The sequence below is a fragment of the Bhargavaea sp. GQ12 genome, from assembly GCF_059758705.1.
Genome location: NZ_JCAXEU010000001.1, coordinates 283,051 through 340,721, shown reverse-complemented (window position 1 = coordinate 340,721; position 57,671 = coordinate 283,051). Strand labels below are relative to the sequence as shown.

General features: G+C 51.6%; 45 protein-coding genes (1 of these 45 running past the window's edge). 12 read left to right on the top strand and 33 right to left on the bottom strand.

The window, feature by feature from the left end; genetic code table 11:
• Nucleotides 1-3,114, bottom strand: the 5' portion of a protein-coding gene (addB, locus tag AC6CHQ_RS01590; protein WP_498080633.1) for a helicase-exonuclease AddAB subunit AddB. Its footprint begins 387 nt before the window's first position; 3,114 of the gene's 3,501 nt are visible here — the first part of the coding sequence; its start codon is at nucleotides 3,112-3,114; the stop codon falls past the left edge of the window.
• Nucleotides 3,115-3,220: 106 nt separating this feature from the next.
• The gene (locus tag AC6CHQ_RS01585; protein ID WP_498080632.1) at nucleotides 3,221-3,874 is read right to left on the bottom strand and encodes a TVP38/TMEM64 family protein; all 654 of its coding nucleotides are present in this window, start codon (nucleotides 3,872-3,874) and stop codon (nucleotides 3,221-3,223) included.
• 136 nt (nucleotides 3,875-4,010) lie between these two features.
• On the opposite strand from AC6CHQ_RS01585, the gene AC6CHQ_RS01580 reads away from it, so the two are divergent.
• Both AC6CHQ_RS01580 and AC6CHQ_RS01575 read left to right on the top strand, forming a co-directional pair.
• Complete coding sequence (locus AC6CHQ_RS01580; protein ID WP_498080631.1) at nucleotides 4,011-4,736, top strand: AzlC family ABC transporter permease; 726 nt, start codon at nucleotides 4,011-4,013, stop codon at nucleotides 4,734-4,736.
• Complete coding sequence (locus AC6CHQ_RS01575; RefSeq protein ID WP_092054212.1) at nucleotides 4,736-5,047, top strand: AzlD domain-containing protein; 312 nt, start codon at nucleotides 4,736-4,738, stop codon at nucleotides 5,045-5,047. Before AC6CHQ_RS01580 ends, AC6CHQ_RS01575 begins: the two co-directional genes overlap by 1 nt.
• A 53-nt stretch (nucleotides 5,048-5,100) precedes the next feature.
• Here AC6CHQ_RS01575 and AC6CHQ_RS01570 read toward each other — a convergent pair whose 3' ends face one another.
• From AC6CHQ_RS01570 to AC6CHQ_RS01485, 18 genes are all read right to left on the bottom strand, one after another.
• The gene (locus tag AC6CHQ_RS01570) at nucleotides 5,101-5,355 is read right to left on the bottom strand and encodes a CsbA family protein (protein WP_498080630.1); all 255 of its coding nucleotides are present in this window, start codon (nucleotides 5,353-5,355) and stop codon (nucleotides 5,101-5,103) included.
• A gap of 31 nt (nucleotides 5,356-5,386) precedes the next feature.
• Nucleotides 5,387-6,505, bottom strand: coding sequence for a PDZ domain-containing protein (locus AC6CHQ_RS01565; RefSeq protein ID WP_498080629.1), 1,119 nt, complete (start codon nucleotides 6,503-6,505; stop codon nucleotides 5,387-5,389).
• Nucleotides 6,506-6,636: 131 nt separating this feature from the next.
• The gene (locus AC6CHQ_RS01560; protein WP_251239764.1) at nucleotides 6,637-8,064 is read right to left on the bottom strand and encodes a S41 family peptidase; all 1,428 of its coding nucleotides are present in this window, start codon (nucleotides 8,062-8,064) and stop codon (nucleotides 6,637-6,639) included.
• Nucleotides 8,065-8,160: 96 nt separating this feature from the next.
• Nucleotides 8,161-8,787, bottom strand: coding sequence for a redoxin domain-containing protein (locus tag AC6CHQ_RS01555; protein WP_251239726.1), 627 nt, complete (start codon nucleotides 8,785-8,787; stop codon nucleotides 8,161-8,163).
• The gene (locus AC6CHQ_RS01550; RefSeq protein WP_251239725.1) at nucleotides 8,780-9,397 is read right to left on the bottom strand and encodes a hypothetical protein; all 618 of its coding nucleotides are present in this window, start codon (nucleotides 9,395-9,397) and stop codon (nucleotides 8,780-8,782) included. Before AC6CHQ_RS01550 ends, AC6CHQ_RS01555 begins: the two co-directional genes overlap by 8 nt.
• A gap of 157 nt (nucleotides 9,398-9,554) precedes the next feature.
• A complete protein-coding gene (locus AC6CHQ_RS01545; protein WP_251239724.1) occupies nucleotides 9,555-10,904 on the bottom strand; it encodes a murein hydrolase activator EnvC family protein in 1,350 nt (449 codons plus the stop codon).
• Between the two features lie 63 nt (nucleotides 10,905-10,967).
• Entirely contained in the window at nucleotides 10,968-11,852 is an 885-nt protein-coding gene (ftsX, locus tag AC6CHQ_RS01540) for a permease-like cell division protein FtsX (RefSeq protein WP_251239723.1), read from the bottom strand.
• Nucleotides 11,842-12,531, bottom strand: coding sequence for a cell division ATP-binding protein FtsE (gene ftsE / locus AC6CHQ_RS01535; RefSeq protein ID WP_251239722.1), 690 nt, complete (start codon nucleotides 12,529-12,531; stop codon nucleotides 11,842-11,844). Before ftsE ends, ftsX begins: the two co-directional genes overlap by 11 nt.
• A gap of 272 nt (nucleotides 12,532-12,803) precedes the next feature.
• Nucleotides 12,804-13,169: a cytochrome c551 gene (gene cccB, locus AC6CHQ_RS01530; RefSeq protein WP_251239721.1), complete on the bottom strand. Its 366-nt coding sequence runs from the start codon at nucleotides 13,167-13,169 to the stop codon at nucleotides 12,804-12,806.
• Nucleotides 13,170-13,422: 253 nt separating this feature from the next.
• Nucleotides 13,423-14,524, bottom strand: a protein-coding gene (gene prfB, locus AC6CHQ_RS01525; protein ID WP_251239763.1) for a peptide chain release factor 2 whose coding sequence is annotated in 2 segments (ribosomal slippage) — nucleotides 13,423-14,451 and nucleotides 14,453-14,524 — 1,101 coding nt in all. Because the reading frame shifts where the segments join, the coding sequence is not laid out codon by codon here.
• A gap of 69 nt (nucleotides 14,525-14,593) precedes the next feature.
• Complete coding sequence (secA, locus tag AC6CHQ_RS01520; protein WP_498080628.1) at nucleotides 14,594-17,104, bottom strand: preprotein translocase subunit SecA; 2,511 nt, start codon at nucleotides 17,102-17,104, stop codon at nucleotides 14,594-14,596.
• A 202-nt stretch (nucleotides 17,105-17,306) separates the two neighbouring features.
• A complete protein-coding gene (gene hpf / locus AC6CHQ_RS01515; RefSeq protein ID WP_092054252.1) occupies nucleotides 17,307-17,876 on the bottom strand; it encodes a ribosome hibernation-promoting factor, HPF/YfiA family in 570 nt (189 codons plus the stop codon).
• Nucleotides 17,877-17,973: 97 nt separating this feature from the next.
• Nucleotides 17,974-18,396, bottom strand: coding sequence for a ComF family protein (locus AC6CHQ_RS01510; RefSeq protein WP_251239719.1), 423 nt, complete (start codon nucleotides 18,394-18,396; stop codon nucleotides 17,974-17,976).
• Nucleotides 18,397-18,583: 187 nt separating this feature from the next.
• On the bottom strand, nucleotides 18,584-19,957 hold the full coding sequence (locus AC6CHQ_RS01505) for an ATP-dependent helicase ComFA (RefSeq protein WP_498080627.1): 1,374 nt from the start codon (nucleotides 19,955-19,957) through the stop codon (nucleotides 18,584-18,586).
• Nucleotides 19,958-20,041: 84 nt separating this feature from the next.
• Entirely contained in the window at nucleotides 20,042-20,881 is an 840-nt protein-coding gene (locus AC6CHQ_RS01500) for a DegV family protein (protein WP_498080626.1), read from the bottom strand.
• 95 nt (nucleotides 20,882-20,976) lie between these two features.
• On the bottom strand, nucleotides 20,977-21,558 hold the full coding sequence (locus AC6CHQ_RS01495) for a YybH family protein (RefSeq protein ID WP_498080625.1): 582 nt from the start codon (nucleotides 21,556-21,558) through the stop codon (nucleotides 20,977-20,979).
• Nucleotides 21,559-21,740: 182 nt separating this feature from the next.
• The gene (locus AC6CHQ_RS01490) at nucleotides 21,741-22,415 is read right to left on the bottom strand and encodes a response regulator (protein WP_092054269.1); all 675 of its coding nucleotides are present in this window, start codon (nucleotides 22,413-22,415) and stop codon (nucleotides 21,741-21,743) included.
• The gene (locus AC6CHQ_RS01485; RefSeq protein WP_251239715.1) at nucleotides 22,412-23,590 is read right to left on the bottom strand and encodes a sensor histidine kinase; all 1,179 of its coding nucleotides are present in this window, start codon (nucleotides 23,588-23,590) and stop codon (nucleotides 22,412-22,414) included. The genes AC6CHQ_RS01490 and AC6CHQ_RS01485 overlap by 4 nt, the downstream gene beginning before the upstream one ends.
• A gap of 123 nt (nucleotides 23,591-23,713) precedes the next feature.
• On the opposite strand from AC6CHQ_RS01485, the gene AC6CHQ_RS01480 reads away from it, so the two are divergent.
• The 3 genes from AC6CHQ_RS01480 to AC6CHQ_RS01470 all read left to right on the top strand — a co-directional run bounded on the left by AC6CHQ_RS01480 (nucleotide 23,714) and on the right by AC6CHQ_RS01470 (nucleotide 26,554).
• A complete protein-coding gene (locus AC6CHQ_RS01480; RefSeq protein ID WP_092054281.1) occupies nucleotides 23,714-24,346 on the top strand; it encodes a YigZ family protein in 633 nt (210 codons plus the stop codon).
• Between the two features lie 148 nt (nucleotides 24,347-24,494).
• Complete coding sequence (locus AC6CHQ_RS01475; RefSeq protein WP_092054285.1) at nucleotides 24,495-25,517, top strand: LCP family protein; 1,023 nt, start codon at nucleotides 24,495-24,497, stop codon at nucleotides 25,515-25,517.
• A complete protein-coding gene (locus tag AC6CHQ_RS01470) occupies nucleotides 25,514-26,554 on the top strand; it encodes an LCP family protein (RefSeq protein ID WP_092054290.1) in 1,041 nt (346 codons plus the stop codon). The genes AC6CHQ_RS01475 and AC6CHQ_RS01470 overlap by 4 nt, the downstream gene beginning before the upstream one ends.
• A gap of 437 nt (nucleotides 26,555-26,991) precedes the next feature.
• Here the strand turns inward: AC6CHQ_RS01470 and AC6CHQ_RS01465 are convergent, their stop codons facing one another.
• A complete protein-coding gene (locus AC6CHQ_RS01465) occupies nucleotides 26,992-28,035 on the bottom strand; it encodes a glycosyltransferase family 4 protein (protein ID WP_092054294.1) in 1,044 nt (347 codons plus the stop codon).
• Nucleotides 28,036-28,288: 253 nt separating this feature from the next.
• Here AC6CHQ_RS01465 and secA2 point away from each other — a divergent pair, with 253 nt between their 5' ends.
• The 3 genes from secA2 to AC6CHQ_RS01450 all read left to right on the top strand — a co-directional run bounded on the left by secA2 (nucleotide 28,289) and on the right by AC6CHQ_RS01450 (nucleotide 32,209).
• On the top strand, nucleotides 28,289-30,646 hold the full coding sequence (gene secA2, locus AC6CHQ_RS01460; RefSeq protein WP_251239712.1) for an accessory Sec system translocase SecA2: 2,358 nt from the start codon (nucleotides 28,289-28,291) through the stop codon (nucleotides 30,644-30,646).
• The gene (locus AC6CHQ_RS01455; RefSeq protein WP_251239711.1) at nucleotides 30,643-31,536 is read left to right on the top strand and encodes an accessory Sec system S-layer assembly protein; all 894 of its coding nucleotides are present in this window, start codon (nucleotides 30,643-30,645) and stop codon (nucleotides 31,534-31,536) included. Before secA2 ends, AC6CHQ_RS01455 begins: the two co-directional genes overlap by 4 nt.
• Nucleotides 31,537-31,654: 118 nt before the next feature.
• Nucleotides 31,655-32,209, top strand: coding sequence for a hypothetical protein (locus tag AC6CHQ_RS01450; RefSeq protein WP_251239710.1), 555 nt, complete (start codon nucleotides 31,655-31,657; stop codon nucleotides 32,207-32,209).
• Nucleotides 32,210-32,263: 54 nt separating this feature from the next.
• On the opposite strand, the gene AC6CHQ_RS01445 is transcribed toward AC6CHQ_RS01450, so the two are convergent.
• From AC6CHQ_RS01445 to AC6CHQ_RS01410, 8 genes are all read right to left on the bottom strand, one after another.
• The gene (locus tag AC6CHQ_RS01445) at nucleotides 32,264-32,974 is read right to left on the bottom strand and encodes a glucosamine-6-phosphate deaminase (protein ID WP_498080624.1); all 711 of its coding nucleotides are present in this window, start codon (nucleotides 32,972-32,974) and stop codon (nucleotides 32,264-32,266) included.
• Between the two features lie 41 nt (nucleotides 32,975-33,015).
• A complete protein-coding gene (locus AC6CHQ_RS01440) occupies nucleotides 33,016-34,335 on the bottom strand; it encodes an NAD-dependent malic enzyme (protein ID WP_251239708.1) in 1,320 nt (439 codons plus the stop codon).
• Between the two features lie 204 nt (nucleotides 34,336-34,539).
• Nucleotides 34,540-35,220 (bottom strand): hypothetical protein, encoded by a 681-nt coding sequence (locus AC6CHQ_RS01435; protein ID WP_251239707.1) that lies wholly within the window; start codon nucleotides 35,218-35,220, stop codon nucleotides 34,540-34,542.
• A 113-nt stretch (nucleotides 35,221-35,333) separates the two neighbouring features.
• Complete coding sequence (locus AC6CHQ_RS01430) at nucleotides 35,334-36,371, bottom strand: SEC-C domain-containing protein (RefSeq protein ID WP_498080623.1); 1,038 nt, start codon at nucleotides 36,369-36,371, stop codon at nucleotides 35,334-35,336.
• 206 nt (nucleotides 36,372-36,577) lie between these two features.
• Nucleotides 36,578-40,387 (bottom strand): S8 family serine peptidase, encoded by a 3,810-nt coding sequence (locus AC6CHQ_RS01425; protein WP_498080653.1) that lies wholly within the window; start codon nucleotides 40,385-40,387, stop codon nucleotides 36,578-36,580.
• 201 nt (nucleotides 40,388-40,588) lie between these two features.
• Complete coding sequence (gene murJ, locus AC6CHQ_RS01420; protein WP_498080622.1) at nucleotides 40,589-42,094, bottom strand: murein biosynthesis integral membrane protein MurJ; 1,506 nt, start codon at nucleotides 42,092-42,094, stop codon at nucleotides 40,589-40,591.
• Entirely contained in the window at nucleotides 42,091-43,179 is a 1,089-nt protein-coding gene (locus AC6CHQ_RS01415; protein WP_498080621.1) for a glycosyltransferase, read from the bottom strand. The genes murJ and AC6CHQ_RS01415 overlap by 4 nt, the downstream gene beginning before the upstream one ends.
• Nucleotides 43,176-44,333 (bottom strand): polysaccharide pyruvyl transferase family protein, encoded by a 1,158-nt coding sequence (locus AC6CHQ_RS01410; protein ID WP_092054335.1) that lies wholly within the window; start codon nucleotides 44,331-44,333, stop codon nucleotides 43,176-43,178. Before AC6CHQ_RS01410 ends, AC6CHQ_RS01415 begins: the two co-directional genes overlap by 4 nt.
• Nucleotides 44,334-44,610: 277 nt before the next feature.
• Here AC6CHQ_RS01410 and AC6CHQ_RS01405 point away from each other — a divergent pair, with 277 nt between their 5' ends.
• Complete coding sequence (locus AC6CHQ_RS01405) at nucleotides 44,611-45,660, top strand: acyltransferase family protein (protein WP_498080620.1); 1,050 nt, start codon at nucleotides 44,611-44,613, stop codon at nucleotides 45,658-45,660.
• Between the two features lie 257 nt (nucleotides 45,661-45,917).
• Here the strand turns inward: AC6CHQ_RS01405 and AC6CHQ_RS01400 are convergent, their stop codons facing one another.
• Nucleotides 45,918-47,999 carry an LTA synthase family protein gene (locus AC6CHQ_RS01400; RefSeq protein ID WP_251239701.1) on the bottom strand — a complete coding sequence of 694 codons (2,082 nt, stop codon included), beginning with the start codon at nucleotides 47,997-47,999 and terminating at the stop codon, nucleotides 45,918-45,920.
• A gap of 82 nt (nucleotides 48,000-48,081) precedes the next feature.
• Here AC6CHQ_RS01400 and AC6CHQ_RS01395 point away from each other — a divergent pair, with 82 nt between their 5' ends.
• Genes AC6CHQ_RS01395 through AC6CHQ_RS01385 form a run of 3 tightly spaced genes read left to right on the top strand, consistent with a single transcriptional unit; the run spans nucleotide 48,082 to nucleotide 52,065 of the window.
• Nucleotides 48,082-50,715 carry a YfhO family protein gene (locus AC6CHQ_RS01395; protein ID WP_498080619.1) on the top strand — a complete coding sequence of 878 codons (2,634 nt, stop codon included), beginning with the start codon at nucleotides 48,082-48,084 and terminating at the stop codon, nucleotides 50,713-50,715.
• Nucleotides 50,712-51,671 carry a glycosyltransferase family 2 protein gene (locus AC6CHQ_RS01390; RefSeq protein WP_498080618.1) on the top strand — a complete coding sequence of 320 codons (960 nt, stop codon included), beginning with the start codon at nucleotides 50,712-50,714 and terminating at the stop codon, nucleotides 51,669-51,671. The genes AC6CHQ_RS01395 and AC6CHQ_RS01390 overlap by 4 nt, the downstream gene beginning before the upstream one ends.
• A 16-nt stretch (nucleotides 51,672-51,687) precedes the next feature.
• A complete protein-coding gene (locus AC6CHQ_RS01385; RefSeq protein WP_498080652.1) occupies nucleotides 51,688-52,065 on the top strand; it encodes a GtrA family protein in 378 nt (125 codons plus the stop codon).
• Between the two features lie 67 nt (nucleotides 52,066-52,132).
• Here the strand turns inward: AC6CHQ_RS01385 and AC6CHQ_RS01380 are convergent, their stop codons facing one another.
• The 3 genes from AC6CHQ_RS01380 to AC6CHQ_RS01370 all read right to left on the bottom strand — a co-directional run bounded on the left by AC6CHQ_RS01380 (nucleotide 52,133) and on the right by AC6CHQ_RS01370 (nucleotide 57,373).
• Nucleotides 52,133-53,182, bottom strand: coding sequence for a hypothetical protein (locus AC6CHQ_RS01380; protein WP_498080617.1), 1,050 nt, complete (start codon nucleotides 53,180-53,182; stop codon nucleotides 52,133-52,135).
• Nucleotides 53,183-53,193: 11 nt separating this feature from the next.
• Complete coding sequence (locus AC6CHQ_RS01375; protein WP_498080616.1) at nucleotides 53,194-54,654, bottom strand: MBOAT family O-acyltransferase; 1,461 nt, start codon at nucleotides 54,652-54,654, stop codon at nucleotides 53,194-53,196.
• Between the two features lie 220 nt (nucleotides 54,655-54,874).
• Nucleotides 54,875-57,373: a phosphodiester glycosidase family protein gene (locus AC6CHQ_RS01370; protein WP_498080615.1), complete on the bottom strand. Its 2,499-nt coding sequence runs from the start codon at nucleotides 57,371-57,373 to the stop codon at nucleotides 54,875-54,877.
• Nucleotides 57,374-57,671: the final 298 nt, after the last annotated feature.

Below are 57,671 nucleotides of genomic sequence, written 5' to 3'. Positions count from 1 at the left end.
AACATACCCTTTCATCCGGTAGGACTTCATCGCCTGGGCTTCGATCTCCGCCTCCTCCAGCACACCGGAGTCCGCTCGGAGCATCGGGTTGTGGACATGCATGTATAGGACACCGGCAGGCAAAGCCTCCCTTCCGAACCACTCATCAGAATTCAGGAGCGCGACGTCCAGATAAGTCAGCATCTGAAGAGACAGGCCGTAGTACACTTCCGCGAGGTCCAATGCCCTGGCCGATGACTTGTAGTCAACCACCCGGATAAACGGTTTGCCGTCCACTTCCGCGGCATCCACCCGGTCAATCCTTCCTCTCAGCTGCATCGTTCTGCCCCGTTTAAGGGGGACACGCAGAGGGGGGAATTTCTCCCCAGGGCCGAATGCCGCCTCGATGGCAACCGGATTGAACCCGGAATGCTTTGCCTGGCCGGCTAGCCCAAGCAGAGTTCTCTGGATGATGCGTGTGATTTTCCTCTGGATATAGGCATACCTGCTTGAACTCAGCAGGATCTGATTAAAGAAGTACGGGCTGATCGACTCCACGGCATCCCTTGCGAGCGTCAGGCATTCTGTCCGGCTAAGGGAGCCCCATGGCCTGTCCAGCCTGCCGGTCTCATCGGAGATCCACTTCAGCGCGGCATGGAACAGGTCGCCGAGGGCCGGCGGGTCCAGCGTGAACTCGCCGCGCTCGCGCAGTTTCAGCCCGAAGCTGGCGTAATGCTGGAACGGGCAGCTGAAATACGACTCCACGCGCGATACGCTTGAGCCGATTTCCTCTCCGTAGAGTGATGACGTGACGGCCGGCTCCAGCCGCTCCGTTTCCCTTTTCCGGGTGGGGCGGAACACTTTGCCGAAAATCATCGACCAGTACGGATCGTTCCGGTAGAAACCAATGGCCGTCTGCCACGGAGCGGAAAGGTTTCCGTCACTTTCCGCATGACGGAGCTGGGCGGATGCGTATTGGAGCGTCGCCCTTGGGTGGCTGATGTACTCTTTCCAGCTTTCCTCCTCAGGCAGGCCCGAGGGGTCATTGAGCACATCCGACTCCGCGGCATCCGGCAGGACCTGCAGGATTCGCTTCAGATAAAGCGAAGGAATCAGCGCCTTCCCTTCCGGATCTGAGGCCGGATAAGAAATAAACAGTTTTGAGGAAGCGGTCGTGAATGCGCGGTATGCCATGTACATCTCATCCATGAGACGCATCTTCGTGGTCGGTGCCAGTTCAAAACCGATCTCCATGAACCATTCCCGCTCGCGGTCTGACAGGAGGCCTTCCTGGTCGATGCGCTTCGGGAATACGCCATCATTGACGCCGATGATAAAGACCGCCTCCATGTCCATCAGCCTCGAGATGTCGACGGTCGTCACGGTCACCTGATCGATCGAAGGGGGGATGCGGGCAAACTCGAGCGTGTCGAATCCTTCATCCAGGATGCGGATGAACTCTGCAAGCGGACGCTCCCGGTCGCCGAACATAAGGACAAACTGATCCAGCACTTCAATCCAGGAATTCCAGGCCTGATCGTGCTCTGCCGCCTCAAACAGCCGGCCGGCCTCTTCTTCCCTCTTTCTCAGATCGACGATCTTGTCAAATACATGGAGTTCCTCCATAAATGTAAAGAGCGTTGTCGCAATGTCACGGCCCGTTCGTCCACGGCGCAGACGCGCTTCCAGATTGGCGAGCGGTTCCCTGATGGCATCCCGGATCAGGTGGATGTCTTCCTGCATCGCCAGTTCCTCGTCTGTCTGCATGTTGCGGTGGAACTCCAGGCCGCGGTAGCGTTTTACCTGCCACCGCTTTTCATCGAACCATCGCTCCCCGCGGATGCCGTTTGCCAGCACGAAATTTTCAAGGCGGTCCGCCCGGTCCCGCCATTCCGACGGGTCTGCCCCGTGCGGGAAAAACAGGTCGGTCTTGACTGCCCGGAAGATGTCTTCATATTCCCAGCCCTCCGCCACCGCCTCCAGCACCGAACGGCTGAACTCGATAAGCGGATGGTGGAGCATCGGCTTTTTCCGGCTGATGAAGACGGGAACGTCATAGAGCGGAAACACCGTCTCGATCAGATCATCGTAAACCTCCGGCTGCCGGTACAGGATCGCCATGTCCCGGTAGCGCATTCCTGACATCATCAGTAGCCGGATCCTTCTGGCCACAGCGTGGACTTCCGCCCGGGCATCCGCCGCCCGGATCAGCTCCACATCGCCTTCGGCAGAGGCGGTCGGTGCCGGATACCGGTCAAACGCCCCTTCCAGATGGGCCAATGCCTTGCTTCTAAAGCGCCGCGGTGTTCCGAGGTGGAACCCCTCTTCCATCTCCACCGCATTCCGCTTGGCGGCATCCATCAGCCGGGCGGCACTTCCCTGCGCATTAAAAAACAGCTGTGAACCTGTCGGCGCGCCATATGGATCTTCCATGGGCAGAACGACAGTCACTCGCTTGGCATGCATCATGAGCGCTTCCACGATTTCCAGTTCGCGTGTCGTGAATGTTACAAAGCCGTCCACATACACCTCCGCATCTTTCACCAGTTCGGAATGCCGGATCTGGGAAGCGAGGAGCGCCAGATAACCTTCACTGTCTACGTAGGCGGTACCAAGCCGCTCCTCAATCTTGCTCATGAGCAGCTCGAGGTCATCGGCCTTGTCCAGCAGTGCCCTCGGCGCCCCGGCTTGCTCCAGCTCACTGTGCATATCGGTCATCTTCGTGCAGTCAAGGCAATAACGGCTGAATTCTTTCAGAAGCTCTTCCAGCTGCTCCGTGAACCCGCGCTTATCGGCAGCCTGGCGGAATAGCTTGAACTCTTCACGGTTTTCCGCGAGCAGGCTTCGGATCAGCATCCGATAGCCGAAGCCGTTCACTTCCGTCCGGGTGATTCCGCCCGTCTCCTGAAGGATTCTCCAGGCCAGGCGCTTGAAGGTTGCCACTTGGGCCCGGATCGTGCCCTTCAGCCCGAACTCGGTCGACAGGCTTTTCTCCATGGAGAAAGACATCTGGTCCGGTACAACGACAAAAATCGGCGAACCGAGCGGATTCTCCTGCAGCTTTCCGGCGATCTCTTTCCGGATCATCGTGGTTTTTCCTGAACCGGCACGGCCGGTAATCAGCCTGAATGACATCTGCAGCCACCCCTTTCTATTTGGTCATTACAGTATAATAGAAGAAATAAAAACGAACAAACGTTCCTTTCATATGTAATCACAGCGGGGCGTTGCGGTCATCCGATCAGCTTTCCTTTTCGCGTGACTCTTCTTCCCCTGCTGCTGTCTGCTCTTCCTGAATGGACCTAAAGTCATTTTCCACCCGCTTTTCCAGCCATTTTTCGAGTTGCTTTCCGCCCAGCCACAGCAGGAAAATGACGATTGCGACCACTGCGGTACGTCCCGGCTGCGTGATCAGCGAGCGCAGATCATGCCCGATAAAGCTGGCGATGCCGATCATCACGAACTTTCCGGCCATCAGGGTGAACAAATACACCTTCTTCTTCAGATTGGAGAGCCCCGCGACAAGGTTCACAAGCGAAGACGGAGTGAACGGGAAGCAGAGCAATACGAATAACGGCCCGAAGCTGTTGCGCTCCACCCACTGGATCAGTTTCCGGACACGCTCACTTTTCGTAAGGAACCTGAACACCCTCGCATCCCCGTATTTCCGGATGAGGAGAAATACAGTGTATGACCCTGCGACTGTTCCGCCCCAACTGATCAGAAAGCCGAAAAAGAAACCGTACGCATTGGCATTCGCAAGGACAAACACGAAAAGAGGCAGAAATGGGAGAAATGCCTCGATAAACGGCAGCAGAAAGCCCAACAGCGGCCCCAGCGCACGATATTGTGATGTCAGTTCAAACAAGGTGTCAAGATCCAGCCAATTCTCCATGTCCTACCCCCGACTTGATTTCATGTGTCATTTCCCTTATTTTACGCTATTCATGCAACTCTACAAAATGAGGCGTCCACCGAGAAATGTTTGTAGTATAATTCTTATTATAATCATGCAAGAAAGATGTGATTTCATGCAACGAGAAAGCCTTTCCGCCGGTCTTAAAGCGGGATTGACCATCGCAATCGGTTACTTCCCGGTGGCGCTGACGTTCGGTCTGCTCGCCAAGACAACCGGTCTTTCCCTGATCGAGACGGTGGCCATGAGCATCTTCGTCTTTGCCGGAGCTGCCCAATACATATCCCTCAGTCTGATTGCAGCCAAAGTGGACCCCATTCTGATTGTACTGAACACGTTCATCGTGAACATCCGCCATTTCCTTATGACGGCTTCGCTCAATGAAAAGATGCAGCCTGATGCCAGATGGAAAAAAGCGGTCTACGCCTTCGGCATCACCGATGAAACCTTTTCCGTGATCTCCACGACCGGCGATGGCCGTGTCCGGACTTCCTATGCCGCAGGTGTCATCATCCTTTCCTATGCAAGCTGGGTCATCTTTAGCGGAATCGGGCATATGATCGGAGCCAACCTGCCGCTTTTCCTGCAGGCAGCGATGTCAATCGCGCTTTACGCCATGTTTGTCGCGCTTCTTATCCCTTCTCTGAAGGGAAACAGGAAAGTCGTCCTGCTCGCACTGACAGCGGCCGCGATGAACGGCTTCTTTTTCTGGTCAGGACTGCTTTCGACCGGCTGGGCGATCATGGTGTCGACGCTCGCTTCCGCGATTTTTGTTGAAATTCTCTACACGCGCCGTGGCAATGTGATCCGCCGCGCCGTAGAGCGAAAGGAGGGAGCATGATGGGTAACTGGTACTGGTGGATGCTCTTGGGCATGGCGGTCGTGACTTACCTGCCGCGTGCCATTCCGCTCACCTTCCTGGAAGGGAAGGAACTGCCGCCGGCCGTATCCGGCGTGCTTCGCAACATTCCTTATGCCGTACTGGGCGCACTGATCTTTCCGGCTATCCTGTACGCCCAGCCCGATGATCTCCTGTTTGGTGTAATCGGGCTCGCTTCCGCCGCGCTCATTGCCTGGTGGGGCGGAGGAGTCATGGGCACTGTCCTTGGCACCATTGCCATCCTCGCGGTATACAGCCTGCTTGCCGGCTGATTAATAGCCGATATCATAAAAACGACCTGGCGCACTTTTGCGCCAGGTCGTTTTTATGATGGATCCCGGTCCCCATGTTTCGCTCGTTCACGCATCCTGCCGGCAATATAGAAACCGGCAGTCAGCGAGAGTGCATCAATCGCGTACAGCAGCCACGTATGCGTGTAACCCGCATAAACGGATGCCGCAATCAGGGACACGGTCAGAATCAGTCCGACGACATGATGATAGGTGACCCGTGTGAACAGGACCACCAGAGCCGCCGGCAGGAAAAGCGCTAGGATAATTTTTAGTGCGTATGATTCCACGGATCGCTCCCCCTCTCCTGCGAATGAACGGTCAGCGTACGACAAGCAGGCCCATCCGGTGATGATCATGACGGAAAATGACATGCTGGCAGAGCCGCAGCTCCCCTTCCATATTGAGCACCTCGACACGGCAGTGCGCCGCATTGACCTGGATGGCTTCGTACAATTCCCGTTCATCCGTCACGGTGACACCGTTCACCTTCCGGATGGTCTCACCCGGAAGGATCCCCATCTTGTCGGCAGGAGATCCCGGCAGCACAGCCGCCACGACGACGCCGTCGCTCCTCGGCGCCACTGCGAAGTTACCCTTGTTTTCACGCACGGCGGCCATGATGGTGATCACCATCCGCACAATAAATCCGATTGCAAGGACTGCCCAAGCGGCGAGAGGCTCCCATAGTCCAAGAAATGCGGCTGCCGTGACACCGAGTCCGGTGACAAAGACCGCCTTGCCGTACCGTCCGTATACCTGTCCGGGCAGAAGGTGCTTGGCCGTATGCTCAAAGCCGATCACTGCCGGGATAAGGATCAGATAGTAGGAAGTTCCGCCGAGCGTGAACTGCGGCCAGTATGGAAGCATTTCTTCCAATGGGCCGCCAGGAACGGCGAAAAGCAGCGGCAACAGCCAGAGGCGCTTTGTCCGATAGGCCGCCCCCTGCAGGCCGCGGCCCGTTTTCAGGAGCAGCGGGGACGAATCCCGCGCCGCATACTTGCGGATCAGGAGACCTTCTGCAGCAGTCAGCAGGCCGGCAATCGCCGTGATGGTGACCGCCTCCTCACCTGAAACTCCCGCATAGGTCCAGCCGATGACCGGCCAGTCCGTCGGAATATCGTATCGGCCAATCAGCCAGTAGGCAAGGACCGCGAGCCCTGCAGCATAGACCGGTGCCCCCGCATGATAGCGGAAAAGCAATACGGCTGCCAGCATGAACCCGCAGAACAGTACAATCCAGCCCTTGGGCACAGCAAGCCCCGCTCCTGCAATGACGAACGACAGTACAAGCGCGATCAGCCACGATTCCTTCAGCAACCGTCGGAATTCGGTCAGGCCTTCGTCCACCCTCACCCGGAAGTTCCGGCGTTCACGCCGAACCCTTGTATAACCAAGCAGTACCGAGAACAACAAAATCATATAGAGCAGCGGGTTCATGAAAAACCTTCCCGCGGCTTGCAGCAATTCAAACAAGATTTCCTGGAACATCAGACGTCACCATCCCCGGTTCTAGACAACAAACTTCATTCACTTCATTCTATCAAACCCGGGGAGGGATGAGAATGCTTTTAGTTGCCGGACTTTATTACATGTTTCATATAGCTGACGGCAAGCTGCAGCTGATCGTCATTTTTCTCTTCAGCCTTGTATTCGATCACTTTGGCGCGCAGTGCCCGGAAAAAGGCATCATCCATCGCACCGCCCGGTTCCAGTTTTTCATTGTCACGGAAGCGCTCGACCGCTTTTAATGTCGTCTCATCATAGTAACCGTCTTCACGCGTCACATCGTAGCCAAGTGCCGCAAGCACCCGCTGGGCGTAGCCTACGTCTTCCCCATAGTCTCCGGGCTGGAAGCTGCCCTCGACAGGCATGACCGGCAGACCGTACAGCGGCTGCTGTTCGGATTCGAGGTCCGGCTTGATGCCCTTGCCGTGAATCCACTCTCCTGACGGGGTCAGCCACTTATGTGTCGATAGCTTCACTTCACCGCCGTTCGAAAGCGGCCAGGTCTCCTGCACGGTCCCTTTTCCAAAGCTGACTGTCCCGATGATGAACGCACGCCCGTTGCCCTGGAGCGCTCCGCTCAGCACCTCGCTTGCAGAGGCACTGCCCTTGTCCTGGATCAGCACAGTTTTCATGCCGCGCATTGCCTTGCCGTACTCATCGTCCTTCGGAGCCTCGGAGCGGACCGGTTCCTTTACGCCTTCCGCGTTTTGCATAAATGCGAAGACCGTCCCTTCCCGGAGCAGGCTGCCCGCTATCCGCGATACACTGTGAAGATACCCGCCCGGATTGCCGCGCACATCAATGATCAGGCCGTCCGCCCCCTGGCCGATCAGTTTCTTCGTATGGGTTTCCCACTCACCAGCCGTTTCTTCGCCAAACATCGAAATGGAAACAATGCCGATCTGGTAGCCGTCTTTCTTGACCAAGCGACTGCTTACTGTCTTGACCGGTATCGCACTGCGCTTCATCGTCACTTCCAGGTGCCTGTCCTCATCAGGCCGGAATATCGTCATGGCGACATCAGTTCCTTCTTTTCCTTTGATCAGGGAAAGCAGTTCCTTCATCGTTTTCCCGTCCACACGCTCTCCGTCTACACGGACGATTTCATCGTATGGGAGAATGCCGGCTTTTTCTGCAGGGGAGTTTCGGACCGGCGCCACGATGATGAACCGCCCTCTGGATTCCGCGATTTCCGCCCCGATCCCGACACGCTCGTCCGACAGTGATTCCTGATGGGCAGCCGCTTCCTCTTCCGTCATGTATGTACTGTACGGATCATTCAGCACATCTGCCATACCTCTGACGGCCCCTTCTACCAGGTCTTTTCCGCCGACACGGTGGACGGCCTTTTCCAAAATCAGCTCATACGCCTCATCGATCGGTTTCTTCTCGCTGACAGGTTCCGCCGACTCCCCTTTTCCGCTCTGGACGAAGTAGAAGATTCCGCCGGCAGCAGCGCAGACCGCCACGAAAAGCAAAAATCGGCTCATGCGCACGTTGCATCCCTCCTCCGTCCAAGTGTATGAACAGATCGGGAAGCATACGACACGCTTGGCCGATTTTTATATCAGGAATCAGGGGATCACTCAGTCGACACTTGCAGTCAGGTCCCTCATCATCTCTTCATCCATCGGCCCCCTGACCACATGGCGGATAATGCCGGATGTATCGATGATGTAAGTGGTCGGGATCGTGATGACCCGGTATGCATCCATCTGCTCCCCGTCCATATCCAGCGGAATCGGGAAGGTAAGACCAAACTCGTCAACGAATGACTGGATGTTTTCCATCACCTTGTCCTTGTCCCCTCGCTCGGATGTGGAAAGGTTCACGGCGATTACACGGACTCCGGCTTTTTCTGCCTCCTGCTCATGGAAATCCTGCATATGCGGCATTTCCGCACGGCATGGGCCGCACCATGATGCCCAGAAATTCAGGATCACTTTCTCCCCCCGCAGGTCCGACAGCTTTAGTTTTCCGCCGTCCAGTGTCCCGAGGGTGAAATCGGGAGCGGACTCTCCCTTGGCGATCCCTTCTTGGACTTCCGCATCCCCCTCTGCTCCCGCCTGGACTTCCTCTGATTGGGCGAGCTCACGCTCAAGCTGCTTTTTCTGCCCGCTGAGGCCGTCATCCGCTGTGTTTTTCAGCATGATGCCAATCATCGCCGCAATGATAGCCAGGGCAATGATGGAACCGAACCATTTTTTATTCATTCTTTACGCCTCCAACCAGCCGATTGTAATGATAAACACTAAAAATAAGAGTTGAAACAAATGACAGACCGCCGAATCCGTCAGGCTGTACGGCAGCTGCCATCAGGTGGGCAGCCGGAAAAATCACCGTCAGCTGTTTTTGCCATAGATGCGTGCTGTCCGCCCTGAAAAGCGTCAGCAAAAGCAGCGGGCCGAACAGCACGAATGTCACCGTTTCCGCCAGGATGCCGTTGTCATTCAAGAACACCATCATCATCTGATAGACGCTCTGGACAGCCACTGCACCGGTCAGGATCGCGGGCGATGCGGCCAGGCCTTTGCGCCAGAGGAAATATAGGGCCGCGAGAAGACCAGCCAGTGCGCCTATCATACCGCCATTGTAATAAAGAAGAGACAGTGGTGCTTTCAGGAAGCTTCCGAAATCAGTCAGCACGTAGCTTCCCTTCCAGAACAGTACAAAGTAAAATGCTGCATCCGCGTATAGTCCGGCCGGACGGTTTCCGTACCGGAACCGGATAAGGACATAGGCGACAACGAGCGCGGCAAGCACCGACAGATGGGATGACGGCACAGATAATTTAAAGATGGTGATAACTTCGGTCACTTGCATCAACTACGCCTCCGGCCGGGTATGATCAACTTTAAGAGTAGAGGATGGACGTGCAGTCCGTCCATCCTCCAGCATGCAAGCAGATAAGAATCTTGTCCATTCTATGACAACAAAAAAGAAAAATCCCGCCTCTTGCGAAGCGGGATTCACATTTCTTTTATAGCGGTACGTAGCGCATCGGATTGACCGGGTTACCGTACGTTCCGATATGCACTTCAAAGTGAAGGTGCGGTCCGCTGGAGCGTCCCGTCGAACCCATCCGACCGATCATCTGGCCTTTGCTGACCTGCGCACCTTTGCTTGTGTTGATGGAAGAAAGGTGGCCGTATACCGTGGTCATCGTCTGACCGTTCACGGAATGGGTGATCATGATGTAGTTCCCGAGCGTCCTGTGGCTGCCTGTGGAGGAAACGATGCCGTTTCCTGCCGCAACGATCGGTGTGCCCGTTGCATTGGCGATGTCCACCCCGGCGTGGTTGGACGATGCCCAGCTCAGGTTACGGTAGCCGAACGTGGATGTGATCCGTCCGGAAGCAGGTCGTGTCCAAGTGCCGCCCGATACAGCCGGAGCCGGTGCGCTCGTGTAGCCCACAGAACTGCCGGAAGATGATGCGGCAGCCTTACGGTTCGACTCCGCCTGTTTCGATGCTGCAGCCGCTGCGGCCTGCTTGCGTGCTTCCGCTTCTTTGCGCTTGCGCTCTTCTTCAGCCTTGCGGGCGATTTCGGCCAGGCGTTCTTGCTCTGCAACAATCTGCTGGGTAAGCTCCGAACTCATTTCATGAGCCTCGGAATATTCGGCCTGCAGGCTGGACTGTTCTTTCTCCAGGCGCTGCTGCTCTGCTTCAAGCTGGCTGATGAGCCCGTCCAGTTCTTGCTTCTGGCGGTCGAGCTCTGCTTTTGCCGCTTCAAGCTTTTTCTTGTTTTCTTCCTGGCTGGCAAGCTTGTCCTCGACCTGTTTTTTCTGGTCTTCAAGCGTTGCTTTGTCCGCCTTTTGTTCAGCGATGATCTGACGATCCGCTTCCCTCAGCGTGTTGACCGCCGATACCCGGTCGATAAAGTCGGAGAAGCTGCTTGCCCCTAGAAGGACATCGATATAGCTCGTGGAGCCGCCGGTGACCTGCATGGCGCGGATCCGGTCACGAAGGAGTGCATCCCGGTCGGCAATTTTCTGTTCGAGCTCTTTGATGGAGGCACGGAGCGCTTCGATCTCGGCTTTGGTCACCTCGATCTCTTGCTCGAGCTGGGCGATTTCGTTTTGCTTCGTCTCAATCTTCCCGTGCAGGTCCTTGATCTGGGCAAGAAGCTTGTCCATCTTCTCGGAGTTTGCCTTGATGTTGGAGGCTTTCTCCTGGATACCCCTGTTCAGCTCGTTTTTCTTTTGTTCGATTTGTTGTTGCTGATTCTGAAGATCATTGAGCTTGCTGGCCGACACGCCGGTCGTGCCGAGCCCAAAGCTCAGTGCCATCGTGGCGGCCACGGTGGCAATCAGTGGCTTCGACTGCTTCAACTTTTCATTTCCCCTTTCAGGACACTGCGTTTCTATCTGTCTGATCTTGCTGTCATTTGTGTTTTATACTTTCAGGAACTTGCGTACCGACATGAAGCTTCCCCAAATACCGATAAAGATGCCCATGAAGAACAGGAGGCCGCTCACGATATAAAGGAACGGAACAGGAGGCAGGATTTGGATCATCTCGCCACGGAGCCTCGGCTCAGCATAGTCATAGAATTCGATATAACCGAAGACGACGGCCAGGATAGGAATAATGGATCCGAGGATGCCCATCCAGATTCCCTCGAGAACGAACGGAATCCTTACGAAGCTGTTCGACGCGCCGACCAGCTTCATGATGCCGATTTCGTTCTTTCTTGCCACGATCGTGATGCGGATCGTGTTTGAGATGAGGAACATTGCCGTGAACAGCAGGGCAAGAATGAGGACCAGCCCGGCGGTCCGGCCGAAGTTCAGGAAGTCAAACAGTTTTTCGACTTTCCCTTCCCCGTAGACCACCTCATAGGTATTCGGGTACTCATCGATGGTCTGTGCGACTTTGGCGGTCTGCTGCGGGTTCGCCGCCTTGACATAGAAGGCCTCTCGGAGCGGGTTGCTCTGTTCATAAAGCTTCAGGTCATCCCCGAAATCACTGATCATCTGCTCCAGCTCTTGGTCACGGGTCGAATAAATGACTTCCGCAACCCCCGGCGTTTCCCTGATCTGGTCTTCGAGTGCCGTTGTCGAAGCCTCATCAGCAGCAAGTTCAACGTATACTTTCATTTCCACATCATGTTCAAGATCATCGGCGACCTTGTTCAGGTTCAGCATGATGGCCACGAACACGCCGACAAGAAGGAGCGTGACCGTGACCGCGCTGACGGAGGCAAAGGTCATCCAGCCATTTCGGCCGAGGGTCTTGAAACTTTCACGGAAGTGGCGGCGGATGGTTCTAAATTTCATAGCCGTAAACCCCTTCCGCTTCGTCACGGACGATCAGTCCGCCCTCAATGGCGATAACCCGGTGCCTGATCCGGTTGACGATATCTTTGTTGTGGGTCGCCATGACAATGGTCGTGCCCAATTGTTCGTTGATGTCCTTAAATACATTCATGATGCCCCAGGATGTTTCCGGGTCCAGGTTACCGGTCGGTTCATCAGCGATGACGACCTTAGGCTGATTGACGATCGACCGCGCGATGGATACCCGTTGCTGTTCGCCTCCGGAAAGTTCAGTCGGAAGCATCCGTGACTTTGATTTTAAGCCGACCAGATCAAGCACTTCGGTTACCCGGTCGCGGATCGAATCTGCGGGTGCTTCAATGACTTCCATTGCGAAAGCGACATTTTCATAGACTGTCAGCTTCGGCAGCAGTTTAAAGTCCTGGAAGACAACACCGATTTTTCTCCGGACGAACGGGACCTCCCTGTTTTTCAGTGTGACCAGGTTGGTCCCGTCGACATATATTTCTCCAGATGTCGGTTTTTCCTCACGGTACATCATTTTGATGAAAGTCGATTTACCCGCGCCGCTTGGTCCGACGACATAAACGAACTCTCCCGGCGCTATTTTGACATTCAGTCCGTTCGCTGCTACGACACCATTTGCATATTTCTTATAAACGTCTTTCATGTTAATCATTAAAAAATCACCTTACGCCCTATATCGGGGCTAAAATTTTCCGGCACGCTCATTATAACACTATAAAACTCGTATTTTATTACAAGTATATTTCATTTTGACTACAGAAAACGTTGGTATATCTGGATTCTTGTCGCTTGACAATGAAGGGTGGAGTGAAAAGTCCTGTAATTATCGGAGGATTAAGAGGATTCAGGAGGAGCTATAATAATCAGATTTATAACAAAAAAAAGACCGTCTCCCGGAATTGGGACCGGGAAAACGGCTGGATATTATTTCTTTTCAGAAAGCCATTGGGCGACTGCATCCAATTCTTCGCCTTCAACAAGTCCGCCAGGCATGGCGCCTTTACCATTTTCGATGATGTCACGGATCTCATCTTCGGACATGCGGGATCCGACATCATTCAGTGCAGGGAAGTTCCCCTGACCTTCAAGGTTTTCACCGTGGCAGGAAATACATTTTTGTTGGACAACCTTTTCAGCATCTACGCCGGATGCGCTTTCGCCTGCAGATTCTTCCGTCGCTGCGTCGTCATTGCCGGTATCGGCAGCGTCATCTGCCGTGTCATCCCCGCCGCCGCATGCGCCAAGAATGAGTGCGGAGCCGAACAGCATCGCCAAGAGTTTCTTTTTCATTCTCTGATCCCTCCAGTTTCGACATGTGTTCCCCATTAGTATACCAAACCGTCCTGATTTCAAACATGAAACGCCGGATCTGCAGTGGTTTTCGTGACGAAGGTATGAAGTCCGGAGGAAATAATTGTGTTTTTATAGATCGATTGGGCATAAGAATGACTTCCTTTTAGGCAGGTGTATGCTCCCTTTTACGAAAAAAATAAAAACAGTCGGAACCGGCACGTAAGCTGTGTCGGTTCCGACTAATTTATTCTTAGGAGATGCGGGAGCGCAGGTAAGCATTGATGAACAGGTCGATGTCACCGTCCATCACATTCTGGACGTTGCCAGTTTCCGTATCTGTGCGGTGGTCTTTGACCATCGAGTATGGGTGGAACACATAGGAACGGATCTGGCTTCCCCAGCCGATTTCCTTTTGTTCGCCACGGATTTCAAGCAATTCTTTTTCCTGTTCCTCGATTTTCAGCTGATAGAGTTTTGCCTTCAGAAGTTTCATCGCCTGATCGCGGTTTTTGATCTGGGAACGTTCGGACTGGCATGTGACGACCGTATTCGTCGGCAAGTGCGTGATCCGGACGGCGGAGTCCGTCGTATTGACGTGCTGTCCGCCCGCTCCACTCGAGCGGTACGTGTCGATTTTCAGGTCTTCCGTACGGATATCCAGCTCGATTTCGTTGTCGAACTCCGGCATGACCTCGCACGAAACAAATGAAGTATGGCGGCGGCCGGACGAATCGAACGGAGAAATCCGGACAAGCCGGTGTACGCCCTTTTCAGCTTTCAGGTAGCCATAGGCATTGTGTCCCTTGATGCTGATCGTGACCGACTTGACGCCCGCCTCATCACCGGCCAGGTAATCTAGGGTCTCCACCTTGAAGCCGCGCTTTTCTCCCCAGCGGGTATACATGCGGAGCAGCATCGAAGCCCAATCCTGGGATTCCGTGCCGCCCGCGCCCGAGTGCAACTCGAGAATGGCATTGTTTTTGTCGTGTTCCTCGCTTAGCAGCATGCCAAGCTCGAACGCCTCAAGGTCGCTGCTGAACGACTTGAGCTCATCCGAAAGTTCGGCATGCAGATCCGGATCGTCTTCTTCCCGGAGCAGTTCCAGAGTCATTTCGAGATTTTCCTGGTTTTCCTCGAGACGCCGGTATTCGTTCACGACATCCTTCAGGCCATTTGCCTCGGAGATGACTTTCTGGGCTTCATCCTGGTCATCCCAGAAACCCGGTTCGAGCATCCGCTCGTCGAGTTCCTGGATCCTTGCCTCTTTGTTTTCTAAGTCAAAGAGACCCCCTGAAGCCCGCCAGTTTCCCGGCTGTAGTGTCTAGCTGATTTCTTGCGTCTGCAAGTTCCATCATATTAGTTTCCTCCTGTAATTCGGACTGTGTTCAGTTCATGCGGGCACGCGGCACAACGCCCGGGCATCACTCGGTGGTGCCGTGGCAGTTCTTGAATTTCTTTCCGCTGCCGCAAGGGCACGGGTCGTTGCGGCCGACGATCACTTTTCTGCGTATCGGCTTCTTTTTCACTTCGCCGCCGCCCTCTTTCGGGTTGACGGCCTCGCCTTTGGCGACTTCCTCCCGCTGGAGATTCTGGCGGATTTCCGCCTTCATCGCATACTTGGCGACGTCGTCACGGACGGCATCGACCATTTCTTCGAACATCCTGAAGCCTTCGCTCTGGTATTCGCGAAGGGGGTCGTTTTGTCCGTAAGCCCGCAAGTGGATCCCCTGGCGCAGCTGATCCATCGCATCGATGTGGTCGATCCACTTGGAATCGATTGAGCGGAGCAGGACGACTTTCTCGAATTCCCGCATCCGTTCCGGTGTCATTTCTTCTTCTTTTTCGTCATAGCGTTTTTGGACCTCGTCTTTGATCATGTCCATGATCTCGGACTGTGATTTGCCTTCCATGGCGGAAACGGTCAAAGTGCCTTCAGGAAGAAGATTTGCAGCCAGGAAGTCTTCCAGGGCTTTCAGGTTCCAGTTTTCGCTGTTTTCTTCAGCAGTATACGCCGGGACCACACGCTCGATGACGTCTTGGATCATCGATTCGACAAGTCCCCTCATATTGTCGGTTTCAAGGACATCATTCCGCTCTTTGTAGATGATCTCACGCTGCTGGCGCAGGACATCGTCATACTGGAGCAGGCGCTTACGCGCATCGAAGTTGTTGCCCTCTACCCGTTTTTGGGCAGATTCAACCGCACGTGAGACCATCTTCGACTGGATCGGCTGGTTGTCGTCCATGCCGAGTCGGGACATCATGTTTTTCATGTTGTCGGAGCCGAAGCGTCGCATCAGGTCATCTTCCAGTGACAGATAGAACTGGGTGATGCCCGGATCTCCCTGACGGCCGGAACGACCGCGGAGCTGATTATCGATCCGGCGTGATTCGTGCCGCTCCGTACCGATGACTGCAAGGCCTCCGGCATCACGGACGCCTTCGCCGAGCTTGATGTCGGTTCCCCGGCCGGCCATGTTTGTCGCGATCGTGACCGCGCCGCGCTTGCCGGCTTCCGTGATGATTTCGGCTTCCCGTTCGTGGTTTTTCGCGTTCAGCACGTTGTGGGGAATCCCGTATTTGCGAAGATAAGCGGATATGATTTCCGACGTCTCGATCGCAACTGTGCCGACCAGGACGGGCTGGCCCTTTTCGTGCCGTTCCTTGATCTCTTCCGCAACTGCCTTGTACTTTCCTTCGGTTGTCGCATAGATCAGGTCGGGACGGTCGTCCCGGAGGATTGGCTTGTTTGTCGGGATGACAATGACGTTCATGTTATAGATGTTGCGGAATTCCTCTTCCTCCGTCTTGGCCGTACCGGTCATCCCGGACAGCTTATCGTACATCCGGAAGAAGTTCTGGAACGTGATCGTCGCCATCGTCATCGATTCGTTCTGGATTTCAAGGGCTTCCTTCGCTTCGATCGCCTGATGCAGGCCATCGCTGTAGCGGCGGCCTTTCATGAGACGCCCGGTGAACGAGTCTACAATGACGACCTTGCCTTCCTCTACGACATAATCGACATCCTTGTGCATGCTCGCATGCGCCTTAAGCGACTGGTTGATCGCATGGTTCAGGCGCACGTGTGTCAGGTCGAAAAGGTTGTCGATCTGGAAGGCTTTTTCCGCCTTCTCAATTCCGGATTCTGTAAGCGAGACGCCTTTGGTCTGCTCATCATACGAATAGTCTTCTTCCTTTTTGAGCGTGCGGACAAATGCGTTGGTCTGGATATAGAGCATCGCGTTTTTCTCGGCCTGGCCGGAGATGATCAGCGGTGTCCTTGCCTCATCGATCAGAATGGAGTCGACTTCATCGATAACCGCATAATGGAGCGGCCGCTGTACACGCTCTTCCTTGTAGAGCACCATGTTGTCGCGCAGGTAATCGAAGCCAAGCTCGTTATTCGTGCTGTACGTAATATCCGCCTGATAAGCCTCACGCTTCTCATCCTTGTCCATGCTGTTCAGGTTCAGGCCGACAGAAAGTCCGAGAAACTCGTAGATCTGTCCCATTTCGGCTGCGTCACGGCTGGCGAGGTATTCGTTCACCGTGACGACGTGCGCGCCCTTGCCTTCCAGCGCGTTCAGGTAAATGGCCATGGTCGAGGTGAGGGTCTTCCCTTCACCGGTCTTCATTTCTGCAATGTTTCCGTCATGCAGTGCCGCAGCCCCCATGATCTGGACGCGGAACGGGAACATGCCGGTGACACGCCGAGCCGCTTCCCGGACAACGGCGAACGCCTCCGGCTGGATCTTATCAAGCGACTCGCCGGATGCGATCCGGCTTCGGAATTCTTCTGTTTTCGCCTGAAGTTCGGCATCAGAGAGCCCTTCCATTTCAGATGCACGGGCTTCAACAGTATCAGCAATCTTTTCCAGCTTTTTGACATCCCGCTTATTAGGGTCGAACATCTTATTTAAAACGCCTAGCATGTCGTCACTTCCTAACTAGTCTCAAAGTTCATTTTACCACCCGCCATGCACGCCTTGCAAACATACGGAAATTGGTCGGCAGCTGAAAGAAAGCAGTTTTCTGCAGATTTAGCGGTGGCTTGCGGCCGGGCGGGAGCTTCCCGGCCTTGGACATCAACAAATAAGGCCCGCCTCCCAGGGCGGGCCTTGCAGGTTGCGGCAGTTACTCGACCTCGGTTTCGATGAGGCCGTATTTTCCGTCTTTCCGCTTATATACGATGTTTGTGCCGTCCGAATCGGCATCTGTGAAGATGTAGAACGAGTGTCCCAGCATATTCATCTGGAGTATGGCCTCTTCCTGGTCCATCGGCTTCAGGTTGAACTGCTTGGTGCGGACAACCTCGAATTCATTTTCGTTATCCTCCTGTGCGGCGGCCGTCTCGTTTTCTTCCGCCACCGCCGCAAAGTAAGATGCCACGCCTTCCCGCTCGCGGAACTTGCGGTTTACCCTTGTTTTATATTTCCGGATCTGCCGCTCCAGCTTATCGGAGATCAGATCGATTGCCGCATACAGATCGGAGTTCCGCTCTTCCGCCCGGAGGGTCAGGTTCTTCATCGGGATCGTCACTTCGACCTTTGTCTGACGGTCATTGTACACCTTCATGTTCACATGGGCCGTCGCGTTCACCTCATCCGTAAAATAGCGCTCGAGTTTCTGGATTTTCTTCTCCGTATACTCACGGATGGCAGGTGTGACCTCGATGTTCTCCCCGCGGATATTGAAATTCAACATATGAACTCCTCCTTTGTCAGGCTATATATGTTCTATTCTTCATCTTCCCTCGATATCCCTTTAAAAAACCACGCCGGATGTGTCGAATGGATGTCGGTCAGGCGCGTATCAGTGTCAGGGCGGCGACTGAGCGGGCTCCGGATTTTTTCAGGAGAAGGGCTGCATGATGGAGTGTCGTGCCCGTCGTGTACAGATCATCGACAAGCACATAATCGACAGGGCTGACTTTGGCGCCATCCGACAAGCGGAATAAAGGATCCGACGCCATCCGCTCTTTTCTGCCCATTCCGCCCAAGTTCTTTACCGTCGTTTTTTCAAGCAATTGGACGTATCGGATACCAGCCTGCACGAGCAGTTCCTCCACTTGGGGAAATGTGCGTTCCCTAAGACGTTCAGGATGCATGGGGATCGGCACCGCGGTCCGCCCGTTCAGGATGTCCGCCCTCCGGATAGCATCCGAAAAAACGGAAGCAAGAGCTGCATCTTTCAGGAATTTGTATTGGCGGAGATAAGCTTTCATCGCTTCGTTATAGGCATAAAGTGAAACGGCAGCATCCAGTGCCCCCTCGTAAGGCGTACCGTTCCAGTCACCAGCCGGCGGACTGCCTGAAGCCGGAACAAACGCAGTTTCGCACCGTTCGCAGAGGCCACTCCTGCGTTGTCCGATGAACAGCGCCGCCCAAGTCGGAGGGCGGGAAACCGGTCCGTCACAAAGCAGGCATTCCAGTTGCCTTTCCCCCTTCCCTGTTCAGTTTTCGGATTTCACGGACTGCCGCATCCATCTCGGGTGTGATGCCGTGATGGAAAAGGACGACATCACCGTCCGGATGATCCGGAGACCTGCCGGCCCTGCCGCTGATCTGAATAATGGCGGAGCGGTCGAACACCGGGCCTTCCGCGCCGACGATCGCGACCTGAAGATTCGGGATCGTTATCCCACGCTCCAGAATCGTCGTCGTCAGCAGACCAGGTATACGCATTTCACGAAGCGCCATGACCAGCTCCCGCCTGTCGGCATGCGAGGCGTGCACGGCACCGATCCTTCCGTCAAGTTCCGAAAAAAGCGGCAGACACTGTTCCATGAGCAGGACAGAAGGGAAGAAAATAAGAAATGGCTCTTCCCGCCTTAATCGTTCTTCCGTCCATGCTTTCAGCCGGACAGGAAGATTTCCCGCCGCCATCCGCTTGCGGTAGCCAAAAAGCGGCACCGTCCGGGGCACCGGCAGCGGATGGCCGTGGAATCTTACCGGGATGACTGACTTCCTGCCCGCCCTTCCGATCTCCGACAGGATGGCCGGTGAAGGTGTCGCAGTGACGACCGCCTGCACCCCGCCGGGTTTAAGTGCCTTCCGCACTGCCAGCCGGAGAGTCCGGTCATACGTGTACGGAAAGGCGTCTGCCTCATCGACGATCACAGCGTCGAACGCCTCCCTGAACCTGTATAGCTGGTGCGTCGTCGCAATGACAAGGCCTGCTATCCCCTCTCCATGTCCCGAACCGCCGTACAGACCATGGATGACCGTACCGCCGATCGCTTTCTTGAATCTCGGCAAAAGCTCCAGGACCACATCGGTCCTTGGTGTCGCAATGCATACCCGTTTGCCTTCAGCCAAAATACGATGGACCGGGCCGAAAAGGATTTCCGTCTTGCCCGCTCCGCAGACTGCATGGAGCAGGTGTGGCCTGCCTGCAAGCAGGCTTTCCTCCAGCTCGCCCGACGCCCGTTGCTGAAGGGGAGTGAGCCGGCCTTCCCATACCAGCTCGGCCTTCCCTTGCGGCGGCCGATCCTGCCCGCGCCAATAGCACAGTTTATCGCAGGAAGCGACACGCCCCATGCTCAGGCAGTGTCGGCAATACCGGCAATTCCGCCCGCACCTGCGGCAATTAAATACATGGAAATCACGGGTGTCCTCTGTCAGACAGCGGTTGCATCGCCAGGCGGTCCCTCCATGCCACCTCTTCACCGTTTCCATACCCTGGATGGTGCCGATCAGCTCCTCTTTGATCAGGTCACCGACAACTTTTTGATCGGCCGGCAGCAGATCCCTGAGCCATAGCCGTCCCTGCAGGAATTCCTGCAATTCATGCCGATTGCTGATTGCAACCCCTCTCCTTTATAGAATTTTCTGAACTATATATTTATAAAAAATGACCGTCTGAAACGGTCATTTTTTTACCCAACCGAGCCCCATTGATCCTTCCCCAAGATGGGTGCCGATCACCGGACCGAAATAGCTGATGACAAATTCAACTTCAGGGAATTTCCTGCTCAGCTCTTCACGCCAGGCTTCTGCGTCTTCCGGACGATTGGCGTGGATGATCGAAGCTTCAAGCGGGCCGTCCCCCGCATCTTGCGCAAGCAGTTCTGCAATGCGGTTTAACGCTTTCTTTCTGGTACGCACCTTCTCAAACGGCACGATCACCCTTTCCTTGAAGTGCAGCAGAGGTTTTACCTGCAAGAGGCCGCCGATCAGGGCCTGCGCTCCGGAAAGCCTGCCTCCTCGCTGCAAGTGTGCGAGATCATCCGCCATAAAGTAGGCACGCAATGTTTTTTTCATGTCGGCCAGCTCTGCCATGATCTCTTCCGGAGAGGCGCCGTCCTGAGCCATCTTTGCCGCCCTCAGCACATAGAACCCTTGAGGCATGCAGGCGATTTCTGAATCGAACACATGGACATCCAGGCCCTCCACGAGTTCACCGGCCTGTCCCGCAGAATTGTACGTACCGCTGATGCCGCTTGAAAGGGTCACGACGACCGCCGATTCATATCCTTGTTCTCTGAGCTTCTCAAAACAGTCTGCAAACTTGCCGATCGGAGGCTGGGAGGTTTTAGGAAGTTCACCTTCCCTTACGAGATCGTAGAATTGATCCGCTTTGAGGTCGACTTCTTCCTCATAGGTTATCCCCTCAATAGTGACGCTGAGCGGGATCATCCGGATGCCGAGCCGGTCCCTTTCCGGTCCTGGCAGATAAGCGGTGCTGTCGGTCACAATGGCCGTTTTCATTCTATCTACCTCCGTTGTCCCCATTCTACTAAATCTGACAGGAAAACGGAATCAAAAATAAAACCCGGGCGGAACCGCCCGGGGTGCATAGGAAGTCAGGCACCCGGCATATTGCCGACGTAATAGACTTCCTTTACTTTCCATTCGCCATCCTGCTTCGTGAAAACAGTGACCTGGCGACCTTTTTCAGTTACTTCATCGCTTGTCTCTTTCCCAACAATTGTCGTTTCCAGATTCGCAAACAGCTGGGCCTCATCCTCTTCGTAGGAAACGACGGTCATGTCAGACGGATTGCGCTCGACTTTGTCGAATTGCCCTGCCATCTGCTCAAGTGCCACGCGCTCCTGTTCAGGATCGTACGCTCCTTCGCCTGTTGCGAGAATGTCCAGATAGCCATCGATGTCGCCGGTGTTGAATGTTTCGATGTAACGATCAAACGATTCCAGGATCGCCGCTTTTTCGTCTTCGGGGACACCAGCCGCTTCTTCGATCGAGCCGTCATTTGCCATCTCGAAACCGATCGCACCGTCTTCGGTTCCATGACCGATGGCCGATTGCTGCCCGGAAGGCGCATTGCCTTCATCGGCGGAATTTGTATTTTCTCCTTCATCCCCGCCGCAGCCTGTTAAAATCAGGACCGCAGCCGCGGGAGCGAGGAGCCATTTCAGATTTTTCATGTCGATTCCCTCCTCGGATAGTTTGGCACAGGAACACATTCCGATGCAACGGATTGACTATCCGCTAACTTGACGAAGCGGTGAACAAAAAGGTTCGGCACGCGTTCCGCAGTCACGTCCCTTCCGTTATTTCCGGACACAAAAAAACCCGGACAAGTCCGGGCAGGCATCATCCGGCCGGGTCAGCGCACTTCGACCCAACCGTTCTTGATGGCGGTGACAACGGCCTGGGTACGGTCGTTGACATTCATCTTCTGGAGAATACTGGAAACGTGGTTTTTGACCGTCTTCTCGGAGATATACAGTGATTCGCCGATGGCGCGGTTGCTCTGCCCGTCCGTCAGAAGCTGGAGAACTTCACACTCCCGCTTCGTCAGCAGATGATACGGGCGGCGGATCTCTGCCTGGTGGAACGAACCGAGATGTTCTTTTGCGCTGAGGCGGCGGAACTCGGCCACCAGATTTTTCGTGACTTTAGGGTGGAGGTACGATCCCCCCGCCGCAACCACTTTAATGGCCTGGACGATGGCATCTGCATCCATTTCCTTCAGCATGTAGCCAAGCGCGCCAGTTTTCATCGCATGAGTCACGTAAGATTCGTCATCGTGAATCGAGAGAATGATAATTTTCGCTTCCGGATGAGCGGCCATCAGCTCGCCGGTCGCTTCAATCCCGCTTTTGCCCGGCATGTTGATGTCCATCAGGACGACATCCGGATGGTGCTGTTCATACAGTCCCATGACTTCTTCCCCGTCGGATCCTTCCGCCACTACATTGAATGTTTCTTCAAAGTCCAGGATTCGCTTTACGCCTTCGCGGAAGAGCTGGTGATCGTCGATGATAATAATGTTTGTCAACCTGATTTCCCCCCTGCGTCTTTATCTGTTGCGTGCTGATCATGCGGAAGGGTCAGGATCACTTCGGTCCCTTCCCCTTCCTCTGTCCTGATGTCAAACTCACCTTTCAGAAGCGCCACACGCTCGGTCATCCCCTGGAGACCAAATGAAGATTCCCCGGTCTTTGAAGGGTCAAACCCTTTGCCGTCGTCAGTGACGGTGGCCCGGATCCAGTTTTCACAGATCTCGATCCGGACATCGATCACCTTCGCACCACTGTGCTTGATGGCATTCGTGACGGCTTCTTGGACAAGGCGGAACACCGCCACTTCAGTGCTTTGCGGGATCCTCGCCATGATGCCTTTTGATTCGAATGTAAAACGGATGTCCGGATGGTAATCCTGCATCTTTTCCATATACTTGCTGAGTGCGGGCACAAGCCCGAAATCATCAAGCACCATCGGCCGGAGATCGTAGATGATCCGCCGGATTTCGGACAGTGTGCTCCGTGCGAGCTCCTTTGTAAAACTAAGCTGGCCCAGCCCGGCATCCATGCCCTTGTCATTAAAAACACGCTCGACGAGCCCCAATTGCATCACCAGGTTCGCCATCATCTGGGCAGGGCCGTCATGGATCTCACGGGAAAGACGCTTACGCTCTTCTTCTTGCGCCTCAAGCACTTTCATGCTGAAGTGCTTGCGCATCTTGGCCGATTCCAGTGCCGGCCCGACATCCTTCAGATCCGAAGTCAGGTACTTGGTCACGATATTGACGTGGCCTGCAAGATGGTCAGCCCGGTCCATTGAGTCCTGATATGTCCTGATGCGGTTCTCGAGATGAAGCTTCAGATCATTCAGCTGGCGGACCTTTGTACTGTTCAGCATGAACTCCAACTGAACTTCATGTGCGGAATCATAGGCTTCACGCACTTCGTCCTTCGTATAGTCGGCAAAATGGACAGAGACGTGCTGAAGTTTTTCCCGGGCCTCGATCGAAGCGGCAGAAAGCTTTTCCCCTTCGGTTATTGCCCGGGAAATCTCTTCATCGGTCCGTCTAAGATCCTCCCGCAGCTCTTCAAGCTGACGGCGGCTTTCTTCATTAATAATGAAAATATCGCTTTTGGACTGGTCCAAAGACCGGACCATCGAGCTGAAGATGGCATCAAGCGCATGTATATCTACTTTATCTACAGGCATTTCTTCTATCCCCTCATCATCCGGAACCGGTAATTTCCGGCATTTGAGTTTAGACTGTGTTTATTATAGCATTACAGCGATTGAAATATATTAAAATTACATTACAGCAAGGAGGCTGATGTAATGAGAGATGACTACCGCACAGTTAAGGGCACAGGCGAAAGCGAAATCGTTATCAAAAAGTCCCGTTTCATCGGCCATGCGGCACGTGCCGAAACCGAAGAAGAGGCAATGGCGTTCATTGCCAAAATCAAGCAGGCCCATCATTCGGCCACCCATAACTGCTCCGCCTACCTGATTGGCGAACACGACCAGATCCAGAAGGCCAATGACGACGGCGAGCCCAGCGGTACAGCCGGCGTCCCAATGCTGGAAGTGCTGAAAAAGCAGAATCTGAAAGATACTGTAGTGGTCGTGACCCGCTACTTTGGCGGCATCAAGCTTGGTGGAGGCGGACTGATCCGCGCCTACGGCAGTGCTGTCTCTGATGTGTTGGGCAATACCGGAATTGTCGAAAGGCGCCTGCACCACCTCATGAAAATGACAATTGACTACACGTGGCTCGGAAAAGTCGAAAACGAGCTGCATCTGTCGCCCTATCCGATCGACCGGCTGGATTATGCCGAAACCGTATCGGCTTTTGTCTACGTGCCGGCCGCAGAAGAAGACAAATTCCGCGAATGGACCGCCAATCTGACAAACGGCCAGGCGGATGTCGGATTGGAAAGAAAGGAATTCCTCGAGTTCGACGCATAAAGCGCTTTCCCGATTTACTCAGAGTTGTACAGGTAGTATAATATATGGGATTGGCGTCAGGCGGGAATGTCGGAACCATTCGTAAGCAAAAGCGTCTTGAATATCCGGACGCGGAATCCGCCCCGACCCTGTACGGAGGAGCGACAAAATGAAAAGATCTGAATATCGAAAAAAACAATCGGCCTCCAGGAAAAAGACAATATTCAAAGTTCTCGGAGTGATTGTCGTCGCTGCCCTGATCCTTGCCGGGACCTATGCAGTTTATTTGTACCGGCAGGCCCAAATTGCCGCTGACGGAGCATTCGAGTCCATTGACCGCGAAGGGTCGAAGCTCCGGGAAGAAAAAGTCGAGCCCTATGAGGACAATGTGTCCATCCTGTTTATCGGCGTAGACGACAGTGAAGTGCGGAATGAATCGCACAGCCGATCGGATGCCGTCATGCTCGCTACACTGAACAACGATGATAAGTCGGTTAAATTGGTCAGCATCCCGCGAGACTCGCTCGTGTATATTCCGGAAGTCGGATATCAGGACAAGATCACTCATGCCCATGCATTCGGCGGTCCGCAAGCAACGATCGATACCGTTGAAGAACTGCTGGACGTTCCGGTCGATTATTACGTCAAGATGAATTTCCATGCCTTCATCGATGTTGTGGATGCGCTGGGCGGCATCACCGTTGATGTTCCATATGAGAGGCTGGAAAAGGATGAAGACGACCAATACACCATCCAACTTGAACCAGGAGTCCAAAAACTCGACGGCCGCCATGCCCTCGCCCTCGCCCGGACACGCATGCTAGATAATGACGTGGAACGCGGAAAGCGCCAGCAGATGATTCTGGAAGCGATTATGGACAAGGCGAGTTCGGTCTCTACCGTCTCCAGGTACGGAGACGTCATCAAGGCAATCGGCGACAATATGGCGACTGACCTGGCATTTGATGACATGAAGGCATTAGCCGCCTACATGAAGGACGGAAAACCAGCTATCGAAGCGATCACGCTGCAGGGTTATGATGATATGACCACAGGCGCCTACTACTGGCGACTGGACGAGGAAAAATTGGAGGAGACATCCGGCCTTCTCCGCTCCCATCTTGGCCTTGAATCAGAAGGCCCGGATACGGACGGCGAGGACGGCTCCGAAGCCGGAGGGGCATCGACATGAAACGGAAAGATTATCGGAAAGAACGGCGCAAAGCCAGGAGAAGGCCGATCCTGAAAGGCCTGATCATCACCTCTCTCTGCGCAGTGCTTTGCGTGGCGGCTTATGCCGTACATCTGATGCAGAAAGCGGAAAGTGCAGCTGACGAAGCGTACGAATCAATCGGCCGTGATCAGTCGACCCTTCGGGAAGAACGGGTCGAGCCGCTTACTGACAACGTCTCGATTCTGTTTGTAGGGGTCGATGACAGTGAAGTGCGCGGCAAGGGGATGGACAGCAGCCTGTCCGACGCCCTGCTTGTTGCTACACTGAACAACGAAGACAAGTCGGTCAGTCTGCTGAGCATTCCCCGGGATTCCCTTGTCTACATCCCGGAAGTAGGCTACAAGGATAAAATCACCCACGCCCATGCCTACGGCGGTACAAAGGCGTCCATGGAATCGGTCGAGGAACTGCTGGATATCCCGATCGACTACTACGTGGAGATGAACTTCCACGCTTTCATCGATGTGGTTGACGCACTCGGCGGAATAGAAGTGGATGTCCCCTACGAGCGGCTCGAAAAAGACGAAAACGACCAGTACACCATCCAGCTGGAGCCCGGCCTCCAGGAGCTTGACGGACGGCACGCACTGGCCCTGGCGCGCACCCGGATGCTCGATAACGATATCGAGCGCGGCAAGCGCCAACAGATGATTCTCGAGGCTCTTGCAGACAAGGCGACCGACGTCAAGTCACTGACCAAGTATGGTGATGTTTTGGACGCCCTCGGCAAGAACATGAAGACGAACATGAAAATGAATGAAATGATGTCTCTTGCGGCTTACCTCAAGAACGGCATGCCGGAGATCGATCCGGTCCAACTCGCCGGCACAGACGATATGAGTACTGGCACCTACTACTGGATTCTGGATGAAGGCAGCCTGGCTGATGTCAAGGATAACCTCCAGGTCCACCTGGGCCTTAAAACCGGCTCCACACGCCTGACAGACGGCAGCGATAGCGACGATGAATACGCCACCGGCGGCCAGCCGGAATAAGACATACAAAAGCCCATCCTGAATTTTCGCGGATGGGCTTTTGTATGGAAATTGGACTGAGTTTCGTGTTGCCGCTCCCCTTCTGCAAAAGAAATCGACCACATGATTGATATCAACATTAAAGGAGCCATCTATTGCACCCATGAAGCTATTTAGACTGAACTTTTGAATCGCAGAAGTAGAGAGTTTTATATGGCAGTTGCTTGTAGTGAATGCACTGACCCCTGCGGGAAAAGCATGAGCCGAAGAACCCGAGGGATGCCGCGCAACGCTTCGCTTATGCACGCAGACACCAGTCTTCGTACTGGCGCCGGCTAAGGCCATGCCCGCGGAAAGCGAGTGCTGGAACGGAAAGTAACTGCCCCTTCATCATAAGGCCATTCCTTTAGTTGATTCTATGTATAAAAATCCGCATGCCATAAAGCATGCGGATTTCTTCATTTCTTCACTTTGACCAGCTTCAGAAGCGGGTAATAGTTTTGTCCGGCGAGGCCGATGACTTCGACGAACAGCTCGATGACCAGAAGCATAATTCCCAGGATCAGGAATGCGCCCCAGACCGTAGCCTGTGAGAACAAGATGGCTGCCAGGCCGAACAGCGCCGCAAACGAGTAGATGATCAGAACCGTCTGGCGGTGCGAGAAGCCTGCCCGCAACAAGCAGTGGTGCAGATGCGATTTGTCAGGAGCTGAAATCGGCTGCTTCATCCGGATCCTGCGGACGATCGCGAAGAATGTATCTGAGATCGGAACCCCGAGAATAATGATCGGGATGACGAGTGAGATAACCGTGACATTCTTGAATCCGGTCAGCGCGAGCACCGAAATCATGAAGCCCAGGAACAGCGAACCTGTGTCTCCCATGAAAATCTTCGCCGGGTGGAAGTTAAACACGAGGAATCCGGCACACGATGCTGCCAGGATCGCCGCAACTGCCACGACGAAAATATTGTCCATGAAGCCGGCCATGACGGCAAGCGTGATAAGAGCGATCGTCGATACCCCGGCAGCGAGACCGTCGAGGCCATCAATCAGGTTAATGGCGTTCGTGATTCCGATAATCCAAAGAATGGTCAAGGGAATGCTGAGGTAACCAAAGTCGATCGTCCCCCCGAACGGGAGATTAATGAAGTCGATGTCCAGTCCGCCGTAGAAGACGACGATGCCGGCAGCAAGGAGCTGGCCTGCCATTTTCGCCTTTGCGGTGATTTCCAGGAAGTCATCCAGCAGTCCGGTCAGCACGATGATGGTCGCGCCGATCATGATGGCTGCTGCATATTCGCTTTCAGGCCTCAGGAGGACATAGCCGAGGACGAAGGCCCCGTAAATCGCCAGACCGCCCATCCGTGGCATGATTTTTGCGTGTACTTTTCTATGATTTGGCTTGTCGGTCGCGCCGAGGCGGATCGCCAGCCGTTTTACCAGCGGTGTCAAAAGGATTGCAGCGACAAAGGCCGCAATCATTGTCAGCAGGATTGTCATATTGATCCTCCCAAAACGATGAATCCATCTATTTTGATCCTCAGTATTATAGCATGATTAATAGTTAAAAACACCATTTGCCGCAGAACAGAGCTTTTTTACTTATCCATTCCCTGAAAACCATAAGTCAAACGGTCCTGAATATGGGACGTTCAAGCTACAGGGAAGTTTCAGCTGAAGTAGTCTTTTGCCTGTCTTTTTGCTAAAATGAAGCAGTGTCCGCATAAGGACTTCATCTAAAGGAGCATCCATCATGTTATCTCTGTTTAAAAAGCCGGCTGCCACGACATCCAGGCAGCTAAAAAAATATAATAAAACCGTTAATCAAATCAACCAGCTCGAAGCCGTCTATGAAAAAATGTCCGATGACGAACTAAGGTCCATGACCAACCGCTTCCGCGAGCGCCTTGCCGATGGTGAAAAACTGGAATCGATCACACCGGAAGCATTCGCGGTTGTCAGGGAGGCATCAAAGCGCGTGCTCGGCATGCGCCATTTCGATGTCCAGATGATCGGCGGCCTCGTTATGGCTGAAGGCAATATCGCCGAGATGGCCACAGGTGAAGGTAAGACACTTGTCGCCTCCCTCCCTTCCTATGTCAGGGCACTCTCAGGAAAAGGCGTCCATGTCATTACCGTCAATGATTACCTTGCACGCCGCGACTTTGAACAGATCGGTCAGATTCATCAATTTCTGGGACTCGACACCGGACTCAATGTGCCGATGATGGACCCCGAGGCGAAAAAAGCCGCTTATCAGGCGGATATCACTTATGGTGTCGGAACGGAATTCGGTTTTGACTACCTGCGCGACAACCTTGTAGCCGAGCCGGATCAGAAAGTCCAGCGCCCCTACCATTTCGCGATCATTGATGAAGTGGACAGTGTCCTGATCGATGAAGCGAAAACCCCTCTTATCATTGCAGGCAAGATGGAGCCGGCAGCCGAGCTGCACCGAATTGCCGCACTTCTCATGAAGCGCTTTGAAATGGACATCGACTATGACTTCGATCCGGAAACAAAAGCCGTCACATTGACCGATGCCGGCATCACCAAGGTGGAAAAGGCATTCGGCATCGACAATCTGTACGAAATGGACCACCAGACGCTGTATCACTATGTGATTCAGGCAGTTCGCGCGCATGTCATCTTCAAGAAGGACGTTGACTACATCATAACCGAAGATGGGAAAATCGCGCTTGTCGACATGTTCACGGGGCGCATCATGGAAGGCCGTTCACTGTCAGACGGTCTCCACCAGGCGATCGAGGCGAAAGAAGGCGTCGAGATTACCGAAGAGAACAAGGCCCAGTCCCAGATCACCATCCAGAACTACTTCCGGATGTATCCGGGCCTTTGCGGGATGACCGGCACGGCGAAAACACAGGAAAAAGAGTTCCGCAGTGTTTACGGCATGGAAGTGATCCAGGTGCCGACCAACCGGCCAAAACAGCGGATCGACCAGCCCGATCGGGTCTACATGACCACCCACGACAAATATGAGGCAGTCGCGCTCGAGGTCAAAGAGCGCCATGCTACAGGCCAGCCGATTCTTGTCGGGACGACATCCATCCTTCAGTCCGAGGCGGTCGCGGAATACCTCGACAAACACAATCTCCCCTATCATTTGCTTAACGCTAAATCCGTAGAGCAGGAGATCCAGCTGATTGCCGATGCCGGCCAGTACGGTACCATTACAGTAGCGACGAATATGGCTGGACGCGGCACGGACATCCAACTTGGCGAAGGATCTGCTGAAGCCGGAGGGCTTTATGTGATCGGTACGGAAAAACATGAAAGCCGTCGGATCGACAACCAGCTCCGGGGCCGATCCGGCCGCCAGGGAGATCCGGGAGAAAGCCGCTTCTTCATTTCTCTGGAGGACGATATGTACCGCCGATTTGCAAAAGATGACACAGAAAAGTTCAAGAAAAACATCAAGACCGATGATGTCGGACTCATTTTGAACAATAGTGTCCATGAATTGACCGAGCGGACGCAACGCATCGTTGAAGGGGCTCACTTCTCGCAACGCGAGTACAACCTGAAACTGGACGATGTGATCAACGATCAGCGAAAAGTTGTTTTCGGTTTCCGTAACCAGGCGCTGGACGGAAACAGATTGCCGGAACTTCTTGACAAGCTTATTGACGACACCATTGACTTTGAAATTGAAGAACATGCGCCGCAGCAGGGAGCTTCGGGCGATTGGAACCTTAAACAATTGGAGACCGTACTCGCCTCCCTCCTCCCTGACTCCCCTGCCATCGATCCTGAGACTTCCAGGCAGAAAGAGCTTCACTCGTCGCTGGAGGGTCCGGTCACGGATGCGAAAGAACAGCTGAATGAATTGTTGCAGGACGAGCAGTACTCAACAGCCGCCAAGCGGCTGATCCTCTCCCGTGTCGACACGATGTGGGTCCGGCACCTTGAAGCCATGACCCGCATGAAAGAAGGCATCGGCCTCCGACGCTACCAGCAGGAGGACCCGATGCGGATTTACCAGCGTGAAGGGCTTCACCTTTTCGCAAAACACTTCCAGGAAATGCGCCGGATCATCATCCGTGACATGAAACGGCTGCTGGAACAACAACAGGAGGCGATCAGATGAATCTCTTTTCACGATTCAAACGAACTGAAAGAAAAGGTGCGGACAGTTCTGTCTCATCCGAAGAATTGACGGATATCCAACCTTCCGGTGATGCAGGCGAACTTGTCGATACTGCACTCAGCCTGCACCCGGAATGGAACGTTCCGCAGGAACAGGAATATGTCCTGCGGTTCCTGGCCAATGACCTCGATCCGCTTAAGCCTAACCAACTGTCCCTTGCCGGAATCGATATTGATGTTGATGAGCGGAGCGGCGACTGGCTCGTCAAGGCATTTTTCCGCTCCTCGGTCAGCAAGCCGGTCCAGATGGGCCCGGTGGAATTGCTTCTTGTCACCGAAGACGGCAAGCTTGCGGCATCCAAGGAATTTGATATGCGTGAGCTCGGTGAAATCGGGCCGGCAAGCGCTCGGCCTTGGGTGTTCGTCTTCAGCAGGAATGAGCAGTTCCTGAAAGAAGCGCCGGAATCGGCCTGGACCCTGAACTTTAACGTTCAGTCGCTCATGCCTCACCGCCTCGCCCTTAAGCCGGAATGGGAGCAGAGTCTCAACGACACCCAAAAAGAAGCCCTTCAACAAGTAGTCGATTCCCTGCCGAAGCTGAAACCGCAGGAATTGAACATGACAGGTTTCCAGGCGCTCATCCAGGATGACGGCAAAATGGCTGTGGCTCTATTGATACGGAATGGTTACTCACGCCGCATCAACCTGGAACAGCTGCCCCTGGAAGTGATCGACGGTGCCGGTGATCTTGTCGCCAAAGGGACATTCCAGCTGCCGCCGCTTGAAGTCGATGCCAATACGACCACGCCATGGACGTTCATCTTCCCCGCGGATTCCGTAAAAAAACCGGATGCCGACCTGTCTCGCTGGACAGCACGCGTTCCAAGATAATCAGATTTTCCCGGCCGGGCAACCGGCCGTTTTTTGTTCTTCTGGCCTGCTTGTTTACGATTGCCGAGATGCGGGAATTCTATAAAAGACCATTAAAATCAAAGAGGAGGCATTCCGGATGGGACAGGACAACAACGAGTTTGTCAACAAAGCGAAAGAATCCCTGGAAGAACTGGCCGGCAAGACAAAGGAGATTTTTGGTGATGTGAAAGATCGCCGGGAAGCTAAAATGGAAGATCAATCACAGAACGATCATGACAGTGCTGACTGGAACAACCAGGAACGGAAACACGCAGCTGGTGAATTCGAATATCAGTCACGTAACCAGTATCAGAACGGCGCACAGCTTGATGCCGTGCCTGATATCGGACGGGAGTCTGCCAGTGACCGGAAAGACACTGCAGAGTGGGCTTCACGCTACTCAGAACAGCAGCCGGTCAACCACTTTACTGAGCTGGGAGCCGTGGGGGGAGAACCGGCAGTCGAAGATGTCACTGAAGGCAACCGCGCAGACTACGGCACAGAGGCCGTCTACGGCGACCCGACCGGACGCTACGATGGCAGTGAAGTGAATATGCTGAGTGATGAAGAACGCCAGGCCCGCTATGATGAACAGGAACCGCTCGACGATTTCCTGGATGACATTGATAATCCCGGACAGACAAGGCTCTAATATAGAAAAAGATCCCGCAAGCAGGCTCAGCCCTGCATTGCGGGATCTTTATGATTATGGTTGGATACCGTCCAGATCTGTGACGATGGTCACGTCACGGTGGCCGAGCAACGCAGTAATCGGATACTCGGTTGTCTCTTTCCCTTTAGTAAGCTGTTCAAGGGCAAATCTCTTTTTTTCACCAAATGCGATCAGAATGATTTTCTTCGCGGAAAGGATTGAAGAGATCCCCATCGTCAGTGCCGTTCCCGGGATAGCGGATCGGTCTTCGAAATACTGGCTGTTAACGCCGAGCGTCGATTCGGCCAATTTTGTCACGTGGGTGATGGAAGTGAATGGCGTACCCGGTTCATTAAAAGCGATATGGCCGTTTTCCCCAACTCCAAGGAACTGCACGTCGATGCCTGCATCCCGTAGCTTAGCCTCGTATTGCTTACACTCTTCTTCAAGGTTGTCCGAAGTTCCGTCTGGGATGTTCGTTTCTTTGAACGGCTTCTTGCTGAACAGGTGATGGTCCATAAACCATGCATAGCTGTTGGGGTTATCCGCATGGAGTCCGACATATTCGTCCAGATTAAACGAAGTCACTTCGGAAAAGTCCAGCTCCGATGATGCCCATGCCGCATAGATTGGTTCCATTGTGCTCCCCGTCGCCAGTCCGAGCACTTTCAGTCCGCCTGCCAGTTCTTCCCGAATTCGCTCTAGAACAACGGATGCCGCTTCCTGTTTGTCTGCCACTTTAATGTACCGGATATTGTCTGCCATATATTCACGCCCTTTGATAATAGTTGATCAAATGATTATCTTCATTGTTCAATCGCAGTGTTCGCAGCGCGCTCGACCGCCTCAGTGACAGCTACGTGCACATTCGGGTCAAGCGGATGTGGGACAAGATCGCCCTCGCGTGTACTGTCCACGATAGCCTGTGCTGCCGCAATCAGCATCGGATAGCTGATCTCCTTCGCTTTTGCGTTTAGCGCACCCCGGAAAATACCCGGGAAGCCAAGCACATTATTGACAAGACGGCCATCCGCAGCGAATGCCGCCCCTGCCTCAAGCGCTTCATCAGGCTTGATTTCGGGGTGAGGATTGGACAGTGCAAGAATGATCTGTCCTTTCCTGACCTGTTCTTTCTTGATGAGACCCTGGACACCAGTCGTCGCGACTACGATATCGCTTTTCTCCATGATTTCGTCTACAGAGGCAACGACTGTCCCGCCGCTTTTTTCAAGACGGGCTTTCGCGTCTTCATTCAAGTCGCTGCCATACATTTCTTCCACGCCGTAGGCCATGAGCATCCGGCAGATGGCAAGTCCCGCAGCACCAAGGCCGATCTGGCCGACTTTTGCCTTTGCGAGATCCACTCCGGCAGTGCGGCATGCGGACAGGATGGCTGCAAGCGTGACGACGGCCGTGCCATGCTGATCGTCATGCATGACCGGAATGTCGAGCTCAGCCTTCAGCCGGTCCTCGATCTCAAAGCAATGCGGGGAACCGATGTCTTCCAAAAGGATACCGCCGTAACCTTTGTGGATATGCTTGATCGTCTCGACCACTTCATCCGGGTCGCTTGTGTCCAGCAGAATCGGTATCCCGCTGATGCCGACAAACTGGTCAAACAGGACGGCTTTCCCTTCCATGACCGGCATTCCGGCAACAGGCCCGATATTGCCCAGGCCAAGGATTGCTGTGCCATCCGTCACAATGGCGATGCTGTTGCCGATGCTTGTGAAGTAGTTGGCCTGTTCTGGATCTTTCTCGATTGCTTTGCAGACGTTGGCTACTCCCGGTGTATAGACACGGCGCAAATCGCCCAGGGAACGGATTTCCCTGCGGCTGCCCATATGAATCTTTCCGCCTTCATGCGCTTTCAACACATCGTCCGAGACGGCATGGACCGTTATCCCCTCGCCTAGCTCGCGGATTTTTTCCACGACACGATCAATATGTGCTTCATCCTCAAACTGGACAGAAATGTCCCGGATGGTTGAATTGGTTCCGATTTTCAAAGTTTCAATATCGCCGAGATCGGCCTGTTCAGAACCGATGACCGATACGACTTTTGCAAAATTCCCCGGTACTTGCGGGATTTCGATGATGAGATTTCTTATGATGCTATATTCCATTGTTGTTTTCCCTCCTGCGGTCGACAGTGCCTACTCATTTTACTATTGTGTCTCCGCAACGTAAACCCGAAACCATTACAGGCAGCTCATTGGCACTACCTGCCTTTCAGTTCCGCAGCAACCGATTCTTTAATATATGTATCTGATCAGCTTAATTTATGCAAAAAAGCCGGCTGCCGGATCAGGCAGCCGCCTTCCTTTTCTTTAGAGGAATCGCTCTCTGTGCCGATCATCAATCCGGTCACGTGTGATATTTGACTCGTAGTTGTCGATGACAGGCTCCACTTCCTCGCCAAACGGTGCAGGTCCAAGGTTAGGATCTGCTCCCGGCGAAGGCACTCCCCCGTCATAGAAATTCTCATCCAATAATTCGGCGGGCATCCTTCCATCAGCCGCAGCATTGCTGCCGCTCCTGTTCAGGTGTTCTTCCTTGAATTCCCTTGCGTCCGGTCCAATGCTGACAGATCCTTCATCCGGTTCACGGTCTGCCCCTCTGGCGTTCACAGTGCCGTCTTCAATCCCGACAACCTCGCTGTCTCCGTTATCTGAATCCCTGAACGTGTCATAAACATCGCGGTCGCCGCCGGTCACAGCAATGCTTTCCTCCGTCTGTGCATCTCCGATCTGCCCATCTTGTTCAAGCCTGCCATCCCTAATGGCTTCCTCACGGTCTTCCGCGTTATAGAAACCGCGTTGCTCGGACGGATGGAGATTATCTTCCAGCAGCGCATCTGAAGGCATCGTTGCACTTGTCAATTCCCCATCCAGCTCAGGTGACGGCGGATCGGTGCGACCCGTTTCCATGAATGGGCCTGCAGCTTCCGGCTGTCCTGCGAAATGGGCGTCTTCCAGCGGGCGTTTGTTCGGATCAGATTCTCGGTTCATATCGGTTCCCTCCTATTCGGGTCGTATCTTAAAAGTACCCGATAACCGAAATGCCGAAACAGCAAAGCAAAAAGCCCGGCCGGTTCTTACGCCCGGCCGGGCATGAAGGGATATTACGCTTCAGCTTTAACGCGATGGAACTTCAGCATGTCATCCGCATACTTTTGCACAGTGGAAGGTGATACATCAAAATGCTCTGCAATCCTGGTCTTCGGCAAATCCAAGTCTTCGAGCAATCCGGCCATCTGTCCGAAGCGGATCGCCCCGGCTGCCACGCCCTCAGGTTTACGGGCTTTCGGGTTCACCTGCTCCAGGAAGTGGCCGGTTTTTTCCTCAAGGCCAGTCGATTCCACTTCATTTTCAGAGAGGAACTGGCCGACCAGCGACAGAACATCCGATTCTCCTTCGACATTGTCTGTCCGCTTCTTGTCTTCATCATCATCAGATATCGGAGGAAGTACGGCTTCGTCACGCCCGATCATTTCATAAAGATCCAATGAATAAAGCTTAAGGAATTCTCTTTGATTTAGATGGTGCTTCTTTTTCCTGAGCTGTTCCACTGCATGAAGGACGTCCGGATTTCCGGATTCCAGGAATGCGAGGCCATTCATCAGCATGACCCGGCCTTCCCTTCTGTTGTCCTTCAGGAAATGGCCAAATAGGGCTTCTCCAACAGACAGTTCCATGTCTTCTGGAATATCCAGTGTATAAGACCCGCTGCCAAACACATCCCGAAGCCGGACAGCGCTTTCATTAATCGACTCGACTACGCCGAAAAGACTGACAGGCTGTTCCCATCCTGACAAGACGTCCTGTACCCCCGGTCGTACCGTTTTCTCCGAACTGTTCCGGACATGCATACTCCAAAATTCCGGTTCTTGAATCAGATACATGTAATCGACTGCTTGGCTATGTATGGTCTCCCGGTCATAATACGGGGATAATCTGCGCTCCCACTCGACAAATAGTTGAGCGTTTTGCTTCACATGGCCCGGTACAGGAACCAATGAATAAAATCTGCCAATCACTTGTTCAAGCTCTTCATCGATCAGCTGATTGATGTTCGTCTGGTTTAGAAGACCGTGGCATTTTTTGTACTTCTTCCCGCTGCCGCATGGACACGGGTCGTTGCGTCTGATCTGTTCTGCCATTTCTTCACCTCATTCATGAAGATTGTATCATATATTTGTAGACCAAATGAACACTTTGTCAGTCTTTGTTAATTCTAATTGTACCATATACATCGTTGATATATTTTTCATTTTTTTCTCAATTATTTCATCATCTGAGAGATTCCTGTCATCTTGTAATAAAAAGCAGACAATCTCCCATGATGAGAGATTGCCCGCTTTTTCAATTAATAGTGGAGTACCGGTTTTCCCGGCTGGCTCGGCTTGCCCGGCTGCCCAGGTTTTCCTGGTTTCCCTGGTTTTCCTGGTTTATCTGGTTTACCTGGTTTTTCTGGCTTGCCCGGTTTTCCTGGCTTACCTGGTTTGTCAGGTTTTCCTGGTCCAGGAGTTTCGCCTTTTGCCGGTTTCCGTTCGATTGTAACCGTCTCAGTGGTCTCATGTCCGCCGAGGTCGACTACTTTGAACGTGTAGTCAAACTTGCCTTCTACGAGTGGAACTTCCACTTCGATTGTCTGGTCGAAGTTCTTGCTGCCGTAAGGTTCGCTCAGGTCATTGGCGAAGACTTCGCTGTCATTCACATAGAGTCGGATGTCATCGAAGTTGTCTTTCACTTGTACCTGGACAGTGACAGATTCTTCTTCGGTCTTTTTAGGAAGCTTCGACTTGATGGAGAGCTGTGCAGCTGTCGCATCAACGAAGAATCTGCGGGCGATGGACATCTCGTTGCCGTGTTCGTCCGTCGCGCCCACCTTCACTGTTTGGAATCCATCTTCCAGCGTGATTATGTGGGAGAAGTTCGTGCCGTCGAATTCAGATACCGCTTCCCCGTTCACCGTAACGGAAGACACTGCGGATTCATCTTCGACATGCCCGCTTACCGTCACTTCATTTGTATCGTATACGGAGAAGTTGGTCGGGTCATCGATATAGATGACCGGCGGGTTCTTTTCTGCAGGCTCCGTGGAAATCTCATACTCATTCACGTTCTTGGCTGCGTCGTATACACGCGCTTTCAGCTCATCGTCTTCATCCGCTGCAATTTCGAAAGTCGTTTCGCTGACCGGCAGCGTCTCGACTGTTTCGCCGTTCAGGATGACTTCCCACACGTCTGCGCCTGTTCCTTCATCTGTGAAGTTGCCGGCAGTGACGACATCGGTTTCCGGATTGTAGGTGAACTCGGCTTCAGGTGCTGCGGTGTCCACTTTCACAGGGAACTTGATCGACTGCCATTCGGCGCCTTCAAAGTCGATGACTGCCTTGAGCTCGATGAAGTACTGGCCGTCTTCCGCAGGCTGGCCGTTGATCTTGCCGTCCCAAGCATAGTTCATGCTGTACGTGTACGGCAATGCCGTAGCGGAGCTGATGTAGTGCTTGCGGAGATCGGCGGCCGTCCGGATCGTGCGGACCTTCTTGCCGTCCGCATCAAGGACATTCACTTCCATCTGCTTGGCATTACGGAACAGCGAGTAGACCGGTGTTACCTGGTCGCGGAGGCCATCGCCGTTCGGAGAGAATCCGAAGCGGTCAGTATCGAAGTTTCCGCCTCCGTCGACAAACTCGCCCTGCTCATCCGCAAGGGCGGTGTAGCCCCAGTAAGTACGCTCGTCCCATGCAAAGTAATCAAAGATCGGAGCGTCATCCCAACCACCGTTGAAACCAAAGAATGGCACGGAAAGCGGGACATTGCCGGAGATTTCTTCATTCGGATCTTCCAGGAAGACAAATCCGTCCACGAAGTAGCCGTTCGTGAAGATCGTCTTCAGATCGTCCACATCCGAAAGGTCGATTGTGACTTCGATAGATGCTGTGCCGCCGGCCGGAACCGTTACGGTTTCAGGTGCATCGATCGCCACTTCTTCCGTCAGGACCATCGAGCCCATAAGGTTGGATGCCGTCACGAGCGTATCTCCAGCATTGACCGGCTGGTCAGCCTGGACTGCAGTGGAGACGTTGTACGTCTTGTCTTCATCAGAGAAGTTCTCCGCTGTCAGTGACAGCGTGATCGAGTTGTTCTTGATTTCCTTCAGTGCCACTTTCGCTTCGTCAGTCGCTGCGTCAGTTACCACGACATCTGTGTGGAGCGCGTTTGCCAGCTGCATCAGCCCTGCTCCCTGACGGCGAGGAGAAACATAGTCGCCGTTTTCTTCATCAAATACGACCGGCTTGGCCGTGTTCATGAGGAGTTTCTTGGCGAATTCAGAACGGTCACGGCCAGTCAGGCCGAATTCTTCATCGACGCGTTCGAACAGGAGCGCTGCTCCGCCCGCCACGTGCGGTGCCGCCATCGACGTACCGCTCATGATGCCATACTGATTGTTCTCTAGTGTCGAGAAGATGTTACCGCCAGGAGCAGTGATTTCCGGTTTGAAGTCCAGATTCGGAGTCGGACCCCAGGACGTGAAGTCGCTCATTTGTCCTGCATTGGCATTCGGCGTATCAGCATATTCACCGTCGAACGTGACCGACACGGTCTCGCCGGCTTTTGCCGCCTCAGACATTGCCAGACCGTCCGACTGGAGGATCGACATATACGGAATGCGGATCGCCGGGTCGGATGCCATATTGATTGTGCCCGGCGCGTTATTGTAGATAATGGCGCCCGCGGCTCCTGCCGCCTGTGCGTTCAGTCCTTTTTCCGTAAATGCGATATCACCGCGTGAGATAAGGGCGTATTTGCCCGTGAAGTCCTTGCCTTCAAAATCTTCCGGATACCCGAAGCCGGCATCCACGATTTCAAATGTTTTTTGTTCTTGGGCCAGCGGGTCCACATCGTTAGCGAGCATATAGCCGCTCCGCTGTTCTTCACCGCTGCCGATCGTATAGCCGAAGCTCATCGAACGGACCATGTCGTTTTCGAACGATGCAACCCCTAGGGAATCCTTCGAGACACTCGGAGACCCTGTTACGCCATAGTCCTGATTTTCCACATAGTTATAGAAGTAACCGTCTCCGTATAGAGCAGAGTTACCCGCGGAGATAGCGACCAGAATGCCGTTTTCGACAGCGCGGGAAACCGCCTGCTGTTCAGGGCTTGTCTCATCGACGTAACCTGCCGTGGAGCCGAGGCTCAAGTTCAAAACGTCAGCGCCGAGCTGGATCGCATCATCCATCGCCTTGACGTATACATCTCCGTAAGTCGACGGGTAATTTGGATCGTTTCCGAATACTTTCAGCGCGAGGATCTGGGCTTCAGGTGCGACCCCTTTCACTCCGCCGTTTTCTTCGTCACCGTTGGCTCCCACCGTGCCGGCCACGTGCATACCGTGCATGGAAGCATCCGGAGCGATGTCACCGATGATGTCGTTTTCATCCATATAGTTGTAGCCGAACGGAACTTTTGGCGTATAGTACTTCCCGCCCTGCAGGGTTCCTGCAGCCAGCTCATTCTGGACTTCCGCTTTCGTCAGCTCACCTGTAGACGGATCTGTAAGAACCATATCCCGGTGATCCGGATCCATGCCAGTGTCGATGACACCGACGATCATTCCTTCACCCTTGAATCCGTACTCTTCCCAGAAACGCTGGGCCTGTACTAAATCCTTGGAAGAAATCATTTCAGGCTTTTCCGCCGGGCGTTCATATTCAGCCGCTTCATAAACGGCTTTGACGCCGTTCAGAGAAGAAAGCGCCTTCACTTCTTTCGCCTTCATATTAGCCGAGAAGCCGTTGAAGACCGTTGTGAACTGGTTCTTCACTTTCATGCTCGGCGCTTTTGCCTTTGCGTTCTTCAGCACATTTTGCTGTGCCTGTTTGATTTTCTGTTGTGTGCTTTCTTTCTGGAACTTGGAGAGGTCCTTATAAAGGATTCCTTTGTTCGTCGCTTCCTCGATTGCCGGCTTTTCATTCAGCTCGACAATGACCCGCACCTCTTCTTCCGGCTTTTCCGGATCTGCCAGTCGTTCAGGCAGCTTCAGTGCTGGCTTTTCCAGCGCCAGCTTGCCCGAAGACGGTACGTTTCCAGCCGTCGGAACCGCCGCGAAGGCAGCCGTGCTGAACGAAAGGACGAACGCGAGTGCCAAAAGCAATGCCCGCTTCATCGTTTTCAAGTCATTTCCCCCTTAAGAATTCATAATTTCACCCAATGAAATGAGTGGCAATTATGAATTTATCATTATATTCAAAAATCAGGAATATGCCGGAAGAATCTATTAGAAGAATTTGGAGTAGGTAAATTAGACCATATGAAAAAAGCCCGACGGTCTTTCGCTCTACGAAGGACTATCAGGCTCTTCTCATTCTTATTTTCTTTTCAGCAGCTTCACCACTTGTTTGCTTTCGGGTAACCCGAACACTTTGAGGAGCACCAGATAGATCAGGCCAAATATCAGCGCACCACCGGCTGCCTCCGAGAAAGCACCGCCGGTTGCTCCGTCAGAAAGCCAACGGATCACTGCCGCTGAAGGGATCAGCAGAAGAAGGATGACCGGGAGTTTCCACCACGCCCCTTTGCCTTCCCTTACCGACAGATTCAGCTTGCCGGCTGCATAAGCCATGAGAAGTCCCGCATTCAATGCGGACCCCGCAATGGTGCCCCATGCAATCGCCGCACCGCCGATTTCCCCGATGGTCAGTCGGATTACGGCGATGTTGACAAGAAACACGCCGAGCACCGAAAATAGGACCGGAATTAAGGAATTACCGGCTGCATAGTAAAACCGGGTGATATATGTATTCAACGAGATGAAGAAGATCGACAGGCCGAATAATTGGACATACGGCGCTGTAAGGGCAAGTGATTCTTCCGTGAAGCTTCCGTGCCCGAAAACAAGCCGCGTCATCGGTTCGGCGAAAAACCAGATGAAGATGGCTGCCGGGATGACGAGCAGCGTCAGCGCACGGATTCCCTTCCGGTAAACCGAACTGACGGCCGCATGATCCCCCTCCCCCATCTTCCTGCTGAGGAGCGGATAAATGACAGTCGTCACTGCAGTCATCAAAATGGCCTGCGGGAACTGTGTCAGTTTCGACGCGTAGTTCACGGCCGCCACTGTCCCTTCCCCCAGCCCGGCCGAATAGATCCGGTGAATCAGGAAGTAAAACTGGAGCGTCGCCCCGCCCAGCATGATTGGAAGAGCCATCTTCCACAGTGCGCCCTGGCTGCCGCCAGCCGGCCATTTGGGCCGGAATGAATACAGCTTGAGCCTGCGCACACCCCAGAACAGGAACCCGGCCATCAGAACGGCTGCGATGAGCGCACCGTAACCGTAGGACTCTGCCCCCAATGCCCCTGTGAAGGTAAACGGGATGGCGAAAAACAGGAAATTGTATAAGAGCACCGCGAAGCTCGACATCTGGAACCGGTCGTTGACATTCAGCAGTCCGCTCAGCCAAGTCGATAAAACAAGGAAGAAAGCGGACGGCATCATCCAGAGATAAAGCTCATGGGCAAGCGCGTACCCTTCCCCTTCCAGGCCGCCGAACAGCAGTCGGAGCACCGGACCGGCAAAGATTGTGAGAAGCGCAGTGACCAGGAGGATGAAGACACTGATTCCGGTAAATGTCTCCCGGACCAGGGCCCCCCTCTCCTGTCCGGACCGGTGGTATACGGAAATGAATGCAGTCGTCAGCGCGCCTCCGGCGATCAGATAAATGAAATTCGGCACCGTGTAGGCCGTGATGATGCTGTCCGCAATGGCCCCGGTGCCGAACTGGTGCCCGATCAGCACTTCGCGGGCGAAGCCGAACAGGCGGGCGACAATATTAATGACGGCGACAGCACCGATAATCTTTAGAATCCGGTTCATCTGTTGCCTGCCGCCTCCCGGTAGATGTCAGTCAGCTTCTCCAAGATGCGTTTTTTGGAATGATGGTCCACTTCTTGGCGAATCGATTCATGGTCAAAGCGGTCGCTGCCCGGATCGAGGGCTTCCCTGATCCCTTCGGCAAGGGCCCGCGGATCTTTCGGCGGGACGGCAATGCCGCGGCCTTCAGCTAGAAGCGCCGAAAGTCCGCCGACATCACTGCCGACGACCCTGACGCCGCTCGCCATTCCTTCCAGCGCGACCAAACCAAAGCCCTCATGGTAGGACGGAAGCGCCAAAACGTCGCATGCACTCATCCAGAGCGACAGCCGGTCCTGAGGCTGCGGATCGATAAAATGGATATTTTCCAGGCCAAGCTCCGAGATTCGCTGTCTGAGTTCCTCGACATACCCACTGTCTTTCCGCGAACCGACATAGTAGAGTGAAGCCCCTTCTCCTTCGAGCTCCCCCATCGCCTCGGCCAGTTCCATCGTCCCTTTTGCCCTGATCACGTTCCCGACGAAAAGGACCGCACGCCTGTCCGGATCGATTCCGATTTTCTCCCTTGCTTCCTGCTTCGGAGTCGGTTTGAACACGTCTGTGTCTACACCCATGCTGAGCACCGTGACCCGCTCCGCCTGAATCCCATATGTATCGGTCACTTCTCTGTATAACCGGTCCCCGACCGTTATCACATGGGCAGCCTCCTGGAGGATGGTTTGGGTCAGATCGCGGATCTTCACATTTTTCCTCGCCATCTGGTCCAAATCGCCGCCGTGGACCGTCACCACATACGGAACGCCGAACAGCCTCTTGCCGAGAAGCGACAAGAGGCCGGTCGGAAATGCATAGTGGGCATGGGAGACGGTATAACCCTTACGATTCCGGAAGAGCCGGCTTGAGGACTGCAGGGCCCAAGCCCCGTATTTCCGGAGTGCAGCCGCCTTTCCCTTGCCGGGATCCGTAATTGCAGCTACGTCCACCTCAAAGCCGTTCTCCCTCAGAAGGTCCACCTGATTGCGGACGAAGATGCCGTATGTCGGATGTTCCGGTGTCGGGTACATGTTGCTGAGTACGAGAATCTTCATTTCACCGTCTCCTTCATGCCGACCTGGGTAAATTGCTTTCGGCCAAGGTCGGCACTTGCCTTCAGGTTCTTTTTGAGCTCACGTGTATCTTCGACAATCTGATCCCAGTCACTGTCGAGTGACTCGAATTCACGGAGGAGGATACCGTCGTCCTTCGCCAGTTCATCGATTTTATGGCAGCGGTCCGAAAGGTTCACCATATCCAAGAAATCCTTTACCTTATGGTGATAAGCAATACCGACGACCGGCGTTCCTGCGTTAAGTGACAAGTAAACGGAGTGCAGACGGGTGCCAATCACGAGATCCTGCTGCCCGCTGATGCGGAGGATGTCCGCCGGCATCAGATTGTCCTCGATGACATCCACCTTATCCTTTTGCTTCATCCGGTTCCAGATCTCGACGGAAACATCGACATCATGCGGATACTTTGTGGAAAAGAACGTCAGGCGGATATCACGGCCCTCAAGCAGACGGTCCAGGTTATCTGCCATCCCTTTTACATAGCTTTCGTATTTGACGTCATTCGCCTCCGGCCAGTATGCCAGACTGTAGTACGGAACGACTGTCACGCCGACCCGGCGGATTCTGCCGCCATAAGGCCTGCGATCCGACGCTTCCAGTGCAAATGACGGGTCGCCGATGATGTCGAGTTCTGCTGTCACGCCGATTGACTGCAGCAGTTTCTTCGACTTCGGATCCCGAACCGACGCACTTTCGGCACCATTCACCAGCTTTCGGATAAACCACTTGCCGACCGAGGAATTGATCGGCCCCGCTCCGCACGCATAGATGATGTAAGGCACCTTGTTCCACTTGGCCATCAGACCGTAGGAACCGAACAGCTGTGCCTCGCGGTTGTAGAAATCCATCAGAATACCGCCGCCTCCGATGATGAGCAGATCCAGTTCACGGATAAGCGGCGAATTTTTCTTCACCGTCTCCATGAACGTCATCGTCGCCGACGAGCGTTTATAGTACAGCGGTGCCGCCTTCACCCCGTAGCGGTTTGAAGTCTGCGGCGGATTATTGCTGAAGACGGTGATCTCTTCGTTCCCGATCTTATAGAAGTCCTTCACCTGTTCGATAATCCCGGCGAGGATCGCTTCGTCTCCATTATTGTTATTGCCGTAGTTCCCTACAATGCCGATTCTCATTCTGTTCTTCCTTTTATACATGTTTCGTTCACGGTTCTATCCTATCTGTTAACTATAACACAGTTGAAATGACGGAACTACACTGTGAAGGTTCCCGGAAAGATGATGCATGCTTCAAAGATATTCCGTCGACACCGATATACCTGCTTGCCGCATATTTCCTCCACTCCCTCCGATTGCTTTGTTGCTGTGTCCGTATTTTTGTTAGAATAGCATCTGTTGCTTTCACAAGACTTAACAATTTGGCTATACCGGCTTAAGAAATGAGGCGATCGTTTTGAAAGCACAATTAAATGAAATCAATATGGTCCGGGCTCTGGCTTGTATCGCGGTTGTGCTGACCCATTCCATTACCAATTTCATCTCTATCGCAAATCCCGACCTGGACGGAAGCAGTAAATACATTACCTTTATCCGCTTTATATTGCTGGCGGCTACACCAATTTTCATTCTGATTTCTGAGACGCTGATCTCCAGAAACTACACAGATGGGGTTCCAAAGGGATTTTTATTGAAGCGTGTGCGCTTTATTTTGATTCCTTATATCCTTGTCGGGCTCTTCTACGCATTTATGGAAAGTGGCGGTGACACTGACCGTTTCATACTGATAATGAAACAAACGATTCTGCAGGGAAATTGGCACGGATATTTCGTCCTTGTGATTTTTCAGTTCTATCTTCTCCATATACTGCTCAATCGGATACTCAGTAAGATCAGACCTTGGTTCCCATTGATTCTCTCTTTTGTACTGACGTTTGCCCATCAATATTCGTTCGATAAGATTCCTGAATACAACGTATGGATGATGGATAGTTATCCCCTTTTCCACAGAACCTTTGTCTTGGCGTGGCTGTTTTATTTTGTTATCGGTTTTTATCTGGGCAGGAATTACGATAAAGTTATTGAATTTCTTGAACGCAGCTGGTTGGTTCCCGTTGCCGGTTCATTTATCGGCTATTGGATCATCATGCAACATGTCATGAGTGGTACGTATATCTTCGTCACCAGCAACCGCTATGATAGCTATCTGTTTGTAGTTTCTGTGTTTTTCCTGATGATTATTTTATTCAGAAAGATCAATAATACGACCCCCATGCTGGCTCGACTCAGCCACTTTTCTTACTTTATTTATCTGATCCATCTGGCAGTAATCCCGACTCTCGGTCAAGTCATCTTTGAATTCACCGCTTCCTTTGTCCCTTATGTGTTGTTACTCTCATTTTTCACTATTGCAGTCTCAATTGGATGGGCTGTCTTGTTCTATGGAACGCGAGTTACCAAATTGTTTACCGGACGGATTAAAGTACTTGAACAGCCTGTAAGATAAGAAAAAGGGCTGACGAAAAAAAACAACGTCTCCTTAAACGGTCTACATGATCACTTATTAACTTCCAAATAAACATTAACCACCATAAGTGAGTGATAAATCTCCCGGAAATGTCAGACGATAAAAGCCCTGCATTCAGTTAAAGAATGCAGGGTTTTATTGCACTTTACTGAGCTTTCCAGAAAGGAACCAGGCCCTCGGAAACATCAGATGCAAGGTATGGAAAAAGAGATAGCAGCTGGCCATCACCAGCAACATTATTCAATCTTCATCGGTTCGCTTTCAAATAATGCAAGCTTATTTGAATCAAGCACTTTTAGGACAATGTCTTTTCCTTTCAGGTCTTCTTCTGATACCGATAACAAAAGTTGCTCATCGACGAATTCGGTAGGCAGCATCTCTCCGTCAATGAAAATCTTGGTGGAGCTCGTAAAGTTTTCTCCTTCTACCCTCAAATCTACACCATGGTGGGTTACATCCGTCACTTCCGGATCTGCATAACCAAGACGGTAGTCCGGATCGGCTGACGCCTTTGCATCCGGATCATATTTCCTTCCCATCAAATAGTCATACTGAAAGATTTCGTATTCCTCGAGTTTCTCTTTAGGATAGCCCGCCTCCCCCAAATAATCCTCCCTTGGCAGGAAACCATATCCCTCGTCAATGAGGTGATTCTGCATATTGGTCATATGCGTCCCCTCCAGACCGGCACGCCGGAGGACATATGCAGGCAGGAAGGACGTGGACAGGTCGAGGTCCTCCCGTTGATCCGAGAAGTTATCCCATACAAGAAACGGAGTGGTGTAGATTTTTTGATAACTTTCAAAGTCCACTTCATCTTCAAAATATCCGGCTTCCTTATACACCTGATAGTTGTTGCCCAGCAGAGGTTTGTGATCACCGTAGTACATCACCAGGACGTCTTCACCGGCCGCATCCAAGTTCTCAATAAGCCGGATCAACTCCAGGTCGATCTGGACCATGTTATCACTGAAGAACTCAAGAATATTCTTGGCAGCAGGAGAGAAGGATCCATCTTTCATATCAGCTTCAATTGTTGCATACGGCTTTTTCATATCATCCACATACGGACCGTGGTTTTGCATCGTAACATTCAGGATAAAGTTAGGCTGGTCCGCTTCCTGAATTTGATTGATGATCAGATCGAAGGCTTCGCGGTCTCTGTAATACATAAAATCCACTACCGGTTTCGGAATGTACTCCAGGCTGACGAAATTCTGAAAGCCGAGATTCCTGTATACATCCTTCCTGCCATAAAACCAGCTGTGATAGGAGTGGATCGCAGTGGTTGAGTACCCCTGCTCACGCAAAATATGAGGCAAAGCCTGAACCGGCTTTTTCACATTGAAGAAGTATGGCACAGAGCCGGCAGGCAGGAAGTTCATCGAGTAACCGGTGATGGATTCAAACTCTGTATTTGCAGTGGAACCCCCGAATACCGGAACGAGCAAGGTACCGGAAGTGTGTTCTTCCTGCATCGCATGGAAATTGGGCAGCGGATCTTCGTTGAATTCCACATTGTCCAGTTGGGTAGGATCCCAAAAAGCCTCGCTCATGATCATGATGATATGAGGCTTACGGTCTGTCACCTGGTAAGGTTCCTCTTTGTATTTTTCAATGATGCGCTCTACTTCCTGTTTTTTATAATTGGAAGGCGGCTCTACCTGCATCCACTTGATATTCCGTGTGAAAGCCATGACAAAACCGTTGTGGTCGTAGTTCCATTGCTGATTATACGGAATGATTTCAAGGCCTAGCCGCTCACGGATTTTTGATTCCTTCTGTTCAACTTCTTCATTGTATATCCAGAAAAACAAGAAGGCGGCGGCACCTGCAACGATTAGGCGGAATGGACTCCACTTCGGACCCTTCGGCATGCGGTAGATTCCGTATGCCAATCCCACTATAATAAGAATAGCCACGATTACTGCCACGGCGAGTTGCCATCCCGGACGATCACCAAGAAAAGTGACCATCGATTTTGCTTCTGAGACAAGTGCAAGATCTGCCGGGATCAGCGGGTCTCCGCGAAGCGTCATTTTTATCCGATTGACAACTGCCAAAATCAGCAGTACCGCGGACACCAACAGAGTAATGATGATAAACAGCTTGCGTTTGAAAACCGTCAGCATGAGAAACAGGGAGATGAGAAACACTGTGACAAGACCAAAAGCGGAGGTGCGTGCCTCTGCCCAGTCCATTGCCTGTTGTCTTCCTCCTCTCACTATCCACTCCAATACAAATGAAAAGAACACTGAGTAGATGACCACACTGGTATAAAACAAAACGACCTTCGCAATTCGCTTGGCGTACGACATAGATAAACTCCTTTTGTTATGTATCGATCAAATAGTATCTCCATCAATGCGCGTTTGAAATCTGCACCAGAAAGAGGAAAAGATGATATACATTAAAGCTTTTATTAAGCAGACACTCCCGATTTACTTATTGTTTATAGCATCCGCACTGCTTTCACATTCTTATTTTATCGTTTCAGGGAATTATTTCAATGAGGCATGTTGTGACTCGGTCAAACAGATTTCTTTTTTCTATCCTTTTCTTGACCGCCTGATCGAGTCCGGCTCCCTCTTCTGGTCATTTAATTACGGGCTGGGGGGAGACGTATTCGGACAATTTCTTTATTATTATACAGCCTCTCCTTTTTTCTGGGTTACCGCCCTTCTATTTAATATCGATGGACTGACGGATATCTTCGAACTGCGTCTTTGGATCAGTATTTCAAAACTGACACTCGCAATGATTTTCTTTTATCATCTGATGCGCTATATAAAGCGCTCACGCACTGCTTCCATACTGGGCAGCCTGGTTTATGGCAGTTCAGTCTATTTTACAGCTTATTCGCTCCGGTATGATTTTATGGTCGACGGAATGATCTGGCTGCCGCTTCTGTTGCTGGGATATGAAAGATTCCACCGCGATAATAAAAGAGGATTGTTTCTGCTCACCATTTTCATCGTCATCAGCTCCAACTTCTACTTGGCATTCATCAACAGCATTTATTTAGGTCTTTACGTGATTTTCAGATACTTCTCCGAAACAGCAAAGCCAAAATTCCGGGGCTTGGTCATACATTTGGGACGTTTTTTCGGTCAGTATGTCATTGGATTCCTACTTGCGGCATTTACATTTATACCGGCCGTATATCATTTTCTGAATGTCGATCGGTTCTACTATGATCATCAGATTCCATTCTTCTTTTCAGAGGCTTTCTATAAGGCATTGCCGTATGACTTGCTGTTTTTCGGAGAACGTTTATGGCTACTCGTAAGCTTCCCTGCTGTAATTGTCGCCATGTTCACTGCGGGGCTATTTATCCGGCACAGACAGGTCCGGGTGACTTTAATTTTTGTTTTCGTAATAAGCTTAATGGCTTTGATTCCTTACAGCTATTCGTTCTTTAATGGGTTATCATCCATACAGTACCGCTGGCTGTACCTACTGTTGTTTACAGTCGCATACTGCACTTCTTTTATCATTGATCATTTGCACAAACAACCTGTGAAGAAAGAGTATGTGTTAGTCCCTGTGGCCGTATTAGTTCTTGCCGTGATTGTAAAAACGAAAAAATACACAGTTGGATCCTTTGCGACTGATGGTGATTTGCTTATTCTCTTCCTGGCCGCAGCAGGTTCGGCACTGCTCCTGCTCCGCTCCCGGATACCTTGGTCTATCGTTACTGCCGGAATCATGGCAACGATCCTTATTCAGCAGGCGATGGTGAACGATGCCATGTTCACAAAATTGGTAGGAGAGCCGGATCAATTAAAGGCAGCCCATGAGCGGATCCTTTCATCGTCGAACTACGGCATCCCATCCGAACATAGACTCTTTGACCGGTTAGAACAGGCTGATACCAGCTTTTATCGGGTGGCATGGAACGATCAAAAGGAAATAAATGCACCACTCGTATATGGATATAATGGCTTAAGCGCATATAACAGTCTGCTTTCCGGTGATATCCACCGGTTCGTGAAAAAAGACTACAATACGCTTCAGCAAAATTCTCCGAGCCTCTTTCAAAACGTTGATAACCGGATGTATATCGAACAGGCAATGGGAGTGAAGTATCATGTGGCATCCCAGGATACTCTTCCTCCATTGCACGGATATTCACTGCTGTTTGAAGATCAGGAAAGCGGATTGAATGTTTATCGAAATGAACATGCGTTGCCAATCGGCTTCCTGTACCGGGAAGCTGTATCAGAAGATGTTTTTGAACAATTGTCATACGGTCAACGTGATGAACTTCTTCTTCGTGCGGCCGTCCTGGAAGAGGAAATTCATGAACTTCCCCGATTCGACACTGACACTCTCACAAGCAGGTCAGTCGACCTCCCATTACAGGATCAGTATATGGAACACATTGTGGTTCAAGACGGCAAGGTCGTAGCGGACCCGTATAATTCCATCCAGTTTACAAATCCGATTCCTGATATGGACGGTGAACTGCTAGTTGAAATTGGAATAACACGTCCCGATGGGCAAAAGTTTATCGTAGATGTCAATCAGTCCTCTTTCCAGTACCTGGGGGATCAGAATGTCTATAACTATCCAAAGGAAGAAATCGTTTTTAACCTGGGGTATCTTGCCCCGAATGATAAAATAAATATTGGATTCACACCGGGGGAATATGAAATTTCACATGTGACCGTGCACCTTCAGCCATTCGAGACATTCGACCGTTCAACCGAACTCGCCCAGTCTTCTGCCTTCCGCGAAACAAAAGTGGCAGGTCGTCATGTCAGTGGTCGGATTGATGCCGATGAAGCCGGACTTCTCTACTTGTCCATCCCCTATTCTCCTGGATGGTCAGCAAAAGTTGACGGTGAGCCCGCAGAAATCATCCGTGTTAATCAAGCATTTATGGGCATTCCTGTTAGCCAGGGCGACCATCAGGTGGAACTGACCTTTACGACTCCCCTTTTCAGAACAGGACTTGCCATTTCTCTGGCCACCCTGTTAATATTGATTATTGCTCGTTTCTGGAAATCAAAAAGGACTGAAAAACGTTGAAACTATCCATAGTTGTTCCCTGCTTCAATGAAGAAGCAGTCATTCGTCAATTCCACCAAGAAATCACACGGGTACTCGCTGGCGAGCCCTATGAATATGAACTGGTATACGTCAATGATGGGAGCCGGGATGCTACACTTTCTATTCTAAAAGAACTGAGCCGGATGGATGTAAGGGCAAATTATATTTCATTCAGCAAGAACTTCGGGAAAGAAAGTGGCATGCTGGCAGGCATCACATACGCAACAGGAGATGCAATCCTTATTATGGATGCTGACCTGCAACATCCGCCAAGTCTGATTCCCGAGATGGTGGCAGCCTATCGCCAGGGGTATGACCAGGTGATTGCCCGCCGCAACAGAAAAGGCGATCCACGTGGGCGTTCCGTCTTGACTGCCTTTTACTATAAAATCATTAATCGATTGATTGACGTGAAACTTGAAGATGGCATCGGAGACTTCCGCCTGCTGAGCAGGAATGCTGCAGATGCGCTTTTAAGCCTGCAGGAGTATAACCGATTTTCTAAAGGGCTCTTTTCTTGGATAGGTTTTAAAGAATACGTCATTGATTATGATAATGTCATCAGAGAAGATGGTGGCAGCAAATGGTCATTTGGAAGCCTGCTTAACTACGGAATCGACGGTGTTCTTTCGTTTAATAACCGGCCTCTCCGCATGGCCATTTATCTGGGACTAACCATTACAGTCTTTGCCTTGCTTTATGTATTGGTCATGCTGTTTCAGATTGTCATTGGAGGGATTGACGTTCCCGGTTACTTCACGACCATCTCCTCTGTACTCCTATTAGGTGGTATTCAGCTTTTCTTTTTGGGAATTATCGGCGAATATATCGGACGGATTTATTTTGAAACCAAACGGCGTCCACATTTCATCATTGAAGACATGAAACTGCAAGATAGGGGATCTGACCCGCGTGAAAACCTTACTGAACAATGAAGTGATCCGATTTGTTATGGTGGGCGGCATGAACACACTTAATTACTATGTGCTTTATCTGTTGTTCCTGCACCTGGCCGATTTCAATTATCTTGCCTCTCACATTTTGGCATTTTTAATCAGCATGGTGGGCTCATTCTACATGAACAGTTATTTTACTTACCGTACAAAGCCGACACTGAAGAAATTCCTTCAGTTTCCGCTGACATATGTGGTCAATATCACGGTCACTACGGTCAGTATCTATGTTCTCGTTGATTTGCTGAGTTTGGATGAGAATATCTCCCCTCTCGTGGCGTCACTGATCGCTATACCGTTCACTTTTCTCATCTCAAAAAAAATTCTGGTGAACAAAACTGATCAGAAGACGAACAAACAAACTACACAACCATGACCAATAGGAAAGGGACTGCATTCGGCAAGCAAGCCGGTTGCAGTCCCTTTTCTATTCTGAATTTATATCATCGGGAATCTCCGCTTCGCTCAGTCAGTTCCCGAAGCATACCGATATAAGTTTCAAGATTATCAGCGGTCACATCTACAAATAATTCTCCTTCTCCAGTATCTTCTTCGAGTGCATTAATTATTACATCGCCGACTTCAGGATAGAAATGAACGTAATCAAACCAGTAGTGGTCCGTTGTTGTATATTTATTCTCTAGATAAAAGGAGCGATATGTACCGAATACATCAATCACTTCTTTAACGGATCTCTCGTAAGCTTCGAAATAGGATGGAATGGTAAGGTAGTCAGTCAGCCGGTCCATCCGCTCCAAATCGGAAAAGACCAAGACTTCTGAATCCGGGTACATATTTTTTATCTGCTGCAGATAATCCTTAAAAGATTCATTATAGTTAATGGGTATCGGTCTGTTCCGATTTTTTTCTTTGTTCCGCTCTCGTGCCTCCTCCAGATTAGCTCCCTCAAAGGTAGTCCGGACTTGGTTGTCACGCGTATAAGTCCTTGGCAACGGTGAGTCATCAGCTTCTGAGAACTGATAATTTTCCTTGGATTTTAAATAAGTATCGTAAGAAAACAGAGATGTTATTTTAGACAGGTGATCCGTCGCTTGTTCATAGTAGATTTCTGGATGTTGCAGGGGAAGGGATTCATCTTCGTTGTAGCTGTCCAGATATATCTCCACATAAATTCTATCAGGGGCTATTCCAGTCGCCTTCTCAGCATACTGAAGGTAGGGCACATATTCTTCAATATGAAGAGCACTAAGGCCCAAATTAAAGACTTCCTCAGACTTAAAGGATTCAGTATTCATATATGTGGTCCTGCTTGTCCCGATAAGGATACTGTCATAATGAGGTTCCCGAGAAAAAAGGTAATTAAGCTTTTGCTGACGCTCGTCAAATCCGACCTGGAAATCATTCAAATCGTGATCCTGCTGGAAATTCCAATACGGATCAATGTAATAGTTAAATGCCATGACAGCTCCCGCCGGCAAAGACAGAATTACGAGCAATGCAACAAAGGAAAATAGCCATTGTCTGTCTGTCAATCTGTCTCCTCCTAGAAATTAAAGTAAAGGAATTCACTATTTTTGTGTATGAAATAAACTGCCGTCAACACCATTACAATGCAAGCTCCTGCGATGCCCAATGAACGGAAGCCCGGACGGAACCTCTCCAGCAGCTGAATGGAGTTGGGCATAACAAGTGTCGCCAGTGAAGCGATTCCCAGGAATGCCAAAGTGAAGCCTGGACTGACCATAGGCGCAAATCCCATCACTTCGAAGTCTTTCCATCCCGTCATGAAGCCTAGGCTTTCTATAAACAGTTCTCCCCCAAAGACCGGCGTAGAGAACATGGCACTGAACATCATATGAGCTTGTTCTACATTCTCTGCCCGGAAGTAAACCCATGCCATATGGACAAAGACGAATGTAAGAATCCAACTTATTGGATAAGGCAACCTCCATCCAATCTTCCCCCAAAGTCTGCAAACAATTGATGCAAAACCGTGTAATGCTCCCCAAATAATGAACGTCCACCCTGCACCGTGCCAAACTCCGCTAACGAGGAAAATGATTGCAATATTAATATATGTTCGGATCGGGCCTTTTCTGCTTCCACCGAGAGGGAAGTATAAATATTGTGTCAGGAAGCGATTCAGCGTCATATGCCAAGTTCTCCAGAACTCCTGAATGTTCCTGGATTTGTAAGGGGAATAAAAGTTTATAGGTAATTTAATGTTAAAAAGAAGAGCTATACCGATAGCCATGTCTCCATATGCACTGAAATCAAAGTATAGCTGCATCGTATAGGAAAGTGTCGTGATCCAAGCATCCATTACACCCAAACTTTCCACATTGGCATAGCCTTCATTCGCCCAAATAGACAATGTGTCCGCTATGGCTACTTTCTTGGCAAGACCGATGCTGAAAATAAAAATCCCGCGTGCCATATTCTCCGCGCGGATTGAGTACCTATTGGAATCAAGAAACTGCGGAATAATCTCTTTGTGATGAACAATCGGGCCGGCTATTAGCTGTGGAAAGAATGTAACAAACAAAGCATAAGTGAAGAAACTGTATTGTTTTGTTTCCCCACGGTAAGCATCCACCAGGTAGGCAATCTGCTGGAAAGTGAAAAAGCTAATCGCCAAGGGCAATAACAACTCTCGCAACGCTATATTGGCAGAAAACAAAACGTTCAGATTTTCAGCAAGAAAATCGAAATACTTATAATATCCCAAAAGAGCAAGATTTCCTGCAATTCCTAGTGTCAAAACCGCTTTCTTGGCTGTACTCGATCGCACCTTATAAATCATCCGGCCGAACATAAAGTTAAAAAGTATTGAAAATCCGATTAGATATAGATATTTCGGATTCCAAAAACCATAGAAAAACAGCGAAGCTACAAATAGGGTGATGAGTGCAAACCTATGTAGACCCAGTCGGTGAAGCAAGAAATATATACCAAACGCAATCGGGAGGAAAATAAAAATAAACTCAACCGATGAAAAAATCAAAGAGCTCACCCAATCTTGAAAGCATAATGCAAATCTCTCATATTTTATCACAACTCTGTTGTGCCCACTTCACTTTCTCGCGTTACAACACTACAAAAAATAAACAGCCAGAACCCTGGTTACACCCGCAGCACATTTTCGAGAAGTTCTCGACTGACCTTTAGCAAGTGTATTCCAGTATCCTGGCTTATTGTCGTTTTAATTTCAAGTTAGTTTTATATCAGTTTTTCAATTCCTGTGCCCGGGAGATGAAGGCTGCGAATTGAGAACGGGTTACAAATGAATTGGGACGGTAGTCTCCCTTTTCACCTAGAATTGTAAGTCCGTGGCTTGCAATGGTGGAAATGTGCCCATATGCCCAATTGTCCTTATCAACATCAGAAATCTCCGGAATAGGACTTTTCGGTTTCAAATCGTATGTTTCTTGTAGAATCTTTGCCATCTGAGCACGCGTTAAATTCGAATTTGGATTGAAGTTACCCGTTGTGTTTCCGGTCATGATTCCAAGTTCTCTCATTAGCACAATTTCTCGTGCATAGACATGGTCTTTTGAAACATCACTGTAAGGGTTAACTGTGACATCTTTTCCGTTTAAACCGAGTGCCCGGCTAATCAGAACCGCCGCATGTGCTCGGCTGATTTGTTGATTCGGCCGGTAGCTTCCATCAGGATAACCTGTGATCCAACCATTGTTGACTGCCATATTAATTTCTTTATTATGCCAATGCGAAAGCGGTAAATCGTTAAAGAGCGGTTCTACATGATTCCCATTATAATCGGCTATCAGTCGATCCAGATAGATTGTGCCCTTATTCTTGTTACCATCAAGCGGTTCGGCAAGATAGAGTTTCTTTACGGAAATCGGGCTGACTGCCGATGCCGGAATTTCCGCAGTACGGTATCTCCAGCCGATCCAGTCCAGGCCACCCTGTTTTGTAAAATCAATCGTAAACTCTTTGCCTGTGCCATCCTGAATGGTACCACGGAGCCAATGCTTAGCCCCGTCACCGAATACCCAGAGACCCAGACGTTCAGGTCGCACGCTCATCTTTATCGAGTCAGTGACAGCATAGGAAGCGGAGGTACCAGTTGTACCAGTAAAATCATACTGAAGGCTGAGTGCATTTGCCCCTTCCTTCTTAGGCGCCTTTGTACCATCGAAACGAAGTGTTGTCTTCGCACTGGCTGATTCAGCCTTCCAAACACCGGCGTCGTTGAATCCATGAATCATGGTATTGTCAGGCAATGATGTTACTTCAACCGTGAAAGATTTAGAGGCATTCCCCAGACTGACTGTGATCGTCCCTTTGCCTGGTGAGGTTGCTGTAAACATGCCGTCCTTAGAGATAGTTCCAATATTTCCTTCCACAGAGTATGCGATCTTGGATGCATCCACTTTTACCGGATGGAAATTGATATCAGTTACATAGTCGACCGTCACTTTTGCACGACCGCCTTTTGGAATGACAGAACTGGACAGCGTGGCACTCATATATGTGGGAGCACCGGTCGTTTCATAGGAAATAGCACTCAGGATAGTTGATACAGCACGTTCTGAGCCGTCGGATGGACGATTGACAACTACCGGATACTGATATCCACGTGGCCGGACAGCCATTGTCGTGGATCCTCCGCCATCCAGGTTCAACGCGTTGTAGGCACCGATCGATTTCAGATACTGTGCAAACTCCGGAAGCGTCATCCCTTTGCTGCCTCCTGCATTACGCCCATCTACAGTTACAAGGAAGACCTCGCTCCCGTCCCGGTTGGTTGCAACCGCCGTTCTCGGAGAGCGGGTACGGGATCGGTCGCTCGTTGACTTCATCTCGATGTCCACCTGCCCGTCCTGGACAAGCAGAGGGCCACTGGCGAGAACATATTCCGCTTCATTCCAAGGAGCTGTGAGTCCGACATTCAGCGCCAGCTTGTCACCGATTTTGACACCGCCGAAGTCCAAAATATTCTCTGTTCCGTGAATCGACAGAACTGCACCGTTTTCAGGGATTTCTACCCCTTTTTCCTTGTGATAGATTCCGCTGACAGTGGCCTCTACTGTCCGCCCCAACCGGTAATCTTCTTCGATGGAATCATTGAAGTTAGTTAAGACTATCTCCATTCCATACTCGTTTTGTCTGGTCTGCCGATAGCTGTAGGAATCTGTATACAGCACGACTTCATTGACCTCCCGCATCCTCTTGTTTATAGATGTAATCGGATGATTCTTGCCGCCAGCCATCACCGTTGCCTCATAACCAAACTCGCCGATATGCCCATTCCCGTCTTTTGTGACCGCGAAGGCGGATGGGACATTCATGTATTCATTCGGATCATGTTCGATCACGCCATATGTATTGACTACTCCGTCTTTCATCAGAAGATAAGCGGGCATTTTATAGTTCAGCGGATTGATCGTCCCCATATGGAAGAATGAACCGTTAATACTGCCGACTACTGTGTGACCTTCTCGTGAATGGTTCCGTGACAATACCGATGTTTGCAATAGATTGTCCATCGGATTGTTTGTCAAAGCTTCGACCGATACGCCAGGTCGTGTCATGTCGACCGACAGGCGGTGTATATTACTTCCCTGTGAGGCGCCGGATGAATGCTCGACACCAGGCGTCACTGTCACCTGTGCCGCTTCTGCCGGCATCGCTGGCACTGACAAAATCATGACAGAAGCCAAGGCCGAAGAAAAAACCGCCTTCATTCTACTCATTCTATATCCACTCCATCTATCTATTTAATCGAAATAACTTTATTAAACTTCCAGAGGAATGGCAAGAACTATTTTCATAACTTTGGGCTATTAATTTACTGTTTTCCGTTTCGCGACATAAAAAAAGGCCTCTTCGGGCCTATTCGACAATGTATCTTTTAGGTCAATGTACTCGAAACTTGTAATCTCTTTGTAATCCAACTGTAACCATACCCCCTATCAGTCTATGCTAAACTCATTTTGTGATTAAAAATAGATAGATTTACCACCACATAGATACGATCTGATAGTTTGAAAG

Excerpts from the sequence above, each read along its gene's own strand:
- AC6CHQ_RS01565 (WP_498080629.1), bottom strand. The coding sequence starts at position 6,505 with ATGAACCCGCTGCTCTATATGATTTTGTTGTTCTCGGTACTGCTTGGT.
- AC6CHQ_RS01580 (WP_498080631.1), top strand. The coding sequence starts at position 4,011 with ATGCAACGAGAAAGCCTTTCCGCCGGTCTTAAAGCGGGATTGACCATC.
- secA (WP_498080628.1), bottom strand. The coding sequence starts at position 17,104 with ATGCTAGGCGTTTTAAATAAGATGTTCGACCCTAATAAGCGGGATGTC.
- AC6CHQ_RS01400 (WP_251239701.1), bottom strand. The coding sequence starts at position 47,999 with ATGTCGTACGCCAAGCGAATTGCGAAGGTCGTTTTGTTTTATACCAGT.
- AC6CHQ_RS01585 (WP_498080632.1), bottom strand. The coding sequence starts at position 3,874 with ATGGAGAATTGGCTGGATCTTGACACCTTGTTTGAACTGACATCACAA.
- AC6CHQ_RS01480 (WP_092054281.1), top strand. The coding sequence starts at position 23,714 with ATGAGAGATGACTACCGCACAGTTAAGGGCACAGGCGAAAGCGAAATC.
- secA2 (WP_251239712.1), top strand. The coding sequence starts at position 28,289 with ATGTTATCTCTGTTTAAAAAGCCGGCTGCCACGACATCCAGGCAGCTA.
- ftsE (WP_251239722.1), bottom strand. The coding sequence starts at position 12,531 with ATGATTAACATGAAAGACGTTTATAAGAAATATGCAAATGGTGTCGTA.
- AC6CHQ_RS01385 (WP_498080652.1), top strand. The coding sequence starts at position 51,688 with ATGGTGGGCGGCATGAACACACTTAATTACTATGTGCTTTATCTGTTG.
- AC6CHQ_RS01415 (WP_498080621.1), bottom strand. The coding sequence starts at position 43,179 with ATGAAGATTCTCGTACTCAGCAACATGTACCCGACACCGGAACATCCG.
- AC6CHQ_RS01445 (WP_498080624.1), bottom strand. The coding sequence starts at position 32,974 with ATGGCAGACAATATCCGGTACATTAAAGTGGCAGACAAACAGGAAGCG.
- AC6CHQ_RS01430 (WP_498080623.1), bottom strand. The coding sequence starts at position 36,371 with ATGGCAGAACAGATCAGACGCAACGACCCGTGTCCATGCGGCAGCGGG.
- hpf (WP_092054252.1), bottom strand. The coding sequence starts at position 17,876 with ATGTTGAATTTCAATATCCGCGGGGAGAACATCGAGGTCACACCTGCC.
- AC6CHQ_RS01550 (WP_251239725.1), bottom strand. The coding sequence starts at position 9,397 with ATGCAAGTGACCGAAGTTATCACCATCTTTAAATTATCTGTGCCGTCA.
- AC6CHQ_RS01475 (WP_092054285.1), top strand. The coding sequence starts at position 24,495 with ATGAAAAGATCTGAATATCGAAAAAAACAATCGGCCTCCAGGAAAAAG.
- AC6CHQ_RS01440 (WP_251239708.1), bottom strand. The coding sequence starts at position 34,335 with ATGGAATATAGCATCATAAGAAATCTCATCATCGAAATCCCGCAAGTA.
- AC6CHQ_RS01575 (WP_092054212.1), top strand. The coding sequence starts at position 4,736 with ATGGGTAACTGGTACTGGTGGATGCTCTTGGGCATGGCGGTCGTGACT.
- AC6CHQ_RS01495 (WP_498080625.1), bottom strand. The coding sequence starts at position 21,558 with ATGAAAAATCTGAAATGGCTCCTCGCTCCCGCGGCTGCGGTCCTGATT.
- AC6CHQ_RS01395 (WP_498080619.1), top strand. The coding sequence starts at position 48,082 with ATGATATACATTAAAGCTTTTATTAAGCAGACACTCCCGATTTACTTA.
- AC6CHQ_RS01410 (WP_092054335.1), bottom strand. The coding sequence starts at position 44,333 with ATGAGAATCGGCATTGTAGGGAACTACGGCAATAACAATAATGGAGAC.
- AC6CHQ_RS01465 (WP_092054294.1), bottom strand. The coding sequence starts at position 28,035 with ATGACAATCCTGCTGACAATGATTGCGGCCTTTGTCGCTGCAATCCTT.
- AC6CHQ_RS01370 (WP_498080615.1), bottom strand. The coding sequence starts at position 57,373 with ATGAGTAGAATGAAGGCGGTTTTTTCTTCGGCCTTGGCTTCTGTCATG.
- AC6CHQ_RS01555 (WP_251239726.1), bottom strand. The coding sequence starts at position 8,787 with ATGAATAAAAAATGGTTCGGTTCCATCATTGCCCTGGCTATCATTGCG.
- cccB (WP_251239721.1), bottom strand. The coding sequence starts at position 13,169 with ATGAAAAAGAAACTCTTGGCGATGCTGTTCGGCTCCGCACTCATTCTT.
- AC6CHQ_RS01560 (WP_251239764.1), bottom strand. The coding sequence starts at position 8,064 with ATGAGCCGATTTTTGCTTTTCGTGGCGGTCTGCGCTGCTGCCGGCGGA.
- AC6CHQ_RS01485 (WP_251239715.1), bottom strand. The coding sequence starts at position 23,590 with ATGCCTGTAGATAAAGTAGATATACATGCGCTTGATGCCATCTTCAGC.
- AC6CHQ_RS01470 (WP_092054290.1), top strand. The coding sequence starts at position 25,514 with ATGAAACGGAAAGATTATCGGAAAGAACGGCGCAAAGCCAGGAGAAGG.
- AC6CHQ_RS01455 (WP_251239711.1), top strand. The coding sequence starts at position 30,643 with ATGAATCTCTTTTCACGATTCAAACGAACTGAAAGAAAAGGTGCGGAC.
- AC6CHQ_RS01435 (WP_251239707.1), bottom strand. The coding sequence starts at position 35,220 with ATGAACCGAGAATCTGATCCGAACAAACGCCCGCTGGAAGACGCCCAT.
- AC6CHQ_RS01510 (WP_251239719.1), bottom strand. The coding sequence starts at position 18,396 with ATGAAAGCTTATCTCCGCCAATACAAATTCCTGAAAGATGCAGCTCTT.
- AC6CHQ_RS01450 (WP_251239710.1), top strand. The coding sequence starts at position 31,655 with ATGGGACAGGACAACAACGAGTTTGTCAACAAAGCGAAAGAATCCCTG.
- AC6CHQ_RS01425 (WP_498080653.1), bottom strand. The coding sequence starts at position 40,387 with ATGAAGCGGGCATTGCTTTTGGCACTCGCGTTCGTCCTTTCGTTCAGC.
- murJ (WP_498080622.1), bottom strand. The coding sequence starts at position 42,094 with ATGAACCGGATTCTAAAGATTATCGGTGCTGTCGCCGTCATTAATATT.
- AC6CHQ_RS01500 (WP_498080626.1), bottom strand. The coding sequence starts at position 20,881 with ATGAAAACGGCCATTGTGACCGACAGCACCGCTTATCTGCCAGGACCG.
- ftsX (WP_251239723.1), bottom strand. The coding sequence starts at position 11,852 with ATGAAATTTAGAACCATCCGCCGCCACTTCCGTGAAAGTTTCAAGACC.